We start from the raw sequence: 56,038 nt of genomic DNA, 5'->3' as shown, positions 1-56,038 counted from the left end.
TGGTGCGGGTGCCGCGCGGCGAGACCGCCTGGAGCTCCGCGTCGAGCGCGAGGACGACGGCGGGGTACTCGGCGGCGGCGTCGGCGTGCGCGAGCGACCCGCCGACGGTGCCGCGGTTGCGGATCTGGAAGTGCCCGATCAGCGGGGTGGCGCGGGCCATCAGCGGGACGGACCGCGCGACCCCGGCGGACCGCGCGACGGCCGCCTGCGTGGTGCCCGCCCCGATCCGGACCGTCCCGCCGCGCTCCTCGACGCCGCGCAGGCCGTCGAGCCTGCGCAGGTCCACCAGGTGTTCGGGGTTGGCGAGCCGGAGCGCGAGCATCGGGACGAGGCTCTGCCCGCCCGCGATGGCCTTGGCGTCCTCGCCGAGTTCGGCGAGGAGCCCGACGGCCTCGTCCACGTCGCCGGGGACGTGGTACTCGAAGGACGGCGGTTTCATCGCGTCACCGTCCCGTCCGCGCCGCGCACCAGCGCGACGATGGTCTCGGGCGTCAGCGGCAGGCTGGTGATCTCGGCGCCGAACGGCGCGAGCGCGTCGGCGACGGCGTTCGCCACGGCGGGCGGCGCGCCGATCGCGCCGCCCTCGCCGACGCCCTTGTAGCCGCCGGGCCCCGGCGACGGCGTCTCGACGTGGCCGTACTCGATGTCGGGTATCTCGGCGGCCGTGGGCAGCAGGTAGTCCATGAAGGTGGTGGCGACGGGGTTGCCTTCGGCGTCGTAGGCGAGGTGCTCGCAGAGCGCGTTGCCGATGCCCTGCACGACGCCGCCCGCGATCTGCCCCTCCACGACGTTCGGGTTGATCATCGGGCCGCAGTCCTCGCTGACGATGTAGCGCAGCAGCTTCACCGCGCCGGTCACCACGTCCACCTCGCAGGTGCACAGGTGGGTGGCGTTGGCGTAGATGAGCGGGTGCTCCGGCCGGTACCGGCCGGACGCCTCCAGGCCCGCCGGCACGTCCGGCGGCAGGGTCTCCGGCTGGAAGTAGGCGGCGTTCGCGATCTCGGCGAGCGTGACGCCGGACTCCGGCACGCCGCGCACCCGGGCGCGGCCGCCGTCCAGCTCGATGTCGCCGGGGTCGGCCTCCAGCCGGTGCGCCGCGATCGCGACGATCCGCTCCCGCAGCACCGACGCCGTCTCCGCCACGGCGCCCGCGGTCATCGAGCCCGACCGGCTGCCGGCCGCGCCGCCGCCGAACGGGGTGACGGCCGTGTCGCCCTGCACCGTGCTGACGTCGGCGATGTCCACGCCGAGCGCGTCCGCGGTGAGCTGCACGACCGTGGTCTCGATGCTGTTGCCGCTCGACCCGCCGGACACGTACACGTTGACCTTGCCGGACGGCTCGATCCGGATCGTCGCGCCCTCGGTGGCGTGCAGCGCCATCGCGGCCGAGGTCGGCTCCACGTACGTGCAGGTGCCGACGCCGATGTACCGGCCCTCGGCGCGGGCGAGCTCCTGCTCGCGCCGGAAGGCCTCGTAGTCGAGCATCTTCAGCGCCTGCTCGAACGTCTCCAGCGGTGTGATGCCGTCGTAGGGGACGCCGCACGGGTTGGTGTACGGCAGCTCGTCGCGGCGCAGCAGGTTCCGGCGGCGCAGCTCGGCCGGGTCGAGGCCCATCTTGCGGGCGGCCGAGTCCAGGAGCAGTTCGCGGGCCAGCGACTCGAACTGCCACGGCCCGCGGTAGGCGGTGCGGCCGGAGGTGTTGGAGAACACCGACGCCGTCGCCCACGCGGCCTTCGGGACGCGGTACGGGCCGGGGAAGAACATCCCGACCGCGGCGGACGTCCCGACCGGCCACGGCACCGGGTAGGCGCCGACGTCCTCGACGTAGTCGATCGCGGCGGCGAGGATCGCGCCGCCGTCGTCGAGGGCGATCCGGACGTCGCCGTGGGCGTGCCGCGCCATGCCGGCCGACTGGAGGTTCTCCCGCCGGTCCTCGATCCACTTCAGCGGACCGGGCACCTTGCGGGCGGCGAGCATGACGCACATGTCCTCGCGCTGCGGGATCACCTTCTGCCCGAAGCCGCCGCCGGTGTCGCGCATCACCACCCGCACCCGCTGCTCCGGCAGCCCGAGCAGCCGGGAGCAGAACAGCCGCACCTCGTGCGGGGACTGCGTCGCCGCCCAGATCGTCAGCTCGCCGCTCGGCGCCGACCATTCGGCGACGATGCCGCGCGTCTCGATCGGCACCTGGCTGCAGGCCTGCTGGCGGATCGTGCGCCGCACGACCACGGGCGCCTCGGCGAAGACGGGCTCGACGTCCTCGAACGGAGCGCCGGGGAACTCGCCCGCGACGTTGCCCGGGTAGCCGTCGTGCACCAGCTCCGCGGACTCCCCCGCGGCGGCGTAGTCGACGACCGGGGGCAGCGGCTCGTAGTCGACGGCGACCAGCTCGGCGGCGTCCTCGGCGACGTAGCGGTCGGTGGCGACCACCATCGCGACCGGGTCGCCGACGAACCGGACCTCGCCCTCGGCGAGCGGGGGCCGCGGCGTGTCCGGGACGTCCTTGCCGATCAGCGTGTACCACTGCTCGCGCACGTCCGGGTTGAGGTCCGCGGCGGTGAACACCGCGTGGACGCCGTCGGCGGCGAGCGCCTCGGCGGCGTCGACGCCGAGGATCCGGGCGCGCGCCAGGGGGCTGCGGACGAAGCAGGCGTGCAGCATCCCGGGCCGCGTGACGTCGTCGACGTACGTCCCGTGGCCGGTCAACAGCCGCGGGTCCTCCACGCGCGGGACCCGCGTTCCGGCGTACCGCGCCGCGGCCGCCGCCGCGCCGGTCACGGGCGCACCGGCCCGGGCGTCCGCCTGTCGGCGGCCGGCCGGACGGACGGGGACAACTCACCCAACGGAGGACCTCCCTGTGCCAGGTGCGCGGTCGTCGCCGCGCACGCCGTTCCGCATGCGCCGCTCGTGCCGCTGGACGGTCGTTCAGCGATGCTGAACACCTGGATAGCACCGCTCCGAAAAGTGGGTCAATATCCCCTCTGACCAGGGAATATGACCTGTCGCCCAGCCATTGGCGGCATGCCGGAATGAGCGTCTCGCGCGTCCTGCGGGAACGTCCGCCCGGGGGCGGCATCCGCCCACCGGAACATGCGAGAAGAAAATTCTTTCTGATCGATATTAAGTTCTTGTATGGCGATAACGGGCTTACCATGAGGTCGCGACCGTCCGCGCCCTGCCCGGACGTCCGGGCGGCGGCCACGGGCCTCTCACGACCTCGACCGAACAAGATCAGAGAATCTGTATTGTCTTGCTGCCGAGTCCACCTCATCCCGGCACGAAACGCAAGAGGCGGCGCTCACCGATACCGGTGCGCGACGCGGCGCCGGTGGTCCGCGGGCGAACCGAACAGGGAGCGGTCGAGCATCGCGCGCTTCAGGTGGACGTGGACGCCGCTCTCCCACGTGTAGCCCATGCCCCCGTGCAGTTGCATCGCCTTGCCCGCGACGTCCACCGCGGCCTCGCAGGCGTACGACTTCGCCATGGACACCGCCACCCAGCAGTCCGGGTCGCCGGCGGCCAGCGCCCGCACGGCGGCCTCGACGAGGCGGCGCGCCACGGTGACCCGGACGAGCATGTCGGCGCAGGCGTGCTTGACCGCCTGGAAGGAGCCGATGGGGCGGCCGAACTGCTCGCGCACGCCCGCGTAGGCGACGGTCGCGTCCAGCATGGCCTCGCTCAGGCCGAGGCCGTCGCAGGCGACGGCCATGGCGGCACGGTCACCCAGGTGCCGGAAGGCGGCCGCGGGGTCTCCGGTGAACCTCCGGAGCGAGCCCTCTGCCACGACCGCGCCTTCGGCGGTCACGCGGCCGAACGCGCGGGTGTCATCGAGGAGCGGCTGAGCGGTCACCCGGATCCCCGCGAGGTCCGGACCGGCGTCCACCATGACCGGCTCGCCGCCGGGTGCGAGCGCGGGCAGCAGGAGCCGGTCGGCGCCGGCCGCGTCGGGCACGAACGCCGCGTCGCCGCGCAGGACGAGCCCTCGCGGCGACCGCTCCAGGCGGAACGGCGGCTCGGCGGCGACGGCGGTGCCCGGGTCGCCCGTGTCGCCCGCCAGCGCGACGGCCGGACGCGCGGCCCCCGACGCGATGGCGCGCAGCAACCCGTCCCGGTCCGGTCCGGGTTCCAGCAGGTTGAGCGCTCCGACACCCAGGACCGCGGCGCCGACGTACGGAGTGGACGCCGCCGCGCGGCCCATCTCCTCCAGGACGACGGCGACCTCCGCGAAGGTGGCGCCGGAGCCGCCCAGCGCCTCCGGCACCTCCAGGCCGGGCCAGCCGGATCCGGTGATCGCCTTCCAGCCGGGCGCCCGGTCCGGGCCGGCGCCGCCGAGCAGGTCGCGCGCCACGGCGCGGAACTCGCCGTGCAGATCGGAGAGGTCGGGGCTCATCGGCCGCCCCGGGGTTCGCGGGGCAGGCCGAGGCCGCGCTCGCCGATGATGGTGCGCTGGATCTCGCTCGTCCCGCCCGGGATCGTCCACTCCCACGAGCCGATGAAGTCCAGCGCCCAGGCGCCCGACTCCCATCCGCTGGACAGGGGTTTGCGCAGCTCGGCGTGGGCGGCGGGCCCGGCGATCTCGGCGCCGAAGCCGGTCATCCGCTGGAGCAGCTCGCTGTAGAACAGCTTGACGACGGACGCGTCGGCCGGACCGGGCGTGCCCGCGTCGTGGCGTTCCACCAGGTCGCGGCAGAGCGCGCGGAGCGCGGTCAGCTCGGTCTCGAAACCGGCCAGCCGGTCGGCGACGAGCGCGTCGTCGACGGGCCTCGCTCCGCCCGGCCCGGGGCGGGCGCACGTCTCCAGCAGCCATCGGAAGCCGGCGTTGCCGAGCCGCTCGGCCAGCTCCAGCATCGTCATGCCGCGCTCGGCGCCCAGCGTCTCCTGCGCCACCCGCCAGCCGTCGTTCTCGCGCCCGACGAGGCAGGTCCGGGGGATGACGACGTCGTCGAGGAAGATCTCGCAGAAGTGCGACTCGCCGGTCGCCTGCCGGATGGGGCGGACGTCGATCCCCGGCGTGCTCATGTCGAGCAGGAAGTAGGAGATGCCGCGCCGCTTCGGCGCGCCGGGGTCGGTGCGGGCGAGCAGCAGGCACCAGTCGGCGTGCGCGGCGCCGCTCGCCCACACCTTCTGCCCGTTGACGACGTACCCGTCGTCCTGCCTGCGGGCGGTGGTCGAGAGCGCGGCCAGGTCGGACCCGGCGCCGGGCTCGGAGAAGCCCTGGGCCCAGATCTCGCCGTCCAGGATCGCCGGGAGGTGGCGGCGGCGCTGCTCGTCGGTCCCGGCGGCCAGCAGCGTCGCGGCGGCGTGGTGGATCGCGACGAACGCCAGCACGAGCCGCGGCGCGTCGTGGGCGGCGAGTTCCTGGTACAGGATGATCTGCTCGGCGACCGGCATCCCGCCGCCCCATTCACGCGGCCAGTGCGGGACGGCGAACCCGGCACGGCGCAGTTCCTGGAACCACTCCTTCTGGAAGGCGACGAACTCCTCCTCCGGGACGCCCGTCTGCGCCCGCCGCCAATCGGCCGGGATGTGCTCGCGGCACCATCCGCGCACCTCGGCACGGAACTCCGCGAGGTCGTGTGCGGTCCCGCGAACTCCGGTCATCGCGCCGCACGCTCCCGCGCCTCGCCGAACGGCCCGGTCAGGCCGCGCCGGCCCAGGCTGCGCGTCAGCCGGTCGCGCGTCCCGGCGGGCCCCAGCGGCAGGCGCCGCAGCGGCTGGCCGTACCGGGACAGCCAGGACAGGAACGCCTCATCGCAGAAGCCGAACGCGCCGTGCAGCTGATGCGCGACGCGGAAGACGACGTCGGCCGCCTCGACGGCCGCGAGCCGCAGCGCGAGCGCGTCGTCGGCCGCCTCGCCGCGGTGGTCCTGGACGCTCCAGAGCGCGTACTTCGCCAGCGCCTCGGCACCGCTGCGCTCGACCTCGGCCTCGGTGAGCTGGAAGCGCACGCCCTGGAACCGCGCGAGCGCCTGCCCGAACTGCTCGCGGAGGAGGACGTGCTCCCGGGTGAGGTCGATCGCTCGGTCGAGCATCCCGAGCAGCGTCCAGCACGGCAGGACCAGGCCGAGGGCGAGGTCTCGCGCGCACTCTCCGCCGGCGCCGGCCGGTCGCAGGTCCAGTCCGGTGACGAACGCCGACGTGCGGGGTGGGCCCTCCGGTGCCCGCGCGGCGGCGTCGCAGCGCCGGCCGTCCAGCGTCACGGCCGTCCAGCTCAGGTCGAGCCCCGCGACGGCGGCGGCTGGACGGGCGCCGTCGACGACGAGCAGCCCGTCGGCACCGGCCGGCCGGGACAGGCGCTCGGCCACCGGGAACGGGACGGCGAAGTAGCCCGCGGCGCGGCACAGCGCCGCCGCCGCCTCCAGTTCCGCCGCATCGCCGCGCGGGTCGAGGTCGAGCGCGCCCAGCTCGTCCAGGACCGGCCCGACGAGCGCCGCTCTGCGCTTGGGTTCGCGTTCGGCCTGCCGGACGAGGTCGTCGCCGCCGGCCGCCTCGAACGCCCGGACCGCCTGCCGCCCGTACTCGGCGGCCTCTTCGCTCAGGTCGATGTTCATGCGGTGCCGGCCGTAAGGGCGGTGCTCAGCGGGCCGGTCATGACGCCAGCAGCGATCGGGACAGCAGGATCTGCTGCATCTCGATGCTCCCCGACGCGACCGTGGACGCCCGGGAGTAGCGCCAGTGGTCCTCGACGCGCAGGCGGAACCGGCGGGCCTCCGCTCCATCCGGTTCGGCCGACGCGACGATCTCCATCAGCACGTCGGCGCTGTCCTGGTCGAGCCGGGTCACCGCGATCCGGTACGCGGCCGCGTCGGCGGGCCGCACCGCGCCCTTGGCCTGTCTCGCCACCACCTCGTAGGCGAGCAGGCGCGCGCGCCGGCAGTGCGTCAGCATCCGGGCCCACCGCCCGCGCAGCTCGTCCGGCAGGTCGTCCCACCGGTCGCCGAGCACCGCGGGCGCCGCCTGGAGCAGCCGCTCGCACCGGGCGTAGCGGGCGATGCCGACGCGCTCGAACGACAGCACCTCCTGCACCACCTCCCATCCCCGGTCGACGGCGCCGAGGACGTCCGCGCCGGTCACCCGCAGGTCGCTGAAGAAGACCTCGTTGAGGTGGTGCGGCCCCATCATCGACGCGATCGGCCTGACCTCGATGCCCGGCGCGTCCATCGGCACGAGGAAGATCGTCAGCCCGTGCTGCCGCCGCTCCCCCGTCGAGGTGCGGGCGAGCAGGAAGCACCACTGCGCCATGCCGGCGTAGGACGTCCAGATCTTCTGGCCGGAGATGCGCCAGGCGCCGCCGTCCCAACGGGCGGACGTGCGCAGCGCCGCGAGGTCGGAGCCGGCGTCGGGCTCGCTGAACCCCTGGCACCAGATGACCTCGCCGCGCGCGATCGGCGGCAGGTGCCGGCGGCGCTGCTCCGCCGTGCCGTGCCGCATGATCGTCGGCCCCACCCAGTTGACGCCCATGTACTGCGCGCCGCGGGGCTCGTGGTGCGCCCACATCTCCTCGCGGACGACGGTCTGCTCCCACACCGAGGCGTCCGCGCCGCCGTACTCCCCGGGCCAGGCGAGGCAGAGCAGCCCGCGGTCGGCGAGCAGGCGGCAGAAGCGCTGCGCGGTCTCCAGGTCGGACGGGTCGTCGGTGAAGGCCCCGAGGAAGCCGGGCGGGACGTGCTCGGCGACCAGCCTGCGCAGGTCGCCGCGGAGGGCGGTGGCGGCCTCGCCCATCGTGAAGTCCATGCCGACGACGCTATTTCAATCATTGTAAGGATTGCAATACTGCCTTTGGTTATCCGGTCACGGTAGACTCGCCGCATGGTCCCTCAGCTCCACGGGAAGCGGCCTGCGTGACGACACCGCGACGCAGCCGAGTCCACCAGCACCGCATCGCCGAGACCGTCGCCGGCGAGCTGCGCACCCGCATCCTCGCCAGCGACTACGACTACGCGCTCCCCACCCAGGACCAGCTGGTCAAGGAGTTCGGCGTGAGCTACCCCTCGGTGCGGGAGGCGCTGCGCATCCTGGAGACCGAGGGCCTGGTGACGGTCCGGCGCGGCAACGTCGGCGGCGCCGAGGTGCACCGGCCGGACCAGTCGTCGGCCGCGTACCACCTCGGCCTCGCGCTCCAGGGCGACCGGGTCTCGCTCGGCGACCTGGCGGCCGGGCTGCGGATGCTGGAACCGCTGTGCGCCGCCGAGTGCGCGCGGCGCGAGGACCGCGCGGAGGCCGTCGTCCCCGCCCTGCGCGCCAACGTCGAGGAGTGCACCGCGCTGGTGGACGACGGCGTCGCGTTCACCCAGACCGCCCGCGAGTTCCACGACCTCCTCGTCGCCTTCACCCCGAACGCGACGGTCCGCAACGTCGTCGGCAGCCTCGTCGCGCTGTGGTCGGCGCAGGAGGAGGCGTGGGCCGAGGCGCTCACCCGGCGCGGCGAGTACCCGACCCGGGACGAGGCGATGACGTCCGTCCGCACCCACCGCCGGATCGTCGACGACATCGCCGCCGGGCGCGCCGGGGAGGCGGAGCGGGTCGCCTGCGCGCACCTCACCGCGACCCAGTCCCTGCTCCTGGAGCGTTTCGACGACGGGATCGTCAACGCCGCGTCGCCCGCCGCCCGGCAGGCGATCCAGTCCGGCGTGCGCGCGCGCCACTGACGGAGGCGCGGGCTACCGGGCGGTCCATCCTCCGTCGACGACGATCGTCTGCCCCGTGACGTAGCTCGCGGCGTCCCCAGCGAGCCAGACGATGGCGCCGACGATGTCGTCCGCGCCGCCCTCCTTCGGGAGCGGCGTGTTGCGGCGCAGGTACTCGGCCGGCCGCTCGTTCTCGTACAGCGGGCTGGTGATCTCGCTGCGGAAGAAACCCGGCGCCACCGTGTTCACCCGGATCGAGTGCCGCGCCCACTGCACGGCCAGCTCGGCGGTGAGGCCGGACAGGCCCGCCTTGCTCGCCGCGTAGGACGCCTGCGGGATCCCCGGCACGCCGACCCGTCCGCTGATGGACGAGACGTTGACGATGGAGCCCCGCCCGGCCGCGCGCATGTGCGGGTAGACCGCCTGCGCCAGCACGAACGGCGCCACCAGGTTGAGGTCCAGGGTCGCGCGGACGGCGTCGAGCGGTTCGGACTCGGCGCGCTCCTCGGTGAACATGGCGCCCGCCGCGTTGACGAGGATCTCCGGCGGGCCGAGCCCGTCCGCCACCGCCGGCACGACCGTCCCGGCCCGCTCGGGGTCGGACAGGTCGCAGGCGACGGCCAGGCCGCCGATCTCCGCGGCGAGCGCGTCCAGCCTGTCCCTGCGGCGCGCCACCAGGCCGACCCGGGCACCGAACGCGGCCAGTGCGCGCGCGACCGCGGCGCCCAGCCCGGACGAGGCTCCCGCCACGATCGCCACCCGGCCGTCGAGACCGAACATCCCGCGTGCGGCGGCATCCGCGTCCACGCGCGCCTCCCTTTGCTGAAGCTCCGGATTCACCGGTCGCCCGGCGCGTCCCGTGCGACCAGGTCGGCCAGCCCGGCGCGCTGTACCTTCCCCATGGCGTTGACCGGCAGCGCGTCGACCCGCTTCCAGATCTCCGGCACCTTGTAGGGCGCGAGCTCCCGGCGGCACGCCTCGGTGAGCGCCGCGACGTCGAGCCGCGCGCCGGCGCTCTCCACGACGGCGGCCACCCGCTGCCCGAGGCGGTCGTCGGGCACCCCGCACACCGCCGCGTTGGCGACGCCGGGATGCGCCAGGAGCACCCGCTCCACTTCGAGGGGGTAGACGTTCGCGCCGCCCCTGACGATGACCAGCTTCTTGCGGTCGAGCACGGTCAGCCATCCGTCGGCGTCGACCGTACCGATGTCGCCGGTGGGCACGGGGCCGGGTTCCGGCGGGCGGACCCGGCCGTTCTCCCAGTAGCCGAGCAGCGGCGTCCAAGCCCCCGCCCAGGGGCCCGAGGTCGCGGCGCTGAGCCGCAGCTCGCCCGGCTCACCTGCGGGGAGGCGGCCGTCGTCGTCGTAGGCGGCGACGTCGAGGTGGGGCAGCACGCGCCCGCTCGTGCTCGGGCGCCACTGCTCGCCGGGCGGGTCGATGGACACGACGGTCGGCGCCTCGGTCAGGCCGTAGGTGGCCCGGGGCACGAGGCCGTGCGTCGCGGAGAAGGCCTCGCGCAGCGCGTCGGAGGTGTCGCCGCCCCCGCTCCACGCCTCCTGGAGCGGGCCGAGGCCGAGGTCGGGGCGCCGGGCGAGGTCGTAGAGCTGCGCGGGGGCGCCGTTCCACGCGGTGACGCCGCGCTCGGAGATCCAGCCGGCCAGGCCGTCGGCGTCGCGCCGGTCCATGATGACCGAGCATCCGCCGGCCTGCGCGGCGAGCAGGGTCGACAGGACCATGAGGTTGAGGATCGTGAGCGGGAAGCCGTCGCCTTTGCGCAGCTCCGGGCCCCAGCCTCGGGTGGCGACGAGCACCGCGCCCGGTAGGAGCAGGTTGCGCTGGCTGTGCACGACGGCCTTCGGCCGTCCCGACGTCCCGCTGGTGAACGCGATCCCGGCGGGCGCGTCGACGTCGAGCGCGACTTCCGGGGCGGACCCCTCCCCCGCCATGAGCCGCGCCCACCGGTCGGGGTCGACGCGGCCCGGCACGTCGAGGCGGCAGCGCGGCCCGGCGAGGACGACCGCCGGATCGCAGATGCCGTGCAGCTCCTCCTGCTCGGCGGGCGCGAGCGCCTCGCCGATCCCCGCCCACACCGCGCCGATCCGCTGGGCGCCGTGGAAGGCCGCCACGATGTCCAGGTCGTTGGGCAGGCACGCGGCGACGCGGTCCCCTTGCCGCACCCCGAGCGACCACAGCGCACCGGCCGCTCTCCGCGCCCGGTCGTCGAGTTCGGCGTACGACCAGGCGCCGGAGGCCGCCTCGATCGCGGTGGCGCGGGGCCGCGCGGCGAGCGGTGCGTCCAGCACGGCGGCGATGGAGGGCGGAGGGGCGGCGCCGGCTTCGGTGCTCCTCATGACCCTCTTGATATCATCATCCTTGTAAGGATTGACAGCATCATCTGGATACAGGGTTCCCGGGCGCGAGAATCCGGTGGGAGCGGCCGATGTCGGACGAACGCGGACACCATCCGGGCCCGCTGTCGGGAGTGCGGGTCGTCGACCTGACGGCGATGGTGATGGGCGCGCACTGCACCCAGGTCATGGCCGACATGGGGGCGGACGTCATCAAGGTCGAACCTCCCGCCGGCGACAACACCCGGCGGATCTCGGCCGGGCCCGAACCGGGAATGGCCGGCGTCTTCGTCAACGTCAACCGCGGCAAGCGCAGCGTGGTGCTCGACCTGCGCACCGGCGAAGGAAAGGACGCCCTGCGCGGCCTCATCGAGCGCGGCGACGTCTTCATCCATTCGATGCGCGCGAGGGCGATCGACGGGCTGGGGTTCGCCTATCCCGACGTGGCCGCGATCAACCCGTCGATCGTCTACACCAACTGCTACGGCTACGGACGGCGCGGGCCGGACGCGGGCCGTACCGCCTACGACGACACGATCCAGGCGGAATGCGGGCTGCCGTCCGTCCAGGAGCAGCTGACCGGCGAGGCGGGCTACGTCGGGACGATCATGGCCGACAAGGTCGCCGGGATAACGGCGCTGTACGCCACCATGATGGCGCTGTTCCATCGCGAGCGGACCGGCGAGGGCCAGGAGGTCGAGGTCGCGATGTTCGAGACGATGGCCGCGTTCATGCTGGTCGAGCACGCCAACGGCGCGCTGTTCACCCCTCCGCTGGGCCCTGCGGTCTATCCGCGCGCGGTCTCCCGGAACCGGAGGCCGTACCGCACCAAGGACGGTCACGTCTCCGCGCTCGTGTACAACGACAAGCAGTGGTCGGCGTTCGTCGAGGCCGTGAAGCCGGAATGGGCGGGCGAGCATTTCGCCACCCTCGAACAGCGGGCCCGGCAGATCGACACCGTTTACGCGCTGCTCGGCGAGACGTTCATGCAGCGCACGACGCGGGAATGGCTGGAGCTGCTCTCGTCCCTGGACATTCCCGCCGCGCCGGTCCGCACCCTGGACGAGCTGTTCGACGATCCGCACCTGAACGCCGTCGGCTTCTTCGAGACGGTCGACACGCCGAACGGGCCGGTGCGGTTCCCTGGGACGCCGGCCTGGTTCTCGCGGACGCCGGGCCGGGTCGCCGGCCCGGCCCCGAGGCTCGGCGCCCACACGGCGGAAGTACTGGACGAAATGGGATGGGACCGGAAATGACCCAAGGCGCGGAAACGTTCTCCGCACGCTCGTGGCTGTTCGCTCCCGGCGACAGCGAACGGAAGATGGAGAAGGCCACGGCGTCTCCGGCCGACATCGTGCTCTTCGACCTGGAGGACGCGGTCGCCGAAGAGCGCAAGCCGTCCGCCCGGACGATGGTCGCGGACTTCCTGCGTTCCCGCCCGGACGACGGCAGAGACCGGCTCTGGGTGCGCATCAACCCGCTCGACGGCCCGCACGCGCTGGCGGACCTGGCGGCGGTGATGCCCGCCCGCCCGGGCGGCGTCATGCTCCCCAAGGCGCGCGGCCGCGCGGACGTGGAGAGGCTCGACCACTACCTGTCCGCGCTGGAGGTCTCGGCGGGCACCGAGGAGGGCTCGACCAAGGTCATCGCGCTGGTGACGGAGACGGCCGAGGCCATGTTCACCATCGGCACCTACGCGGGCGCGCCGCGCCTGGTCGCGATGACCTGGGGCGCCGAGGACCTCGCCGACGCGGTGGGCGCCTCCGGCAACCGCACCGCCGACGGCGAGTACGGGTTCACCTACGAACTGGCCCGGAGCCTGTGCCTCCTCGGCGCCGCCGCCGCAGGAGCGGTCCCGGTCGACACCATCCACGGCGACTTCCGCGACCTGGACGGGCTGCGCGCGCGGGCCGCGCGGGTGCGCCGGGACGGCTACCGCGGCATGCTCGCCATCCACCCCGCCCAGGTCGAGGTGATCAACGCGGCCTTCACCCCCACGGACGCGGAAGTGGCCGCCGCGCAGGAGATCGTCGACCTGTTCGACGCCAACCCGGGCGCGGGCACCCTCGCCCACGACGGCGCCATGCTCGACCGTCCCCACCTCGCCCGCGCGCGGGCGCTGCTCGCCCAGGCGGGACGCGCGTGAAGACCGTCACGGATCCCGCCGGGCTCGACCTGAGCCGGTTCCTGCGCCCCGGGGACCACATCGTCGTGGGGCAGGCGTGCGGCGAGCCGACCACGCTGGTCGAGGCCCTGATCGAGCAGGGCCCCGCCATCGGCGGCCTGTCGGTCTTCATCGCGACGAGCTTCTCCGGCCTCCTCACCCCGGACGCGATGGACGGCGTCGCCGTGTCCAGCATGGGGGCGATCGGCGCGCTGCGCGCCCTCTCCGCGAAGCACCGGCTCACCGTCGTCCCCTGCCACGTCGGCCAGATCGGTCCGATGATCGAGGCGGGGATCCTGCGGTGCGACGCCGCGTTCGTCCAGGTCGCCCCCGCCGGCGCGGACGGGGACCACAGCCTCGGCCTCATCAGCGACCACGTCCGCGCCGCCGCGGCGAAGGCGCGCGTCGTCATCGCCGAGGTGAACGAGCGGGTGCCCCGCACGTACGGGGAGGTGCTCCCCGCCGCCGGGATCGACTGCGCGGTGCACGTCTCGCGGCCCCCGGTCGAGGTCCCTCCGGCGACGATCGGCGCGACCGACCGGGCCATCGCGGAGCACGCCGCCGCCTACATCGAGGACGGCTCGGTCGTCCAGACCGGGATCGGCGCCGTCCCGGACGCGCTGCTCCGCCTCCTCCACGACCGCGCGGACCTCGGCGTCCACTCCGGCATGATCGGGGACGGGCTGGTCGACCTGGTCGAGGCGGGCGTCGTCACCAACGCCCGCAAGCCCATCGACCGGGGCGTGTCCGTCACCGGCGCGCTGATCGGCACGGAGCGCCTCTACCGGTTCGCCGACCGCAACCCGGCGATCCGCATGCGCGCCGCGGACTACACCCACGACGCGGCGGTCCTCGCGCGGCTGGAGAGGCTGGTGACGCTGAACTCCGCGGTCGAGGTGGATCTGACCGGCCAGGTGAACGCCGAGCAGACGGGCCCCGCCTACCTGGGCGGCACCGGCGGGCAGGCGGACTTCGTCCGGGCGGGCGCGCGCTCGCCCGGCGGGCACGCGATCATCGCGCTGCCCGCCACGGCGCGGCGCGGCACCGTCAGCAGGATCACCGCCGCGCTGTCGGGCCCGGTCACCACGGCCCGGAGCGACGCGGACGTGATCGTCACCGAGTTCGGGGCGGCCGAGCTCAAGGGCAGGCCGCTCGCCGAGCGCGCCCGCCGCCTCGTCGCCATCGCCCATCCCGATTTCCAGGAGGAGCTGGCGAGGGAGGCGCACGCGATCGAGCAGCGCGGGTTCTAGCCCGCGGCCTGCTCGGGTTCGTAGCCGAGGACGCCCTTGGTCTCCAGGTAGTCGTGGAAGCCGAACTCGCCCCATTCGCGGCCGTTGCCGCTCTTCTTGTAGCCGCCGAAGGGGCAGCCGAAGTCGAACCCGTCGTTGATGGAGACCCAGCCCGCGCGGATGCGGCGGGCCACGGCGCGGGCGGCGTCGAGGTCGGCGCCGGCGACGTTGCCGGCCAGGCCGTACTCGGTGTCGTTGGCGATCTCGACGGCGTGGTCGACGTCGTCGTAGCCGATGATCGTCAGGACCGGGCCGAAGATCTCCTCGCGGGCGATGGTCATGTCGTTGGTGACGTCGGCGAAGACGGTCGGCCTGACGTAGAAGCCGGTCGGCAGGCCGTCCGGACGGCCGGTGCCTCCGGCCACGAGGGTGGCGCCTTCCTCGATTCCCTTCCGGATGAGCGCCTGCACCTTGTCGAACTGGGCCCGCGACGCCACCGGGCCCATCACGACGTCGCCGGCGGGGTCGCCCACGCTGACGCCGGCGACGGCCTCGCGCGCGACGGCGGCGGCCTCGTCCATCCGCGACCTCGGCACCAGCATCCGCGAGAGGGCGCTGCAGGTCTGCCCGGAGTTGCCCATCATGGTGGTGACGCCGGACGCGACGTTCGCGGCGAAGGCCGCGTCGTCCAGCACGATGTTCGGGCTCTTGCCGCCGAGTTCCTGGGTGACCCGCTTGACGCCGGGCGCGGCGTTCCGCGCGACCTCGACGCCCGCGCGCACCGACCCGGTGAAGGAGACCATGTCGACGCCGGGGTGCGACGAGAGCGCCGCGCCGACGCCGGGCCCGTCGCCCTGGACGAGGTTGAACACCCCGGCGGGGACGCCCGCGGCGTCCAGGATCTCGGCGAAGATCCGCCCGGCGGACGGTGCGATCTCCGACGGCTTGAGGACCATCGTGCAGCCGGTCGCCAGCGCCGGGAACACCTTCACCGCGATCTGGTTGAGCGGCCAGTTCCAGGGGGTGATCAGCGCGCAGACCCCGATCGGCTCCTTCACGACGAGGGTGGCGCCGCGCCGCTCCTCGAACGCGAAGTCCTGGAGGATCTCGATCGCCTTGGCCAGGTGGCCGGCGCCGAGCCCGACCTGGAACCCGCCGGCGAGCGACGCGGGCGCGCCCATCTCCTCGGTCAGCGCGGCGGCGAGGTCGCCGGACCGCTTCTGGTACGCCTCCTGGACGTTCCGCAGCACCTCGGTCCGGTCGGCGGCGCTCGTCCGCGACCAGGAGCCGAACGCGCCGCGCGCCGCCGCGACCGCCCGGTCCACGTCGGCGGCCGAACCGGCCGCGACCTTGCCGCAGACCTGCTCGGTCGCGGGGTTCACGACGTCGAGGGTCCGTGACGGATCGGCCGGGGCGGTCCACTCCCCGCCGATGTAGAACTCCAGGTTGTCGCCCATGGCCGTCACTGCATCCCTTCCGCGTACCAGGTCCGGAACTCGGCGTAGCTCGGCATCTCCTCCGAGTTCGCCTTGGGGTCGACCGCGACGTGGACGACCGCCGGCTTCCCGCTCGCGTAGGCGCGCTTGATGGCGGGGGCGATGTCCGCGTCGCGGTCGACGTACTCGCCGTGGCAGCCGAAGCCCTCGGCGACCTTGTCGAGCCGGGTGCCGGTGCTCCAGTGCACGCCGGGCATCCGCGCGTCCTGCCCGAAGGTGCGCTTGTAGACGCCCACCTCCAGGCCCCACGCGTAGTCGACGGCCACGACGCAGACCAGCGGCAGGTTCAGGCGGGCCGCCGTCTCCAGCTCCGCGATCTGGAACAGGAACGACGAGTCGCCGGTGATCAGCATCAGCGGGCGCGCGCCGCCGTCGGCGACCCCGGCGCCCACGGCGTAGGGCAGCCCGGTGCCGAGGTGGCCGAAGTTCTGGTTCCAGAGCACGTCGTGCGGTTTGGCCTGCGAGTACGTCCAGCCGAAGATCGTGGTGGCGCCGCCGTCGCGGACCATGATCCCGTCCGGCGGGAAGGCCCTGGTCGCCTCGACGACGAGCCGCGCGGGGTGGACGGGCGACCCGCCGGACGGGGCCGTCTCCGCCAGGTCCGCGAGCCGCGCCGCGTCCTGCTCGATCCAGCCGGCGAGCTCCGGTGACGGTGTGCGCGGCGAGCCGGCGAGCGCGTCCACGAGCTGCGGGACGACCGCGCGCAGGTCGCCGACCAGCGGGATGTCGATCGGGCGGTTGACGCCGATCGCCCCGGGGTCCTGCTCGATGAGGATCCAGGTGCGTCCGGCGGCGTTCTCGAGCCAGTGCCGGCCCCGCCCGTAGTGGACGGGCTCGCCCAGTTCGGTGCCGATCGCCAGGCAGAGGTCCGATTTCACGACCGCGTCGACGGCCGATGGCGAGAAGCCGTAGGACCAGGTGCGGTCCTCCAGTCCCTTGATGTAGGAGGTGCCGCCGGACGTCTGGATGACGGGGCATGCCATCAGGTCGGCGAGCTGCTTGACCTGCTCCCCCGCGCGGGCGGTGTGGACGCCGTGGCCGACGAGGAGGATCGGCTGCTTCGCCGCCCGTACGGCCACCGCTGCCTCGGCGACCTTGTCCGGGCCCGCCGTCTGCCCGACCAGGCGGTACGTCTCGGGTGGCGCCGCCGCCGGGACGTCGAGCTCCTCCTGGATCACGTGCGACGGGTACTCGATGTAGACGGGCCCGGGCGTGCCCGACAGCGCCTTCCGCAGCCCCTCGCGGACGATCTCGTCGGTCTGGTCGGCGTACTCGATGCTGGCGGCGTACTTCACCGAGGGCGCGAACAACTCGGACTGCTTGACGAACTGGATGCGGCCGCGCCGCACCCGCTGCTCGGTGATGCGGGCCCGCTGCCCGCCGAGGAACACGACCGGCGAGTTCTCGACCTTGGCGCACATCATCGCCCCGGCCATGTTCGCCATGCCGGGGCCGAGCGTGCCGATGCACACGGCCGGCTTCCCCGTCATCCGCGACACCGCCTCCGCCATGAACCCGGCGGCCTCCTCGTGGTGCGGGGCGACCACGTTCCAGCCGCGCTCCTCGGCGAGGTGGAAGAGGTGCACGAAGTTCGGATCGGGGATGCCGAAGATGGTGCTGATCCCCTCGGCCTCGAAGAGCTGAAGGATGCGTTCGTAGACCTTGACCGCCATGGCGGCTAGCCCTCCTTGGCCGTTGCGGGGCTCGCCATCGCGAAGCTCCTGCTGATGTGGTCGTTGTGCGCCGAGGGGACGACCGGCAGGATCCAGGGGTCGCGGGCGTCGCGGATCTCCGCGATCCGCTCGCCGACCTCGTCGATCGTCCAGGACGGCCGGTGCACGCCCGGGGTCTCGCCGACGAACGCCCGCGCGACCCGTCCGGCGATCGCCACCAGCATCTCGCCGGTGATCGAGCAGGACTCGTGCGCGAGCCAGCCGACGGCGGGCGCCGCGAGCTCGGGTTCCATCGGCGGGTAGGCGGAGGTGTCGATGCCCGCGGCCATCCGGGTGACGGCGGCGGGGACGATGACGTTGCATTTCACGCCGTGTTCGGCGCCTTCGAGCGCGACCACGTTCGACAGCCCGATCACGCCCGCCTTCGCCATCGCGTAGTTGGCGACCCGGCGGTTGCCGTACAGGCCGCCGATCGACGAGGTCAGCACGACGCGCCCGTATCCGGCGGCGCACATGGCGGGGAACGCGTGCCGGACGACGTTGAAAGCGCCGCGCAGGTGGACGTCCAGGACGGCGTCGAGGTCCTCGGGCGTCATCTCCGCGAGCGGCGCCGGACGGTGGTTGCCCGCGTTGTGGACCAGCACGTCGATCCGGCCGAAGCGGTCGAGCGCCGCGTCGATGATCGCCCGGCCGCCCTCGAACGTCGCGACGGACGCGTGGCTGGCGGCGGCCTCTCCCCCGGCCTCCTCGATCTCCCGGACGACCGCGTCCGCCGGACCGGGGTCGGTGCCCTCGCCGCTCATCGCGCCGCCCGGGTCGTTGACGACGACCTTGGCGCCCAGCGCGCCGAGCAGCCGGGCGTAGGCGCGCCCGAGTCCGCGGCCCGCGCCGGTGACGACGGCGACCCGGCCGTCGAACCCGAGGTCAGCCATGGACGACCATGCCCTCCATGTCGCCGGTGTCGCGCCACGCCCGCAGCAGGTCCTCCATGGCGTAGAAGCCCGGCCAGTACGGCTCGCCCAGATGCGACCGGATCTTCTTCTCGCCCTCGCCGTTGTAGTAGCCGGGCGTGCACTCCCGCTCGAACGTGCTGTTGTCGACGGCGGTCTCCTTGACCGTCCTGCACCACTGGGCCTGGGCGTCGGCGGTCGGTTCGACGGTCGTGGCGCCGCGCGCCAGCGTCTCGGCGATCAGGTAGGAGATGTGCCGGGCCTGCTGCTCGAACATCGCCGTCGTGCTCGCGGTGACGCCGCCTTGCAGGAACCCGGTGAAGAACAGGTTCGGGAAGCCGTGCGTGGTGATGCCGTGCAAGGTGCGGTAGCCGTCGGCCCAGTGGTCGTACAGTGACACGCCGCCGCGTCCCGCGAAGGGCTGGATGCCGAACCGCCGGTCGAGGTCGGTGGTGATCTCGAAGCCGCTGGCGAAGACGATGCAGTCGACCTCGTGCTCGACGCCGCGCGCCATGATGCCCTTCGGCGTGATGCGCTCGACGCCCTTGGTCCCGGACACGTCGACGAGCGTGACGTTCGGGCGGTTGAACGTCGGCAGGTACTGGTCGTTGAAGCACGGCCGCTTGCACAGGAAGCGGTAGTAGGGCTTGAGGATCTCGGCGGTCTCCGGGTCGTCGACGAGCGCCTCGACGCGGCGGCGCAGCCGCTCCATCACCCGGTAGTCCACGAGCTCGCGCAGCTCCATGAACGTCGCGGGGTCGGCCATCGCGGCCCAGCCGTCCGTCTCGTCCAGGTACGCGGCCAGGTTGCGGCTGATCTCCGTCCAGCCGTCGCACACCAGGTCGGGCTGGCCCGGCCCGAACGCCTCGAACGCCGCGGTGTGGAAGCTGCGGCGCCGCTCCTCCTGCCAGCCCGGACGCAGCGTCTTCGCCCACTCCGGGTCGGTCGGGACGTCGCCGCGCTCGTCGATGGTCGACGCCGTCCGCTGGAAGACGTACAGGTGCTCGGCGGCGCGGGCGATGTGCGGGATCACCTGGACGCCGCTCGCGCCGGTGCCGATGACCGCGACCTTCTTGCCGGCCAGGCCGCTGAGCCCGCCGCTCATGTCGCCGCCGGAGTAGTCGTAGTCCCAGCGCGCGGTGTGGATGGTGTGCCCCTCGAACTCGGTGAGGCCGGGGACGCCGGGCAGCTTCGGACGGTTGAACGGGCCCTGGCACATGGCGACGAAGCGGGCCGTGATGCCGTCGCCGCGGTTGGTGCCGATCCGCCAGCGGCCGATCGACTCGTCCCACTGCAGCGAGGTCACCAAGGTGTGGAACAGCGCGTTGTCGTAGAGGCCGAAGTGCTTGGCGATGCGTTGGCAGTGCTCGTACACCTCGTCGCCGAAGGCGTACTTCTGCTTCGGCATGTACCCGACCTCTTCGAGCAGCGGCAGGTAGCAGTAGCTGTCGGTGTCGCACTGGATCCCCGGGTACCGGTTCCAGTACCAGGCACCGCCGAAGTCGCCCGCCCAGTCGACGACGCGCAGGTCCGTGACGCCGGCCTGCTTGATCCGCGCCGCGGTGACGAGGCCGGAGAAGCCGGCGCCGAGCACCACCGCGTCCACGTCGCCGGTGATCGGCTCGCGCGGCTGGACCGGCAGGTACGGGTCGGACTCGTAGAAGTCCGCGAACTCCCCCTCGGTCACCACGTACTGGCCGCGCCCCTCGGGGTGCAGGCGCTTGTCGCGCTCGGACAGGTACTTCTCTCGGAGGGCGTCGCGGTCGACCTCGGGAGTCTGCGTCGGCGCGCATTCGTGCGGCATCCAGTGATTCCTCGGCTCGGGGCGGTGACTCCGGGTCGTCCGCCGTCACGTCGGTGCGGGTGGGCGGCTCAGGCGAGGTCGCGCGGCGCTCCGGTGCCCATGTACTTCGCGAGGTTGTGGTGGAGGTTCACGACGCTGCGCTCGCGGTACGGGTTGGGCTTGGGACCGGAGAAGCCGCGCGACTTCATCCCCTGCTGGACGGCCGCCATGTTGGAGAAGTCCTGCGGCAGGACGGTGCGCCAGCCGGGGTCGTCCTGCGGTGTGTGGATCCACTCGGTCTCGGGCTCCTCGCCGGGCGGGAACAGCTCGTAGACGGCGGCCTCGAACACGCACTTGTCGGGGTCGTGCCCGTACGGCCGGAACCGGTAGCAGAGCATGTTGTTGGGCGCGTGCCCGATCTGGAAGTTCGGGAAGATCTGCCAGGCCGTGCCGGCCTTCGCGGTGATCTCCGGCGGGACGGTCGGCCAGACCACGCCGCGCTCGGCGTCCTTCGCGCGGGCCGTGGACAGCCAGTGCGCGAGCACCTCGGGCGCCGGGGTGCCCTCGGGCAGGTCCTTGACGAGCTCCTGCGCCACCTCGACCAGCGTCCAGGTGGTGTTGGTGTTGGCGTTCTCCCAGGTGAAGCTCTGCAGTTCGGCCGTCGACACGCGCGGGTCGTCGCCGGTGCCGAGGCGCAGCTTGGCCTGGTTCTCGTCCATGCTCTTCGGCGCGTCGTAGCCGATGTTGCTGTGCCTGCCGTGCGAGCGCGCCCAGCCGAGGAACCCGCCGAACTTCATGAACTCCGGGTGCGTGTAGGGGACGTGGTAGGTCTCCATGAACGCCTCGAAGGCGACCTTCCAGTTGCAGTCGAAGACCAGCCAGCGCCGCCACCGGTAGCGCATGTTCTCCAGGTGGAACGGGTCGAGCAAGGTGGCGGCGGGTTCGAGGTAGTCGCGCAGCGGCTCGCAGTCCGGGTCCATGTTGATCCAGACCCAGCCGCCCCAGGTGTCGACCGCGACCTGTTTCAGCGCGATGCGCTCGTCGGTCAGCCCGCACGGCCAGTCCTCGCGTTCGGGGACGTGGGTGCAGTCGCCGTCGATGTTGTACCGCCAGCCGTGGAACCCGCAGACGAACTGGCGGCCGTGGCCGCGGGCGTCGTGCGCGCCGGGCGGGGTGTCCACCAGCCGCCGGCCGCGGTGCGAGCAGACGTTGTGGTACGCGCGGAACCGGTCCTTCGCCGTGCGCACGACGATGATCGAGTCGTCGGCGATGTCGTAGGTGAGCCAGTCGCCGGCCTCGGGCAGCTCCTCGACCCGGGCGACCTGCTGCCACACCCTGCTCCACAGCCGGTCCCCCTCGGCGCGGGCGTACTCCTCCGAGACGTACGCCTCCACGCCGATCGTCATCGGCTCCGACAACGGTTCCGTGGATGCGGCTTCGGGGACGTTCTCGAGGGTCTCGCTCATGGCTTCCTCCAACCCGCGTCGGGGATGCGTCGGGAGATCCGGGCAGGTGCCGGGCCGTGGGGTCAGTGCGTGATGGCGTCGCGGAAGCCCTCGTCCTTGAGGAAGAGGGACGTGTTGTCGGCGCCCAGGTGGGTCCACTTGAGGTTGAGGCCGCCGTCGACCAGGAGCGTCTGCCCCGTGATGTACGACGACAGGTCCGACAGCAGGAAGAGGACGGCGCCCGCCTGCTCCTCGGGGCGCCCGCGCCGTCCCATGGCGATGGCGCGGCGGTCGCGTTCCGGGTCCTCGTCGACGTAGGTGCCGGACGCCGGGGTCTCGGTCACCCCCGGCGCGACGGCGTTCACCCGGATGCCGTCGAGGGCCAGTTCCACGGCCATCGTGCGGGTCGCCGCGACCAGCGCCGCCTTGGCGGTGCCGTAGGCGATGTGGAACGGCGCCGTGTTCATGCCGCTGATCGACGAAAGCGAGACGATCGAGCCCGGACGGCCGCGCGCCTTCAGCTCGGCGGCGACGGCCTGGCTCATGAAGAACATCGTCTCCAGGTTCTGGTGGAACAGCGCCCGCCAGTCGTCGCGGGTGACGCGGGTGGCGGGCATCCAGGTGGCGGGCGCGGCGCCGCCCGCGACGTTGACCAGGCCGTGCAGGTCGCCGCCGGCCTTCGCGGCGTGCTCCATCACCTCCGCGACGCCGTCGGCGGTGGACACGTCGGCCGGGACCGGGACGACGGGCAGGCCCTCGTCCGCCAGCGGGCCGACGTGCTCGTCGAGGTTCTCGCGCCGCCGGCTCACCGCGACCACGGTCGCCCCGGCGCGGGCGATGAGGGCCGTCGTCGCGGTGCCGATGCCGCCGCCGCCCGCACCGGCGACGATGACGACGCGTCCGTCCAGACCGAGCAGATCGTGGTTCATGCGAGGTCACCTTTCCTGTGGTCGCCGCCGCGGAGATCGCGGAGCGCCAGGACGCTGCCCTCGGCGTCGCCGGAGACGTAGACGGTGCCGTCCGGCCCTGCCGCGACGCCCGCGAACAGGCCTTGCGGCCCGCTGAACGGCGGCAGGCCCTTCAGCGGCTTCGGATCCACTCCGGGCGGTGGGCCCACCGGCAGGTCGCGGGCGATCGTCGTCCGGGACCGGCCGTCGAGGGAGGCGGCGGTCAGCGTCTTCGTCTCCGCGTCGACGACGAAGAGGGTTCCGGCGCGGACCGCGAGGCCTTGCGGCGTCGCCAGCCCGTCGAGCACGGTGACCGGGCCGGTGCCGGTGATCGAGACGACCCGTCCCACGCCGGACTCGGAGACCAGGCAGGTGCCGTCGGCGGCGAACGCGACGCCCATCGGCCGGTCCAGCCCCGAGGCCAGGGTCGTCACCTCGCCCGTGGCCCGCACCGAGACCACGCGCCCGGTGCCGAGCTCGGCGGCCACCACGTCGCCGCCGGGCCCGACGGCGATGCCGTAGAGCTGGTCGAACGGCTCGCTCTCCCCCGCCAGCACCTGATGCTCGCCGCGCGCCGGCGTCCACCGGGCGATCTGGCCGTTCGACGTGGTGACGGCGAACGCGCCCTGCCCGACGGCCGCGGCCCCGCGGATGTAGCCCGGCCAGCCGGGACTGAACAGCATGCCCAGCACCTCCAGTCCGGTGCCGGGCGTGAACCTGTGGAAGTAGGTGCCGTCGGCGACGTGCAGCACGCCGCCGGCGTCGATGGTGAGGTCCAGAGGCCAGGTCAGCCCCTCCGGCAGGACCGCCCGGGTCCGTCCGCCGCCGAGGATCTCGGTGATCTGCCCGGTGAAGCCCGAGACGAACAGGCGCCCGTCGACGAAGGTCAGGTTGTCCAGGCCGGGGGCGACGGTCGCGAGGACGGTGCGCTCGCCGTTGCGGGGATCGATCCGCAGCACCTCGCCGCTGCCGACCTGGGTGGAGACGATGCGGCCCGCGGAGTCGAACTTCACCGCGTCCGGGACGCCGAGGTCCGCCGCCACCCGCTCGGGCTCGCCGCCGTCCGGGTCGATGCGCCAGATGTCGTTGCCGCCCAGCGTCGGGTAGTAGAGCATGCCGTCCGGCCCGACCTCCATGGCGTTCGGCATCGGCAGGTTCTCCAGCAGCACCCGGGGCGCGCCGCCGTTCAGGTCGAGCTCCATCAGGCGCCCGCCGATCCGGCACTCGTTCACGAACAGCCGGCCCTGGTGGAAGGTGATGCCGTTCGCGCCCGGCAGGTCGTCGCGCAGCACGCGCGAGGCGCCGTCCGCGCCGCGCACGCTGACGCGGCCGTCGTAGTACTCGGTGATGTAGAGGTCGCCCTCGGGTCCGAAGTCGACGTCGTCGGGCGCGACGACGTCGCCGCCCTGCGCGCTGATCGTCTCCAGGTCGCCGGTGTCGACGTCGAGCGCGCTGATCTGGCTGCCCGCCACCTGCGCCACGTAGACGCGGCCGTCCGGGCCCGTGCGCAGGCCGTTCGCGCCGAACAGCCGGCTCGGTGGAGCGAGCCGCTCCAGGCTCCACCCGCCGGCGAGGCCGACCGGGGCCGCACCGGTGTACCGCGCCTTCGCACCCGCCATGGCGACCGACCTCCAGCAGCCTCGACGCTGCGGTTACGCCGGTTCATCCTGTGAGAACCGACCTCTCATATCGAGCGAATCTAACGACCGGGACAGGTGAACGCAATAGTCTTGCAATCCTTGTAATGATGGCGAGGACGTGGTTACGATGCGGGCCGCGCCGGGCCATCGCGGCGCGCAGGCCGGCACCCCGGCCCCGAGGGGACGAGGAAGGGCGGACCATCAGGTGTTCTCGGCGATTCTCATCGACCAGGGCGAGGCCGGGCGAACGGTCGCGCTCACGACGCTGGACGAGGCCGAACTCCCCGAAGGGGACGTCAGCGTCGAGGTCGCCTACTCGACGCTGAACTACAAGGACGCCCTCGCCATCACCGGCCGCTCCCCCGTGGTGCGCGACTTCCCGATGGTCCCCGGCATCGACCTCGCGGGCGTGGTCACGGAGAGCACGCATCGCGGGTGGGAGAAGGGCGACCTGGTGGTGCTCAACGGCTGGGGCGTGGGCGAGCGGCACTGGGGCGGCCTCGCCCAGCAGGCGCGCCTCGACGGGGACTGGCTCGTCCCGCTGCCCCCCGCCTTCACTCCACGGCAGGCGATGGCGATCGGCACCGCGGGCTACACCGCGAGCCTGTGCGTGAACGCGCTCGTGGACCGCGGCGTCCGCCCCGACCAGGGCGAGATACTCGTGACCGGGGCGACCGGCGGCGTCGGCGGCGTCGCGATCGCCCTGCTGAGCAAGGCCGGCTTCAGCGTCGCCGCCGCGACCAGCAAACCGTCCGAGGGCGGTTACCTCCGGCGGCTCGGCGCCGCGACCGTCCTCGACCGCGCCGAGCTGGCCGCGCCCGGCAAACCGCTGCAGAAGGAGCGCTGGGCGGGCGTCATCGACTCCGCCGGAAGCAGCACCCTGGCGAACGCGTGCGCGCAGACCCGCTACGGCGGCACGGTCGTCGCGTGCGGCCTGGCCCAGGGCATGGACCTGCCCGCGACCGTCGCGCCGTTCATCCTGCGCGGCGTGGCGCTCATCGGCATCGACAGCGTCATGGCGCCCGCCCGGCCGCGCACGGCCGCCTGGGACCGCCTCGCCCGCGACCTGCCACCGGACGTCCTCGACGAGATCGCCCAGGACGTCGCGCTGCCGGACGCGATCGCCGCGGCCGGCCGGCTCCTCGAAGGCGGCGTCCGCGGCCGCATCGTCGTCGACGTCAACCGCTAGCCGACAGCCGGGAGCACCCGTGAGCGCAGAGTCCAGCAAGCCCGCACTCGACCTGTCCGACGTCGACCACCGCGTCGGCCTGCCGGTCGGCGGCGGCCAGTTGTGGGACCCGTGCAGTTCGTCCGACATCCGCCGCTGGGTGATGGCGATGGACTACCCCAACCCGCTGCACTGGGACGAGGAGTTCGCCCGCGAGTCGGGATTCGGCGGCATCGTCGCGCCGCAGTCCATCGCGGTGGCGCTGGACTACGGGCACGGCGCCGCGCCCGCGTGCGTCGGCCGCATCCCCGGCAGCCACCTCATCTTCGGCGGCGAGGAGTGGTGGTTCTACGGCTGTCCGGTCCGCCCCGGCGACAAGCTGTTCCAGGAACGGCGCTTCCACGACTACAAGGTGACCGAGACAAGGTTCGCCGGGCCGACCATGTTCTCGCGGGGCGACACCGTCCACACCAACCAGAACGGCGTGCTGGTGGCGCGCGAGCGGTCGACCGCGATCCGCTACCTCTACGAGGAGGCGCGCAAGCGCGGCATGTACGAGGACCGGCTCGGCGAGATCAAGCGCTGGGCGGCCGGCGAGCTGGCCGAGATCGAGAAGGTGCGGCGGGCGTGGCTCGAATCCAACCGCGCGGGCGCCTCGCCCCATTTCGAGGAGGTGAAGGTCGGCGACCGGCTGCCGCGCCGCGTCATCGGCCCGCACAGCATCGCCTCCTTCACCACCGAGTACCGGGCGTTCCTCTTCAACATCTGGGGCACCTTCCACTGGGTCGCTCCTCAGGGCGTCGACGACCCGTGGGTCAACCAGGACCCCGGCTGGGGCGACGACTTCCGCTTCGACGAGGAGGACGCGAGGATCGACCCGCGCAAGCGGGACGGCCTGTACGTCGGCCCGTCGCGCGGCCACATCGACGCCGAACGGGCGAGCGAGGTCGGCATGGCTCGTGCCTACGGTTATGGCGCGACGATGGGCGCGTGGTGCACCGACTACCTCGCCTACTGGGCGGGCCACAAAGGCATGGTGCGCCATTCCAAGGCGGACTTCCGAGGGCCCGCGTTCGAAGGTGACGTCACGTACTTCGACGCGGAGGTCATCGACAAGAGGACCGAGTCGGAATGGGGGGTCCCGCTCGTCCAGGTGAAGCTGCGCCTCACCGACCAGGACGGCGGAGTGCTGGTGACCTGCACCGCCGAGATCGAGCTGCCGTTCTAGCGCTGGGGGACGGAGGCGAGCGATGGATGCCGCGACGGGAAACGGATCGGAACGGCCCCTTTCGATCGTGGCGGGGCCGCCGCTGAGCGAGGAGCCGGGCCTCGGCCCGCTCACCCTTCCCGGCTTCCTGCGGGAAGTCACGGAGATGTACGGCGACCGCGAGGCGGTCGTCCTGCGCGGGCCGGACGGCACCGTCCGCTGGACATACGCCGAGCTCTGGGAACGCGCGATGGAGGTCGCTCGCGCGTTGCGGGCGTGCGGCCTGGGCAAGGACGGCCGCGTCGGCGTCCTGATGACGAACCGGCCCGAATGGATCGCCGCCGTCTTCGGGGTGTCGCTCGCCGGCGGCGTGGCCGTCACGCTCAGCACCTTCTCCACGCCTCCCGAGCTCGACCACCTGCTCCAGGTGTCCTGCGTCTCGGTGCTGCTCTTCGAGCGCACCGTGCTGAAGACGGACTTCGCGGCCGTCCTGACCGGGCTCGAACCGGAGATCGGCACGGCGGCGCCGGGCGGGCTGCGGTCGGCGCGGTACCCGTACCTGCGCCATCTCGCGGCGATCGGCGACGCCGCGCCGGACGGGGCGGTCGACGCCTGGGACGCGTTCCTCGCCCGCGGCGTCGCGGAACCGCGCGAACTGGTCGAGGCCGCCGCCGCGGCCACGCGCCCCGGCGACCCGGCTGTGCTGTTCTTCTCGTCGGGCTCCACCAGCAGGCCGAAGGGCATCCTCAGCGCGCACCGCGGCGTCTGCGTCCAGATGTGGCGCTTCCGGCGGCTGTACGGGTTCGGCCCGGAGGACGGCGTCCGGGGCTGGACGGCGAACGGCTACTTCTGGTCCGGCAACTTCGCCATGTCGCTCGGCTCGACCCTCGCCGCCGGGGGCGCGCTCGTGCTGCAGCCCACCTTCGACGCCGCCGAGGCCCTCGACCTCATCCAGGCGGAACGGGTCAACTTCCCGTTCGCCTGGCCGCACCAGTGGGCGCAGTTCGAAGCGGCCCCCAACTGGGCGGACGCGGACCTCAGCGGCCTGCGCTTCGTCGACCACGCCACCCCGGTCGCGCGCCACCCCACCGTCACCACCGTCTGGTACGAGCCGGGCCGCGCCTACGGCAACACCGAGACGTTCACCATCAGCACCTGCTACCCGGCCGACACGCCGCCCGAGGTGCACGCCGGGAGCAGCGGAGTGCCGCTGCCCGGCGTCACCGTGAAGATCGTCGACCCGCTCACCGGCGCCGTCGTGCCGCGCGGCGAGCGCGGGGAGATCTGCGTCAAGGGCCCCACCCTCATGCTCTGCTACCTCGGCACCCCGCTCGACGAGACCGTCGACGGCGAGGGCTTCTTCCACACCGGCGACGGCGGCCGCCTCGACGACGCCGGACGCCTGTACTGGGAGGGCCGGCTCACCGACATCATCAAGACGGGCGGCGCCAACGTCTCGCCGCGCGAGGTCGACGAGGCCGCGTCCGCGCACCCCGGCGTGCGGCTGGCGCAGACCGTCGGGGTGCCGCACGAGACGCTCGGCGAGGTCGTGGTCACCTGCGTCGTCCCGCATGACGGCCGGACCCTGGAGGCGCATGAGCTCCGGACGTTCCTCCGGGAGCGGCTGGCGAGCTACAAGGTCCCGCGCCACGTCCTGTTCTTCCGCCAGGACGAGATCGCGCTGACCGGCACCGCGAAGATCAAGTCCAGTGACCTGCGGGAACTGGCCGCCGCACGGCTCGGACCCTGACCGAAGGGCCGCGCCGGGAACGGCCTGTACCTGGGACCAAGCGCTTGCTACGCTTCGCGCATGATCCCGACGGTCGTGTGGGGCACCGGCAACGTCGGCCGGCTGGCCGTCCGGGCCGTCGACGCCCACCCCTCGCTCGGCCTCGCGGCCGTGCTCGTCCACGACCCCGCCAAGGCCGGCCGCGACGCGGGCGACCTCGCGGGCCTCGGCCGCGACCTCGGCGTCGCGGCGACCACCGACATCGGCGCGGTGCTGGCCGCCGGGCCGCGCGCGGTCGTGTACGCGGCGTCCGGAGACGTCCGGCCCGACGACGCCCTCGCCGACATCGTCCGCGCGGTCCGGGCCGGCGCCGTGGTCGTCACCCCGGCCCTCTACGCGCTCTACGACCAGCGCAACGCGCCGCCCGAAGTGCGGGAGCCGGTGCTCGCGGCCGTCAAGGAGGGCGGCGGCTCGCTGTTCGTCTCGGGGATCGACCCCGGCTGGGGCAACGACGTGCTGCCGCTGCTGATCAGCGGGCTCGGCACCACCCTCGACGCGATCCGCTGCCAGGAGATCTTCGATTACTCGACGTACGACCAGCCCGACGCGGTCCGGTTCCTGGTCGGCATGGGCCAGCCGATGGACTACGAACCGCCGATGCTCGCGCCGACCGTCCCGACGATGGTGTGGGGCGGGCAGGTGCGGCTGATGGCCCGCGCCCTCGGCGTCGAACTGGACGAGGTCCGCGAGACCGTGGAGCGCCGCCCGCTCGACGCGACCGTGACCACCGAGGCGATGGGCGCGTTCGAGGCCGGCACCCAGGGCGCGGTGCGCTTCGAGGTGCAGGGCGTCGTCGGCGGCGAGCCGCGGATCATCGTCGAGCACGTCACCCGCATCCACCCGTCCTGCGCGCCGGACTGGCCCGTGCCGCCGACCGGCGACGGCGCGCACCGCGTCGTCATCGAGGGCGATCCGCGCATCGAGGTCACCGTCGAGGCCACCGGCGAGGACGGCAACCGCTCGGTCGGGGGGAACGCCACGGCCGTCGGTCGGCTGGTCGGCGCCATCGACTGGCTCGCGGACGCCGAGCCCGGCCTCTACGACGCGCTCGACGTCCCGCTCCGCCCCGCCGTCGGAAGGCTCGGAAGGAAGCACCCGTGAACATCGACGTCCCCGAAGGCAAGGACCCGATCCAGTACGTGTGGGGCGAGATGGTCCCCGGCATCGGACCCGCCGCCTCGCGCCTCTCTCTCGCGGTGTACTCCGACACCACCCTCGGCCTCCGCGAGTTCGAGGCCGCGAGGCTGCGCATCGCGCGGATCAACGGCTGCCTGTTCTGCATGGACTGGCGGACCGAGCGGGACGGGGAGAAGGTCGAGGAGGAGTTCGCCGGCGCGGTCACCGAGTGGCGCACCACCACGGCCTTCGACGACCGCACGCGGCTGGCCGCCGAGTACGCCGAGCGCTACGCCCTGGACCACCACAGCCTCGACGAGGCGTTCTGGGCGCGGATGACCGCGCACTACAGCCAGGCGGAGATCGTGGAGCTGAGCATGTGCATCGGCTCGTGGCTGGCGTTCGGGCGCCTCAACCACGTGCTGGGCCTCGACACGATGTGCATGCTTCCCCGCCCCTGACCGGCCGCCGGCCGCGCTAGTCGCCGATCTGGCGGAGGTAGCGGACCGTCGGCGGCGGATCGAGCGTGACGCCCTCCGGCCGCGACACCTTCCCGGACGACAGCGCCTCGGCCAGCGCCGCCTTCGCCTTCTCCGGATCGCCCTCGATCTCATAGATCACGACGAAGGAGCCGCCTTCGAGGGGCTCCAGCCGCCGGGCGGAGACGAACCCGTCGACCTGCAGCATCTCCGGGATGTGCGTGTTCTCGTACCAGTCGTGGTACGCCGGGCCGTCCCGGTCGGGCGAGGGGGACGATTCGACGATCATCACGCCGCTGGGCATGTCGCGCTCCGTTCGGGGTGCTGTCAGGTGGGGTGCTGTCGGTCGGGTGGGATCAGGTGTTCTTGTAGACGCGGCCGTCCTTCATGACGAACCGCACGTCCTGGGTGACGGTGATGTCCTGCGAGGGGTCGCCGGGGACGGCGATGACGTCGGCGAGGAAGCCCTCCTTCAGCCGGCCGAGCTCGTCGTCCAGCTCGACCAGTTCCGCACTGGTGACGGTCGCGGCCCGCAGCGCCTGCATCGGGGTCATGCCCCGCGCCACCAGGGCGGCGAGTTCCTTGGCGTTGTCGCCGTGCGGGACGGCCGGGGCGTCGGTCCCGCAGGCGATCCTGACGCCGGCGGCGATCGCCTTGGGCAGCATCGACCTGGCGCGCGGGAAGACCTCGGCCGCCTTCTTGCGCAGTTCCGGCGCGGCCCGCTCGATGTCCATCGCGTCGGTGAGGTAGGTCGTCGACACGAGGAACGTGCCGTGCTCCGCCATCAGGTCGAGGGTCTCCTCGCTGGCGAGGAAACCGTGCTCGACGCAGTCGATGCCGGCCCGGACGCACGCCCGCACCGCCCGGTCCCCCACCGCGTGCGCGGCGACGCGGACCCCGGCGCGGTGCGCCTCGTCGGCGATGGCCGCCAGCTCCTCGTCGGAGTACTGCTGGGAGCCGGGGCCGGTGCTGTGCGACATCACCCCGCCGGACGCCGACACCTTGATCACCTTGGCGCCGTGCCGGATCTGGTAGCGGACGCAGGCCCGCACCTCCCCGACGCCGTTGGCGATGCCCTCGCCGACGCTCAGCGGCATGATGCCCGGTGCGAGCCGCTGGAAGACGGTCGGGTCGAGGTGGCCGCCGTACGGGGTGACCGCATGGCCCGCCGGGACGATGCGGGGGCCGTCCACCCATCCCTGGTCGATGGCGCGCTGCACCGCGACGTCGAGGAGGTAGCCGCCCGTCTTGACCATCAGGCCGAGGTTGCGGACGGTGGTGAACCCGGCGAGCAGCGTCGCGCGGGCGTTCAGGGTCGCGCGGATCGTGCGGTAGGCCGGGTCGTCCTGGACGCCGTGCATCGGCAGCGGGAGGCCCGTCGGGGTCTCGGGGCCGCCGATGAGGAAGTTCAGCTCCATGTCCATCAGGCCCGGCAGCAGCGTCACGTCGCCGAGGTCGATCTCGGTCGCTCCGGCGGGGACCTCGGCGGGGTTCACCGCGACGATCCGGTTCCCCTCCACCACGATCACCGCCGGCGACAGGACCTCCCCCGACTCGACGTCCGCCCAGCGCCCGGCCCTCAGGACGATGGGTGCCGTCACGGCACCGGCTCGATGACGCAGTCGAAGCTCGACGACCCGCTGTCGGGGACGCGCGGCTGGCGCCACACCTCGACCGGGAAGGACACCTGGATCATCGAGTACAGCAGGTGCAGCAGGTTCGTCGCGTCGTCGGGCAGCGCGTCGAACGGGAGCCCTTCGAGGTAGGCCATGGCCTCCTCGGCGCGGGGCACGACGGCGTCGTAGAACTCCTGCATCTCCTCCGTCGTGCTCGCGAGCCGGGTGCCGTACCGCTCCTGCTCGGTGGCCAGGCACCATTTCCCGGCGAACGGCTCCAGAGCGGCGAATTCCTCGGGCAGCAGCGCGCTCACTTGCGGGCCCCCTCGTGGTCGTCGACCCAGTCGCCGACGACCTTGTGCAGGTGCCGGCAGAGGATCTCCTGGTCGTTGAGAAGGAAGCGGTCGATGTACCGGGTCTCCAGCATCATCTGCGTGGCCTCCAGGGTGTTGGAGTCCTGGAGCGCGAATTCCTTGAACGTCACCGCCGCCATTTCCTGGGCGATGCGCTCGCGGACGTTCGCCGCCGGCAGGAAGTAGACGTTGCCCTCGAAGACGTGCGTGTTGTAGGACGTCGGCCAGTAGTGGTACGTCAGGTACCAGCCCTGGCTCCAGATGAGGATCACGAAGTTCGGGAAGAGCTGGAAGGAGTCCAGCCCCCACGGGTCGCATTTCGCCGGGTTGACGCCGGCCGGCATCTCGCCGAGGTCCGCCGCGTCCCACGGGCCGAACAGCCCGCTGCGGGTCAGGATCTCCATCGGCTTGACCAGTTCGGAGTCCATCTCCCAGAAGCGGACGCCGGACGTGCTGACCATCCGGTGCGGGCCGTCGATCTGGTAGTGCGGCGCCTCGAATCCGGCCTGCTGCGCGGCCGTGGAGTACTTCTCCGGTGACTGCTTCGCGTGCAGGACGGGCGCGTGGTAGAACTCCGCGAACGCGTCCATGTACAGCTTCCAGTTCGCGTGGATCGTGGTGCTGTACGCGAAGCGGGCGGTCTGCTTCTCGAACGGATAGCCTTCGAGCGCGGTCACCATCGGGCCGAGGAATTCGCGGAGCGACTGCTCGGGCTCCCGGGCGAAATTGACGAAGATGAAGCCGGCCCAGACGTCGCAGTGAACCGGCGCGAGACCGTACCGGCTCTTGTCGACGTCGAAGAACTCGCCCTCCTGCTGGATGAAGGTCAGCGCGCCGTCGAGCCCGTAGCGCCAGCCGTGGTACTTGCAGGTGAACTGGCGGCAGAAGCCCGCCGTGTCCTGCTTCGGGTCGTCGGACCAGACGAGCTTGTTGCCACGGTGGCGGCAGATGTTGTGGAAGGCCCGGACCTGCCCCTCCCTGTCCCGCAGGACGATGATCGACGCGTGCGCGGCGTCGACGTCCTTGGTGAAGTAGCTGCCCTTGCGCGGGAGCTGCTCCACCCGCCCGACGTTCAGCCAGGCCCGCTTGAAGATCGCGGCCTTCTCGCGCTCGTAGAACTCCGGGGTGATCGAGTCCTCGTAGGACACCGGGTCCGTGCCGAGTTCGGGATAGTGCTCGGTCCAGCTGCCTTCCGGTGGTTTGGGGAAACGCGGCATGGTCCTCCTCCTTCGGGGGATGCGGTCACTCGGCGGGCGGGCCGGAAGGGCCGGGGGCGGGGCCGGCGTCCGGATCGGAGCCGTTCGACGGCTCCAGGCCGACGCTGTTCAGCACCATGGCGAGGCAGACGTAGCTGCCGACGACGAAGAGCAGCTCGAGGAGCCGGCGCTCGTCGAAGCGGCCGGCGAGGCGCTCCCACAGGGCGTCGTCGATGGTGTGGCCGTCCACGAGCTGGTCGGCCGCGAGCAGGATGTCGCGGTCGCGCTCCGACCAGGTCCCGGCGCCGTCGCCGTCGCGGAGGGCGGCGATCTGCTCGGGTTCCAGGCCCGCGGCCTTCGCCATGCCGACGTGCTGCGCCCACTGGTAGCGGCAGCCGGTCCGGTGCCCGACGCGCAGGATCAGCAGCTCGCGGTCGCGGGGGTCGAGGGTGCCGTCGTCGAGGAGCGTGCCGCTGAACGCCAGCCAGGGCGCGCTCAGCCGGGGGTGCCGGGCGAACAGGCCGAGGATCGACGGCACGGGCGGCGCGTCGGCGGCCCCGGTCAGGTAGCGGTCGGCGCGCGCCATGTTGCCGCGGAGCAGCTCGCGCTCCTCCTCGGCCCACTCGGCGATCGGCAGCGGCCGCATCCGGGGCGCGGCGGACGGCGTCACAGGACCGACCCGCCGTTGACGCCGAGGACCTGCCCGGTGATGAAGCCGGCCTCCTCGGAGGCGAGGAACGCGGCCGCGGCGGCGATGTCGTCGGGCGTCCCGAGGTGACCGAGCGGGATGGCCGCGGCCATGGTCTCGTTGGCGGGCAGGTTCCCCTCGGCCTGGGACCGGTGCTGCATCGGCGTCTCGATCCCCGACGGCGGGATGCTGTTGACCGTGATGCCGTGCGGTGCGTAGGCGCGGGCCAGGGACTTGGTCAGCACGATCACCCCGCCCTTCGCCGCGGCGTAGTGCGCCATCTCGGGCGACCCCCGCTGGGCGCTGGACGAGGAGATGGTGACGATGCGGCCCCACCGGGCCGCGACCATGTCGGGCAGGGCCAGCTGGCAGCAGTTGAAGGTGCCGGTGAGGTTGACGGCGATGAGGCGGTCCCAGCTCTCCGGCGTGATCTCCTCGAACCGGTCGAACGCGACGAGGCCGGCGCTGGTCACGAGGATCTCCGTCGGCCCGAGCGCCGACCGGATCGCGGCGAACGCGGCGCCGAGGGCTGCGCGGTCGGTGACGTCGGCGGCCAGCCCGAGGGCCTCTCCCCCGGCCGCCCGCAGCTCCTTGGCGACGCGGTCCGCGCCGTCGCCGTCGACGTCGAGCACGGCGACGCGGTGGCCCCGCCCGGCGAGGTGGCGGCAGGCGGCCTCGCCGATGCCCGACGCTCCGCCCGTGACGACGGCCACCCGGGACCGGCGTCGCTCCGTATGCGGCATCGCTCCGTCCTTCCGCTCACGCCCCTGCTCGCGGCACGGCGCTAGTCAATCGACTAACATCCTTTGGCCACATGACTAACATGGGCGCCGGGCCGAGGGCAAGACCCGGGCCGCGGCGGACCGAGGCCATACTGGAGAGGCCATCCGACGCCCAGAGGGAGGACGCGCATGCCGGCACGGCGGAGCCCCGTCGACGACTCGGCCACCCGTACCGCGCTGCTCGACGCCGCCCAGGAGCTCATGCTCGAGGAGGGCTACGCGGCCGTCACCACCCGCCGGCTCGGCGCGAAGGCGGGCCTCAACAACGCGCTGGTCTTCTACTACTTCGGGACGATGGACAACCTGTTCGTCGAGCTGTTCCGCCGCGGCGCCGAGCGGAGCCTGGAGCGGCTCCAGCGGGCGCTGCGGTCGCCCCAGCCGCTGTGGGCCCTGTGGGAGCTGACCCACGACTACTCGAGCAACGCGCTGACCATGGAGTTCATCGCGCTGGCCAACCACCGCAAGGCGATCCGCGCCGAGATCGCCGCGTACTCGCGCCGGTTCCGGACGCTCCAGCTCGACATGCTGTCGGACGTGCTCGACGGCTACGGCATCGACCGCGACCGGTGGCCGCCCGTGACGCTGATCCTCTTCATGACCGGCATCTCCCGCTTCCTGCACATCGAGGAGGGGTTCGACCTCGACGTCGGCCACGCGGAGACGGTCGCGGTCATCGAGCGGGAGATCCGCGCGCTGGAGGGCGACCGGCGGCCGGCCGGCGCCGAGTCCGCCGCCGACTGAGCCCGGCGCGCGGACCCGCGGCGTTCACCGGATCGGCTCGTCCCCGAAGACGGTCGTGCGGAGCAGTTCGCGGGGCGAGTCCGGCGGGTAGGGCGCGGCGCGGTGGACCACGCCGGTGTTGTCCCAGATGACGGTGTCCCCCACCGACCACTCGTGGCGGTAGACGCGGCCGGGCGCGGTCGTCCGGGCGAGCAGGTCCTCCAGCAGCGCCCGGCCCTCGCTCACGTCCATCCCGATGACGTGATCGGCATGGACGCCGACGACGAGCGACCTGCGGCCGGTGCGGCGCGTCCACACCAGCGGATGGGTCGAGGTCGGCCGCGCCCGCCAGCGTTCGAGCTGCTCGGGCGTGGGGTCGGGGTGGACGCGGCGCTGCGACGCCTCCAGCGTGTGCACGACGCGCAGGGAGCCGAGCCGCTCCCGCTCCTCGTCGCCGAGCGCCTCGTAGGCGGCGTAGGTGCTGGCGAACTCCGTCTCCCCGCCGCCCGCGGCGACCTCCTTGGCGCTGAGGACGGTGGCCTTCTGCGGCGGCTCGCCGTGCAGCGGCGTGCAGCCGTCCATGTGCCACGCGAAGGTGGCCTTCAGGTAGTCGGCGGAGGCGTTCTTCGCCTTGTCGAGGGTCACCCGGTAGATCCCGCGGACGGGGTGGTGCCCCCGCTCGTAGTCGATCTCGCCGAGCCGCCGCGCGAAGGCGACCTGGTCCTCCGGGCCGAGGTGGAGGCCGCGGAAGACCAGGACGCCGTACCGGTCCAGCGCCGCCGTGACGGCCTCCGCCACCGCGCCGTCCCGGACCAGCCGCCCCGCGTCGACGCCGCGGACCTCGGCGCCGACGGTCGCGGCGAGAGGGACGCAGCCGATCGTCGTCGTCACGGGGTGGGCTCCAGGTGGCGGTCGAAGTAGGCGGTGCCGGAGTCGATGACCTTGGGCTGCTGCCACACCTCGACGGGCAGCGACACCATGATCAGCGAGTAGACGAGGCGGAGCAGGTTCAGCTCCCGCTCGGGCAGCTCGTGCAGCGAGAACTTGTCCAGATGCGCCATGGCATCGCGGACGCGGGGGTACATCGCGTCGTAGAACGCCTGCATCTCCGTCATCGTGCTGTTCAGCCGCTCGGCGTACCGGGCCGCCTCGGTCGCGATGCACCACTTGGCGGCGAAGGGCTCGCAGTCGGCGAACTCGTCCGGAAGCATCGTGTCGCTCACGCCGGCACCCTCTTCCCGTCCCGCAGGTACGACCGCACCCAGTCGTCGACGACCTTGTGCAGGTGCCGGACCGTCACCTCCTGGTCGCACAGCGGGTACCGGTCGATCACTCGCGATTCGAGGCCCATCTGGGTGCCGTCGAGGGTGCCCGCGTCCTGGAGGCCGGCCTCCTTGGACACGACCGCGGTGACCTCGTGCCGGATCCGCTCGCTCGCGTTCCGCGACGGCGGGAAGTAGTACGACATCTCCCATTGGTGCGTGTTGTGGGACGTCGGCCAGTACTGGTACGTGAGGTACCAGCCCCGCTCGTAGACCAGGATCACGAAGTTGGGGAAGATCTGGAAGTTCGAGATCGACCAGGGGTCGAGCCCGCCGGGGTTGAGTCCCGCCGGCAGGTTCGCGGGGTCGAGCTCGGGGAGGTCCGGGCGCTCCCACGGGCCCATGAGGCCGGACTCGGTGACGTGCTCGATCGGGTACATCTGGTCCGGCGGCGTCATGTGCCGGGGCACGCCCTTCCAGCCGCCGGTGCTGACCAGCCGGTGCGGCCCGTCCATCTGGAAGTGCGGCACCTTGAAACCGGTCTGGAAGCTTCGCAGCGCCGGGACCTGCTGCTGCGAATGCAGGATCGGCGCGTGGTAGTACTCCTGGAACGCGTCGAGGAAGATCTTCCAGTTGCTCAGGAGGTTCGCCTTGAACGCGTACCGCTCGGTGAGCAGGTGGAACGGATACCCTTCGAGTCCGCGCACCATCGGACCGAGGAATTCCAGCAGCGACTGGCTCGGCTCGTCGGCCAGATTGACGAAGACGAACCCTTCCCAGACCTCGCAGTGCACCGCGGCGAGCGGGAATTCGGCCTTGTCGAAATCGAAGTACTCCTCCTCCTGCAGGACGAACTTCAGCGAGCCGTCCAGGCCGTACCGCCAGCCGTGGTACTTGCACATGAACTCGCGGCACACGCCCTTGGTCTCGTCCCGCGGCGTCTCGCCCCACAGCAGCTTGTTGCCGCGGTGGCGGCACACGTTGTGGAAGGCGCGGACCCGGCCGTCGAGGCCGCGCGTGACGATGAGCGAGGTCTTGGCGACGTCGAGGTCCTTGGTGAAGAAGCTGCCCTTGCGGGGCAGCTGCTCGACCCGGCCGACGTTGAGCCACGCCCGCCGGAAGATCGCCTCGCGTTCCAGCTCGTAGAACTCCGGCGAGATCGAGTCCTCGTACGACACGAGGCGGGTGCCCATCTCCGGAACCCGCCCGGTCCAGCTGGCCTCCGCCGGTTTCCCGGAGCGCGCCATGGCCGATCCTCCCGTTCTGAGTCCGTGCCCGATGACATCTGGTCACGATGTTCATCGACTGACTAACATGACCTGGATAACACGACACGGACCGGAGCCGCAAGGGCGCGTTTCCGGAAGAGGAGCGTCCATGGACGAGCGGAAAGAGCTGTTCATCGGGGGCGAATGGACCGCCCCGGGCACCGGCCGGCACATCGAGGTGATCTCGCCGCACACCGAGCGGCCCCTGGCCCGCGTGGCCGCCGCGGGCGTCGCCGACGTCGACCGCGCCGTCGCGGCGGCACGGCGGGCGTTCGACGAGGGTCCGTGGCCGCGCACCGGCCCCGCGGAGCGCGTCGCGATCGTCCGCCGGCTGGCCGCGCTCTACGGCGAACGCCGCGACGAGCTGGCCGGCCTCATCACGGCGGAGCTGGGCGCCCCGATCTCCTTCGCCAAGCGCGCGCAGGTCGCGCTTCCCTGGTCGATGATGGGCGCGCTCGCCGACATCGCCGAGAAGCATCCGTGGCAGGAGAATCGGCCCGGCGTGTACGGGCGGGACGTCGTCCTGCGCAGGGAACCCGTCGGCGTCGTCGCCGCGGTGGTCCCGTGGAACATGCCGCAGTTCCTCACGGTCGCCAAGCTCGTCCCGGCGCTGCTCGCGGGCTGTACCGCCGTCCTCAAGCCGGCGCCGGAGTCACCGCTCGACGCGCTGCTGCTCGCCGAGCTGATCGAGAAGGCCGGCGTCCCGCCGGGCGTCGTGAGCGTCCTGCCCGCCGACCGCGACACGAGCGCGTACCTCGTCGCCCACCCGGGCGTCGACAAGGTCTCCTTCACCGGGTCGACCGCGGCGGGCCGGCAGGTCGCGGCGGCGTGCGCGGCCAACCTCACCAGGGTCGGCCTCGAGCTCGGCGGGAAGTCGGCGGCCATCGCGCTGGAGGACGCCGACCCCGCGGCGGTCGCCACCGCCGTCCGCTTCTCGGGCATGGGGATGGCCGGCCAGATCTGCAACGCCCTCACCCGCGTCCTCGTGCCCGCGGACCGCGCCGGCGAGCACGCCGAGGCGCTCGCGGCGACGCTGTCGGCCATCCGGATCGGCGATCCCGCCGACCCGCGGACCGAGATGGGACCGCTCGTGTCCGCGCGGCAGCAGCGGCGGGTGCGGCACTACATCGACACCGGCGTCCGCGAAGGCGCCCGGCTCGTCACCGGCGGCACGGGCATGCCGGAGGGCGTGCGGCGCGGATGGTACGTGCGGCCGACCGTGTTCGACGGGGTCGAGCCGTCGATGACGATCGCCCGCGAGGAGATCTTCGGCCCGGTGATCGCCGTGATCCCGTACCGGGACGAGGACGAGGCCGTCCGCATCGCCAACGACTCGGAGTACGGCCTGGCCGGCTCGGTGTTCACGGCCGACGTCGAGCGCGGGCTCGGTGTGGCCGCCCGGGTGCGCGCCGGCACGTTCGGCGTGAACCAGGGGTATTCGATGGACCCGGCGGCGCCCTTCGGCGGCGTCAAGGCCAGCGGTTATGGCCGCGAACTCGGCCGCGAGGGCCTCGACGGCTACCTGGACGTCAAGTCGATCTCGATCGCGGCCCCGTGAGAGCGGGCCTGTGAGAGCGGGCCGTGAGGGCGGGCCCTTGAGAGCGGGTCCGGGGCCGCCCGGGGCGGGACGTCAGGGCAGCTTGATGAAGGACATGTACATCTCGAGGACCGGCCGGTACAGGTCGACGTCGTCCAGCCGGCTGCCGAGCACGACGGAGTCGCTCGTGGCGATGAGCACCTGCGCGAACGTCAGCGCGGGGATCAGCAGCGTCCCGCCGATGCGGTCGATGCCCTCCATGATGGACTCCGCCAGCGCCTCGGCCACCTCCAGCCTCTTGGCCTCCACCCGCTGCCTCGCCTCGGGATTGCGGAGCAGGTACAGGGTGAACTCGTGGCCCAGGGCGGCGTGCTCGGCGCCGCGCTCCCGGCTGAGCTGGCGCCACCGCCGGGCCACCTCGTCGAGTTCGCGCGCGCCCACTTCGGTGATCGCCGAGATCACTTCGGCGAAGTCGTCGAAATAGCGGCGCCAGTGCCGGTCGCTGACCGCCAGGAAAAGGTCTTCCTTGGTGCCGAAGTGTTTGTAGATCGCGCCTTTCGTGAAGCCGGCGGCATAAGCGATGTCGTCGAGCGTCGCCTGCGTGAAACCCTTTTCGGCGAACACCTCCTCCGCCGCGTCCACGAGCAGCGAACGGGTGTGGTCGCGGCGCCGCTCCCTCGTCCAACGCTCAACCATGCCGTCGATTATGCCAGGTCCGGCGGGCCGTCCGGCGCCCGTCCGCGCGCCGGTCCGGCGCCCGTGACCCCGGCATCGGCCGTCACTTCGGTTTCGGTGCGGCGAGCCGCCGGAGCGCGGCAAGGAACAACTCGTCCATTCGGGGGCTCAGCTCGGCGAGGGTCGCGGCGCTCGCGTGGCTCGCCGGGCCGAAGACGCGTTCGAGCGCGTCGACGGTCGTGGTCGCGCCGATGGAGAGACAGAGGCAGGCCACGCCGTCGGCGTGAAGTTCTTCGAGGGCTTTTCGGACGTCGGCCTCCGCGTATCGGCCTTCGTAGCCATTGTCATAGGGAAAACCGTCCGAAAGGACGATCAGCAGGCGGTGGGGCGTACCGGCCTCGGTTTTGAGGATCTCGGCCGCGCCCCGGATTCCGGCGCCGAGGCGCGTATAGCCGGACGGCTGGAGCCGGGCGAGCCGCGCCCGGCCGACGGCGTCGAAACGCTGCCCGAACGCTTTCACGGCGGGCAGCTGAACGGCGTGCCGGCCGTGCGACCTGAAGGCATGGACGGCGACGCGGTCGCCGAGTTCCTCGAGCGTCGCGGCCAGGGTGGCCGCCGCCCGGCGCTGGTGGTCGTGCACGGCGAGACCGCCCGGATCGGCGTCGGTGGCGGACCCGGAGGCGTCGAGCAGGATCAGGACGCCGAGATCGCGCGCGATCTTCCGGCGGTCCAGGTAGACGTGCTCCGGCGGCGAGTGGCCGGAGCGCACGTCCACGAACAGGTCGATGAGCGCCTCGACGTCGATCTCGTCGCCGTCGCGGCGGCCGCGCAGGATCGCCGGGCCGAGGCCGACGCGGGACAGCCGCCGGCGGAGCACGTCGTCGCGCGGGACCGCGGCGGCGGAGATGTCGGCGGCGGCGGTCAGCGGGAAGCCGATGACCCGGCACCAGTCGGGGCGGTACCGGCCGGCGTGCACGTCCCATTCCGGGTGGAGGGCCCCGCCCACGCCGATCGCGGCTCCGGGCCTGTCGTCGTCGGTGAAGCGGATGCGGGTGGAAAGCGAGCGGGCGTGCCGTCCGACCTCGTCCGTCCGCCGGACCGAGCGGACCTTCGCCTCCGCTCCCGCGGCGCCGTCCGCCGAGGCCCGCGAGCCGCCGAGCAGCTTCCGGAAATAGTCGGTGAGGGTCCGCGAGGCGATCAGCGGATTCTCGAACAGTTTCAGGATCCTGCTTTCCCGGGACTGCTCCCGGTCGCCGTCGTCATCGGCCTCGGGCAGATCGATCGGGTCGAATTCCAGCCGCACCTCTTTGTCGGTGGCGCGCGCGCCGGGCCCGGCGGGGGCGGACAGCAGCCGGGACGGTTTGATGGCGCCGAACCATTCCGGCGGGTCGGGCACCGCCGCCCGACCTCTGGCGAATTCGAGCGACTCGTGGGCGGTCGTCGTGCTCGGGTTCCCGTCGAGGCCGAGGTCGGCCGCGACCGGATAGCGTCCGGCCAGGCCCGCGAGTACCCGGCGGCCTTCGAGCGCCAGGTAACGGCGCGCTACGGACGGACGCGCCCAGAGAGCCTTGACCCATCGCTGGTCCAGGCTCCCGGCACCGAGCAGGGCGCTCTGCACCAGCACTTCGCTGCGCTGCCGGGCGGCGGAACCGTCGGCGGAGACGAAGATGACCCGGCCGTTCGTGTGGGCGGCCTCGCCGGCCCGCGCCTCGGCGACGTCGACGGCCCTGCCCGCGACGGAGGCGGCGAGGAACCGGAAACGCTCGGGGCCGCTCGGGTCGGCCGCGGTCATGGCCGCGGCAGGACGGCGTCGGCGAGTTCGCCCAGGGCCCGGACGACGTCCGGATCGTCGGAGAGGGTCTGCACGATGGCGGACCGCGCCGCGACGCGCAGGCTCAGCCCCTGCGCGACGAGGCACCCCGCGAGGATCAGCATCCGCGTCGAGGCCGCCTCCCGCAGCGGCGAGCCGTCCAGATTCCGGATGGCGTTGCCGAGCCGCACCAGCGCCTCCGCGGTCTCCGCGCCGATCCCGGCCTCGCGGGCGACGATCTGCGCCTCGGCCTCGGCGGGCGGGAAGCCCAGCTCGATCGCGACGAAACGCTGCCGGGTCGACTCCTTGATGTTCTTCAGAACGCTCTGGTAGCCGGGGTTGTACGAGATCACGAGCTGGAACCCGGGCGCCGCCCGCAGGGTCGTGCCGAGCCGGTCGACGGCCAGCTCGCGGCGGTGGTCGGCGAGCGGGTGGATGACCACGATGGTGTCCTGGCGCGCCTCCACGACCTCGTCGAGGTAGCAGATCGCGCCCTCGCGCACGGCGCGGGTCAGGGGCCCGTCCACCCAGACCGTCTCCCCGCCCTTGAGCAGGAACCGGCCCACCAGGTCCGCCGACGTCATGTCCTCGTGGCCCGCGACGGTGATCAGCTCGCGGCCGAGCTCGTGCGCCATGGCCTGCACGAAGCGGGTCTTCCCGCATCCCGTCGGCCCTTTCAGCAGCACCGGGAGGCCGCCGCCGGCCGCCGCGCGGAACACCTCCTCCTCGTCCCCCACCGCGCGGTAGAACGGCGCGTCCGGCGCGGACTGGACGGCGACGGATCCGTCGGTCAGCATCTCAGTGCCCCTTGTCGAAAGGAACGATCGTCGGGAGCTTCCCGTCCTTCGGCGGAACGACCTTGCCGTCCGGGCCGATGGTGGCGGAGCCGTCGCGCGTCGTCGGCAGGGCGGGGTCGGGGCACAGCCGGCCCGTCCCGTCACCGCAGATCCCCGACGTGAAGTACGAGCGCTTCTGGATGTCCGTGGGCCAGGAATCGGCGTGCATGGCGAACCATTGCACGGGGACGTTGTAGAACACGAAGAAGAACGCGCTGCACGCCGCGAATATCGCCAGGAAGCGCGTGAACTGCTGTCTCGTCGGCCCGCCACGGACGCGGTCCAGTCCGCGCTCCACGAACGTCCGGCCGCGGTCGTCGGTGAAATAGCGCAGCGCGCACAGACCCGCCTGGACGCCGCCCCACATAAGGCCTTCGTAGATCGGCCATTGGTAGTAGTGGCCGGCGTTGATGCTCAGGGACCTGATCGCGCCGGGATAGGTGAAGAGCCCCATCGGCATGAGGAACAGGCCCTCCATGACGAGGTCGAAGAAGAACGACCACGCCACCAGGACGCCGATCAGCCCGACGTTGCTGATCCCCGGCCATCGCGCCTTGACCCGGCGCATCACCCAGCAGCCGAGAATGGTGCACAGCAGCACCCCGTAGGAGTAGCCCGGCGCGTTCATCAGCAGCGGCTCGGCCAGCATGTGGCCCGGTTCGCCGAACGACTGCCAGCCCGGGATGTCCTGCGTCCACGAGCCCATGTTCCAGAGCCAGCTGTTGTAGGTGCACCACGTGTTGAAGTAGTCCAGGAGCGGATCCTGGAAGAACAGCAGGCCGCAGGACACCAGCAGCATCCCGTCGAGCGTGATCCGCCGTTCCCGCCGCCAGGGCCTGACGATGAAGAAGTACACGCCGACCGGCAGGCCGAGCAGCGTCACGCCCGTCCAGGTGATGAGGACCGCCTTCATCAGCGTCGGCGGATCGCTCGGCCCGGTGGGCACCCGTTCGAAATGGGATCCGGTGATCCACCGGATCCACACGTAGAGCTGGAAGACCAGGATCGCGCCGCCGATGACGGCCCAGATCCGCACGGGCTTCGACGGGGCCTGGACCTGCGCGCCGAGCGAGGCCGTGTCGAGGGATTCGGTGATGGCGGGCGCGTTCGTCTTTTCCGACTGTCCGCTCACGAGACTCTCCTTCTGAGTCGCCGCAGTCCGCCGGACGGGAACGGGCACCGCCGCTCCACCGTTCGGCATCCTGCCGACCACAAAGATACTCACGAGAATCTTTTAGGGGAAGTGGTATCCGAGTTCGCTCGGCGAGCGGCGACGCGATCGTCAGCCGAGTTCGGCGATGGGCGCCGGATAGGCCGGCCCGGGGCCCTGCCCGGCGGGGAGCGTCCAGGGACGGTGCACGCGCGGTCCTTCGATGCCGGCGAGTTCGGGGACGTACCTGCGGACGTACTCGCCCCGCGGATCGAAGCGCGACGCCTGGCGCAGCGGGTTCATGGCCTGCCCCGGCCGCGTGCTGTTTCCGGTCCCGGCGACCCATTGCCAGTTCCCGGCGTTGTCGGCGACGTCGCCGTCCGCGAGCCAGTCGTTGAAGTGGCGGAGCCCAGCCCGCCAGTCGATCCCGAGGGTCCTGGTGAGGAACGACGCGGTGATCAGGCGTGCGCGGTTGTGCATGAAGCCCTCCCGCCGCAGCTGCCGCATCCCGGCGTCGACGATGGGGACCCCGGTCATGCCGTCGATCCAGGCGGCCAGCGCGTCCTCGTCCCGGTTCCACCCGCCCCGGCGCGGCCGGTACTCCTTCCTCGGAAGGTCCGGGAAGGCGGCGGCGACCTGGTGGTGGAAGTCGCGCCAGGCGAGCTGACGGCGGAACGCGGCGGGGCCCGCCTCGGCCAGTTCCCTCGGCGAGACGCACCCGAACTTGATGTACGGGCTGAGCCGCGACGTCCGGTCGGCGGCGAGGTCGTCGCGGTCCTCGTCGTAGCCGGCGGCGGCCCCGTCCAGCCAGCGCGCCATGCGCCGCCGTCCCGCCCGTTCACCGCCCTGGGGCAGGTCATGGGACGGCGTCCCCCGCGTCAGGTCGGCGAACTCCGGCAGCGGGCCGCCGCGCGTTCCGGGCGGCAGGCGGACTTCCCGGGGCGCCGCCGCGATCGGACGCCGGCGGCTCGCCTCCCAGGCGCGCCAGTACGGAGTGAACACCCGGTAGTGGTCGCCGCCGGACGGGGTGAGGTCCCCGGGCGGGACGACGGTGATCCCGGGAAGGGCGGTCACCCGGAGCCCGAGTTCGCCGAGCCCCGCGAGGCGGCGCCGCGCGTACGCGGAACGCTCGTCGGCCAGGAACAGCTCCGCCGCGCCCGTCCGCCCGGCCAGGCGGGCGACCTCCGCGACCGGATCGCCGCGCCGCACCACCAGGTCACCGCCGAGACCCCGGAGCGACTCGCGCAGGTCGGCGAGGGCGTCCAGCAGGAAGCGGACGCGGTTGGGCGCGGCGAACGGGCCGCCGAGCAGCGCGTCGTCGAAGACGAACACCGGGACGGTCCGTTCGGCCCGGCACGCCGCGGCGAGGGCGGGATTGTCGTGCACCCGCAGATCGCGGGTGAACAGCATCAGCGAAGTGCTCATCACCGGGTCTTCGGAGCCGGAGGCGCGATCGGCCGCCGCCGGCGGGACGCGGCCTGGTGGGCGAGCCTTCCGGCAGTTCTCACACGGACCTGCTTCCCCTCGCCGGTCCGGCCGAAGCGGCCGCTCCCGCGTGCCTGCCCTTCGTTGCCCGCGGATTTGCCGGCGGATGGTCCGCCAGGCCGGCGCGACCGGCTATGAATGGATCTCGGAGCGACTGCGGGATTCGCGATGACCTGGCCTAACGGCTCCCGCCATGGCACGCGCCGCCGGGACGCGAAGGAGGCGAGAGCTGCCATGCCGTCACCGATGCACGCGACCGAGCAGGACGAGCGGAGCCTCTGGTGGGACGGGGCGCGGCCGCGGCTGGCGGTGTCGAGCTGCTTGCTGGGCGCACCCGTTCGCTACAACGCCGCGCACAGCAGGGACCGGTTCCTCACCGGGTCGCTGTCGCGGCATGTCGACTGGGTGCCGGTCTGCCCGGAGATGGAGATCGGCCTCGGCGCGCCGCGCCCCGCGATGCGGCTGCGCACGGACGGGCACCTCGTCACCAGGGACGGCGGCCACGACCACACCGAGGCGATGGCCGCGCTCGCCGAACGCCGGCTCCCCGGCCTCGCGGACATCGACGGGTACGTGCTGAAGTCCCGCTCGCCCAGCTGCGGGCTGTTCAAGCTGCCGCGCCACGCGTCCGGACGTCCCGGCGAGCGCACCGACGGCCAGCCGGTCGACCGCGAGGGCCGCGGCGTCTTCGCCGCCCTGCTGCTGGAGGCCTATCCGGACCTGCCCGTGGAGGAGAGCGGCCGGCTCAACGACCCGGTGCTGCGCGAGCACTTCGTCGAGCGCCTGTTCGCCCAGGCCAGGCTCCGCGCCCTCTTCGCCGCCGCCTGGCGGCCCCGTGACCTCGTCGCCTTCCACAGCCGCCACAAGATGCAGCTGCTCGCCCACACGCCGGACGGCTACCGCGAAACCGGGCGGATCGTCGCCCGCGCGGGCGAACTGCCGCAAGAGGACCTGGAACGCGGCTACCGCCGCGCGTTCACCGCCGCCCTCGCCGTCCGCGCCGGACGCGGCCGCCACACCAACGCCCTGCAGCACGTGCTCGGCTTCATCAGCGAAAGCCTCGACCCGACACGCCGACACGACATCCTCGCCGCGATCGATTCCTACCGGGAAGGGCGGGCGCCGCTGAGCGTCCCCGTCGCGCTGCTGCGCCACCACGCCGAAGGCGAGAATCTCGACTACATCGCGGGCCAGACCTACCTGGCCCCGTTCCCCGACGACCTGCTCCTCCGGCACAACCTATGACCGGCACGCCCAGGACGACGCCGCCGCCCGCCGGAACGGGCGACGGGAGCCTGTGCCTGGTGACCGGGGCCAGCGGCTACATCGGCGGCCGGCTGGTGCCGGAACTGCTGGACGCCGGCTACCGCGTGCGGTGCATGGCGCGCTCCCCGCGGCGGCTGCGCGACCATCCCTGGGCGGACCGCGTGGAGATCGTCCAGGCCGACGCGACCGACCCGGAGTCGACCCGCCGGGCGCTGGAGGGCGTGCGGGTCGCCTACTACCTGATCCACGCGATCGGCGGGGCGGGCGGGTTCGGCGAGACCGACCGCCGCTCGGCCCGCACGTTCGCCGCCGCGGCCCGGGACGCCGGCGTCGGGCGGCTGGTGTACCTCGGCGGGATGGACCCGGACGAGGACCTGTCCCCGCACCTGCGGTCCCGGGCCGAGGTCGGCCGGATCATGCTGGACGCCGGGGTGCCCGCCGTCTGGCTGCGCGCCGCCGTGATCATCGGGTCGGGCTCGGCGTCCTTCGAGATGCTGCGGTACCTGACCGAGCGGCTCCCGGTGATGGTCACCCCGCGCTGGGTCCACTCGCGCATCCAGCCGATCGCGATCCGGGACGTCCTGCACTACCTCGTGGCGTCCGCCGCGCTCCCCGCCCGGGTCAGCCGGGGCTTCGACATCGGCGGGCCGGACGTGCTGACCTACCGGGAGATGATGCGGCGGTACGCCGCCGTCGCCGGGCTCAGGCCGCGCCTCGTCGTCCCGGTGCCCGTGCTGAGCCCGTGGTTGTCGAGCCTGTGGGTCGGGGCGATCACGCCCGTCCCGGGCCGCCTGGCGCGCCCGCTGGTGGAGTCGCTGCGCAACGAGGTGATCTGCCGCGAGCACGACATCGCCCGGTACGTCCCGCCGCCGGACGAGGGCCTCGCCGGGTTCGAGCGCGCGGTGTCCCTCGCGCTGCGCCGCGTCCGCGAGGCGGACGTCGCGACCCGCTGGTCGTCGGCGAGCGTCCCCGGCGCGCCCAGCGACCCGCTGCCCACCGACCCGGACTGGGCCGGCGGCAGCCTCTACACCGACGAGCGATCCCGCCCCGTGGACGCCCCGCCACAGCGCCTGTGGGAGGTCATCGAGGGGATCGGCGGCGAGCGCGGCTGGTACTCCTTCCCCCTGGCCTGGCGCGCCCGCGGGCTCCTGGACCGGCTCGTGGGCGGGGTGGGCCTGCGGCGCGGCCGCCGCGACCCGCGCCGGCTCCGGATCGGGGAGACGGTCGACTTCTGGCGCGTGGAGGAGATCGAGCCCGGACGCCTCCTGCGGCTGCGCGCCGAGATGCGCGTCCCCGGATTAGCCTGGCTGGAGCTGAGCGTGTCGGAACGCGACGGCCGCGTCCGCTATGCCCAGCGCGCCCTGTTCCATCCCCGGGGGCTGCTCGGGCACTGCTACTGGTGGGCGTTCAAACCGTTCCACAACCGCGTCTTCGGCGGGATGTGCCAAGGCATCGCCCGCGCCGCAGAACGCGACGGTGACGCGCCGCCGAGTGCGCCGGCGAAGAGCCGGAACGGTCGCCGCGCGCTGCGGTGACCGCCCCGGACCATGCCGCGCCCGGGATCGGTAGTCGGCCGCGGGAGTTGCATGCCCTCGCAGGTCAGCCCGTCGGCGCCGCCCGGCGCAGGACGTTGGCGGCGTGGCGCATGTGGGCGGCGTCGACGAGGCGTCCGTCGCGGCCGATGGCGCCGGTGCCGTCTGCAGCGGCCTGCTCGTAGTCCGCCATGACCGCCTTGGCCTGCGCGATCTCCTCGGTGGTCGGGGTGAAGACTTCGTGGGCGATGGGGATCTGGCTGGGGTGGATGGCCCATTTGCCGTCGAAGCCGAGCAGGGCGGCGTGGGTGGCGGCTCTGCGGTAGCCGTCGGGGTCCTGATAGGCGGGGTACGGCGCGTCGATGGCGTCGATGCCGGCGGTGCGGGCGGCGGTGAGGACCTGGGCGCGGGCGTGGTGCCAGAAGTCGCCGGGGTAGTCGCCGAGCGGGTCGAAGTTGCCGTCGACCCGGGCGCGCAGCGAGGCCGACAGGTCCCCGGCGCCGAAGATGACCGCTTCAAGGCGGTCGCCGGCGCGGGCGATCTCGACGGCGTTGGCGAGCCCTTCGGCTTCCTCGATGAGCACTTCGATCCCGATCCGCTTGTGCAGGGCGAGTTTGTGTTCGAGCTGGGTGAGCAGGACGTCGAGCCACCACACGTCGCGGGCGGTGCGCGCCTTGGGCAAGATGATCACATCGAGCGCGTCGCGGGCCCCGGTGACGACCTCGATGACGTCGTCGTGGCACCAGGGGGTGTCCAGGCCGTTGACGCGGACGGCGCGCACGGTGCGTCCCCAGTCCAGCCCGGTCAGCGCGGCGACCGCGACGCCGCGCGCCCGCTCCTTGGCGGCCGGGGCGCAGGCGTCCTCCAGGTCGAGGAAGACCAGGTCGGCGCCCGACTGCGCCGCCTTGGCGCACATGTGCTCGTCGCTGGCCGGGGTCGCCAGTTCCGACCTGCGGGCTCTGGGCTCGGGCATCAGATCACTCCTTGCTCGCGCAGGTCCGCGATCTCGGCGGGGTTCAGGCCGAGCAGGTCGCGGTAGACGTGGTCGTTGTCGGCGCCGAGCCGGCGGCCGAGGTGGGTGATGCGTCCCGGGGTGGCGCTGAGTCTCGGCACCGGGGCCTGGACGGTCATGCGGCCGAGGTCGGGGTCGTCCACGGTCCGGAAGGTGCCGCGGGCGCGCAGGTGCGCGTCGGCGAGCAGCGCGGGCGCGTCGTACACAGGTGCCGCGGTCACTTCGGCGTCCTCGAACACGGCCATCGCCTCCTCCAGCGTGCGGCCCGCGACCCACCCGGCGACCAGCTCGTCCACCTCGACGGCCCGCTCCTGCCGCCGGACGGGGTCGATGTAGTCGGGGTGCTCGGCCAGGTCGGGGCGGTCGATGGCGCGGAAGACACGCACCGCGATGCTCGGCGACGCGCTGGAGATCGCCAGCCACCGGCCGTCGCTGGTGCGGTAGGCGTTGCGCGGGGCGCTGGCGTCCAGCCGGTTGCCCATCCTGGCCCTGATGGTGCCGAGCTGGTCGTAGGCGAGCGTCGCGGACTCGATGAGGCGTGCGAGCGGTTCAAGGAGGCTGACGTCCACGAGCTGACCGTCCGCGCCGTGGACGTCGCGGTGGTAGAGCGCCATCATCACCGCGTAGGCGGCGGTGAGCCCGGCGATGCCGTCGGCCAGCATGAACGGCGGCAAGGTCGGCGGCCCGTCGGCCGGGCCGGTGACGTGCGCGAAGCCGCTCATCGCCTCAGCGAGCGTGCCGTATCCGGGACGGTCGCTCTTCGGGCCGCCTCGCCCGTAGCCGGTGATGTGCGCGACCACGACGTGCGGGTGCGCGGCATGGACCGAGTCGTAGTCGATCCCCCACCGTTCAAGGGCGCTCGGCCTGTTGCCGACCACGAGCACGTCACTGAGGTCGAGCAACCGGTGCAGCAGCCGCTGACCGGCGGGAACGCGCAGATCGAGCGTGACGCACCGCTTGTTCCGGCTGATGCTCTTCCAGACCAGGCCGATGCCGTCCTTCCGGTCGCCCCAGGTGCGCATCGGGTCACCGGTACGCGGCGGCTCGATCTTGATGACCTCGGCGCCGAACTCCCCCAGCACCGTGGCCACCGTCGGCCCCGCGGCGAGGGTGGCCGCCTCGACGACCCGCACGCCTTCGAGCGGCCCCCGCGGCTCAGGCATCGCACCGCTCTTCTGTTCGACCACCTTCGAGTCCTCCGTGATTGCCGGCCGGGGCGGCCGATCTGTTAGCGGCCCGCGAGCCGGGCGACGACGGGCGCGAAGCGTTCCAGTTCGCGCTGCTGGACGGTGATGTAGTTCGCGCCGTAGGTTTCGCGGCGCTGCTGGAGCCGGTCGGTGACCTCGTCGAGGGAGCCGACCAGCACGTTGGGGTGTTCGGGGAGCCCGTCGGGCGGGACGCCCATGATCTTGGCGACGCGGGCGACGGCGGCGCCGGGGTCGTCGGTGACCTCGGTGAAGAACGGGGAGCTTTCGATCTCCAGGCCGGTCAGCCGCTCCCCCGCCGCGTCGCGGACGACGGCGAAGCGGTGCGCGGCTTCTTCGGCGGGTGTGCGGCCGGCGTCGTTCACCGCGTCGAACGGGACGTTGTTGATGCTGACGATGTCGGCTTCGCGGGCGGCGAGCGACAGCACGCGTTTGCGTGCGCCGCCGATCATGATCGGCGGGCGGGGCCGCCGCGCGGGCAGCGGCAGGCCCGCATACCCTGTCGCGGTCGCGAACGGGCCTTGATGGTCGAGGGGTTCGCCGCTCCAGTGCGCTTTGAGGAGCGCGACGACGTCTTGGAGCTTGTCGACGCGGCGGGCCGGGGCTGCGAAGTCGATCCCCATCGCCTGGTATTCGCGTTCGCTCCAGCCGGCGCCGATCCCGAACTCCAGCCTGCCGTCCGACAGCAGGTCGAGGGTCGCCGCCTCCTTCGCCAGGACGGCCGGGACGTGGTAGTCGACGCAGAACACGCGGCAGCCGACCCGGAGCCGCTGCGTCACGGCGGCGGCCGTGGCCATCGCCGCGATCGGCGCGAGGTGCTGCGGCGGCAACCGCGACTCCCGGGCCGCCGGGCCCGGGCCCAGGTAGTGGTCGGCCACGAACAGCGTGGCGTACCCGAGGTCCTCGGCCTTGCGGGCGAGATCGCGCCACTGCGCCCCCGTGGTCGCCTTCGTCGCCTGGACGGCGAACCGAAAAGGATGCATATTTAGCACCGTACGCCAAAACCATGTCGCACAACAGAGGCCCGGCGGGCCGGGCACCGCGGGACGAAGGGACGGCCGATGGTCAAGCGCGCCAGGTACGAGGACTACAAGGACCGCTACCCCAACTACAGCTTCGAGCTGAGCGACGACGGGATCCTGCTGATGCGGTGCCACACCGACGGCGGGAGCCTGGTGTGGGACTGGAAGTCGCACGACGACATGGCCGACGCGTTCGCCGACGTCGCCGGCGACCGCGAGATCAAGCTGCTCATCCACACCGGCACCGGCGCCAACTACAACGCCGACTGGGGCCTGATGCCCGATGGCACGCTGCCCGACCCGCCGGTCTACGACGCCATGCCCGGCCTCCGCGGCCTGCACAAGCTGGACGAGAAGGCCTGGTACAACCGCCAGCTCCAGCAGAACGTCCTGGAGGTGGACGTGCCGATGATCAGCGTGGTCAACGGCCCGTGCAACATCCACTCCGAGGTCCCGCTGATGGGCGACATCGTGCTGGCCTCCGAGGACGCCTACTTCCAGGACGTCTCGCACTTCCCGCGCGGCCAGGTGCCCGGCGACGGGCAGCACGTCATCTGGAGCTTCCTGGTCGGCCACAACCGTGCCCGCTACTTCCTGCTCACCGGCAAGAAGCTGTCCGCGCAGGAAGCCAAGGAGTGGGGCGCGGTCAACGAGGTCCTGCCCAAAGACCAGGTCCTCGACCGGGCGTGGGAACTCGCCCGCGAGCTGATCAAGCGGCCGCCGATGGTGCTGCGCTACACCCGGCAGCTGTTCACCCAGAACCTCAAGCGCGCCTACCTGGAGGAACTCGGCCACGGCCTGGCCCGCGAGACCTACGCCCAGCAGGAGTTCTTCCCCTTCGGCGGCGGCATGGAGCCCCTCGACCGCGCCTGGAACGACAAGCCGTGGTCATGACCGTCACCCGAAAAGACGACATAATTTTGTAGCTTGCGAGAAAAAGTGACTACCATCGCGGCATCGCCACAGCAGGGAGACAGCGCATGACCGAGCTGCAGCAACGCCTATCCACGGGGAGAGGCAAGTTCACCCCGGACTACCCCGACCTCGGCACCGGGCCCGTGGACTATGAGGACGCGATCTCCCCGGAGTTCTTCGCCGCCGAACGCGAGGCGGTGTTCAAGCGGTCCTGGCTGTACGTCGGCCGGTCCGAGCGGCTGCCCCGGCCGGGCACGTTCTTCACCCGCGAACTGCACGGCCTGGCCTCGATCGTGATCGCGCGGCGCCGTGACGGGAAGGTCAACGCCTTCCACAACGTCTGCGCCCACCGCGGCAACAAAGTCGTCTGGCAGGAACACCCGCAAGAGGAGTCCAAGGGCTCGTGCCGCGAGTTCGCCTGCAAGTACCACGGCTGGCGGTACGGCCTGGACGGCCGCGTCACCCACATCACCAACGAACAAGAGTTCTTCGGCCTGGACAAGGACTCCCTGCGGATGCCGCCGGTGCACTGCGAGGAGTTCGCCGGATTCATCTTCGTCAACCTCGCCGACGACCCCGTCCCGCTGCGCAGCTACCTCGGCGACCGCCTCCTCGAACTGGAGGCCTACCCGTTCCACAAGATGACCCAGCACTACGGGTTCTCCGCACCGATCCGCGGCAACTGGAAACTCGCCGTCGACTCGGTCTGCGAGTGGTACCACCCGCCGTACGTCCACGCCCGGTTCATCGCCAAGGACATCGCCAAGGCCGAGAAGCTCGTCCCGCCGGTCGACGCCTACCACTACGACCTGTTCACCCCGCACATGCTCACCTCGGTGCCCGGCCCGCCCCCGCTCCCGCCGCGCGAGCCCGGCACCGCCGGCCCCGCCGAACGCGACCAGATCTGGGTCTACAAGCTGTTCCGCGCCGGGCTGTTCGGCCCCGACGACGTCCCCGACCTCGGTCCCCTCCCCGACTTCCTCAACAAGGGCAACATCCGCTCCTGGGGCAACGACCAGTTCTGGCTGTTCCCCAACCTGTCGGTGCAGATCTGGGCACGCGGGTTCTACATCACCTACACCTACTGGCCCGAAGCGGTCGACAAGCACACCTACGACATCGACCTGTACTTCGTCCCGCCCACCAACGCCCAGGAACGGCTGGCGCAGGAACTCGTCGTCGACAGCACCATCGAGTTCGCCATGCAGGACGTCAACACCATCGAAGCCACCCAGCAGGGCCTGTCCACCCGCGCCAACCAGCAATTCCACCTGTCCGACCAGGAACTGCTCATCCGCAAATTCCACAAGACCGTCCGCGACACCGTCACCGCCCACCAAACCCGCAACACCCACAAGGAGGGCTGATGGCGACCACCACGGCGACCAGCCTGCCCGCCCCGTTCACCGACCTGGAACCCTGGGTCGCCGACTGGGCCCGCCCCACCCGGCAGGAACGCTACGACATGCGCCTGTCCAAGACCTTCGACGAACTGGCCGCCTTCTACGACGCCATCGCACCCCGCGCCGAACAGGCCATCGAATACCTCAACGCACTCGACCTGGACGACCTGCCCGACGACGCCACCCGGCTGCTGCAGCTGCTGTACTCGATGATCCTCGTCTCCTACGCGGTCAACGTGTTCCACCAGCCCCGCATCCCCGACTCCGGCGCCGCCTTCTTCGACACCACCGCCGAACCGGCCGTGTCAACGGGGATCGGACGATGACCACCGCCGCCGCGGTTCGCGGGCGTCCGGGCGGAACCGCCGCGGATAGCCTTCCCGCGTGATGGAAGCCTACGTGGAGACCGAGGTCGACTTCCCGCGCGTCCAGGTCGGGCCGAACCCGCAGCACCTGCTCCTGGGGCTGTTCACCGACTACTGGTTCGGCACCGACGCGTACCTGCCGTCCGCGGCGCTGGTCGAGCTGCTCACCGAGTTCGCCAACACGCAGGCGAGCGCCCGGGCCGCGATCGCGCGGCTCGCCCGGCGGGACCTCCTTGAGGCGACGAAGACCGGCCGGCGGACGTTCTACCGGATGACGCCGGGTGCTGCGCGCGCGCTGGAGCAGACCCAGCGGCGCGTCGTGGAGTTCCGCGCCGGGGACCGGGCGTGGGACGGCTCCTGGACGACCGTCCTGTTCTCGGTCCCCGACGAGCAGCGCGACCTGCGGTACGTCATCAGGACGCGGCTGCGCTGGCTCGGTTACGCCCCTCTCTACGACAGCGTCTGGGTGTCGCCGCACGCCGACCGGGACCAGACCGTCGAGCTCCTGGAGAACCTGGGAGTGGGGCACGCGACCGTCCTGCGCGCCGAGGTGACGTACGCGGCCGGGCCCGGCGACCCGCTCGCCGCCTGGGACGTCGAGGCGATCGCCGCGCGCTACGAGGCGTTCATCGCCGAGCACGAGCCGCTGCTCCACCGCGTCGAGCACGGCCAGGTCGGGACCGCGGAGGCGCTCGTGGCCCGGACGGACGTCAAGGACGCCTGGCGCGAGCTGGTCAGCCTCGACCCGGAACTGCCGGAGAGCCTGCTCCCCCGCCCGTGGCCGGGCCGGCAGGCGCGCGGCCTGTTCGCCGGGGTCTACGACGGGCTCGGGCCGCTGGCGGAGGCGCGCGTCCGCCAGATCATCGCCAGGCACGACGCGGCACTCGCCCGGATGACGCGGCATCGCACCACCACGAGCGCGCCGCCGGACCTGACGCAAGGAAGCACACCATGACGGACAACGCAGGACGGCTCACCGGCAAGGTCGCCGTAATCACCGGCGCGGGGTCGGGGATCGGGCGGTCGATGGCGGTCCTGTTCGCGGAGCACGGCGCGAAGGTCGTGTGCGCGGACCGCAGCGGACGGCAGGACGACGTCGCCGCGGAGATCGGCGACGCGGCCATCGCGGTACACGCCGACGTGTCCGCCGCCGCCGACGTGCGCGCCATGATCGAGGCGGCGGAACGCCGTTTCGGGCGGCTCGACGTGCTGTGCAACAACGCCGGCTTCGGCGGCCCCCGCAAGCCCATCACCGAGCAGGACGAGAGCACCTTCGACGACGTCATCGCGGTGAACCTCAAGGGCGTCTTCCTCGGCATGAAGTACGGGATCGCCGCGATGCTGCGCACCGGCGGCGGCTCCGTCGTGAACACCGCGTCCTCCGCCGGGCTCGTCGGGTGGAAGGAGCACTCGGTGTACGCGGCGGCCAAGGGCGGCGTCGTCCAGATGACCAAGAGCGCCGCGCTCGACTACGCCGAGCAGGGCGTGCGGGTCAACGCGATCTGCCCCGGCATGACGTGGACGGGGCTCGCGGGCGCGTCCGAGAAGAACCCGGAACCGCCGCCGGACATGCCGATGCGCGTCCAGCCGATGAACCGGTGGGGGTTGCCATCCGAACTCGCCGCCGCCGCGCTCTTCCTCGCCGGGGACGAGTCGTCGTTCGTCACCGGCGCCGCCCTCCCCGTGGACGGAGGCTACGTGGCCCGGTGACGGCGGCCCGGCGCTATCGTCGGGATCATGCGCGGACCCAGCGGCGACGCAGGAAGCCGGCGCCGGTGAGCGGCACGCCACCGGACGCGGGCACGCCACCGGACGCGGGCGCGGCGTCGGCATGGGCCGGGAGCGGCGCGATGGCGCTGTCGGGCCGTCCGGACGGCCC

Annotated in this window: 50 protein-coding genes (1 of these 50 cut by a window edge); 18 read left to right on the top strand and 32 right to left on the bottom strand. The window is 72.5% G+C overall.

Annotation, left to right across the window (positions count from 1 at the left end):
• The 6 genes from F9B16_RS16400 to F9B16_RS16375 all read right to left on the bottom strand — a co-directional run.
• Positions 1-439: the start of an FAD binding domain-containing protein gene (locus F9B16_RS16400; RefSeq protein ID WP_151540943.1), read on the bottom strand. 485 nt of this gene lie to the left of the window's left edge; the window shows 439 of its 924 coding nt (coding positions 1-439); its start codon is at positions 437-439; its stop codon lies beyond the left edge, outside the window.
• Positions 436-2,778, bottom strand: a complete 2,343-nt coding sequence (locus F9B16_RS16395; protein ID WP_151540942.1) for a xanthine dehydrogenase family protein molybdopterin-binding subunit — start codon at positions 2,776-2,778, stop codon at positions 436-438. Before F9B16_RS16395 ends, F9B16_RS16400 begins: the two co-directional genes overlap by 4 nt.
• A 520-nt stretch (positions 2,779-3,298) precedes the next feature.
• Entirely contained in the window at positions 3,299-4,390 is a 1,092-nt protein-coding gene (locus F9B16_RS16390) for an acyl-CoA dehydrogenase family protein (protein WP_151540941.1), read from the bottom strand.
• Positions 4,387-5,601 (bottom strand): acyl-CoA dehydrogenase family protein, encoded by a 1,215-nt coding sequence (locus tag F9B16_RS16385; RefSeq protein ID WP_151540940.1) that lies wholly within the window; start codon positions 5,599-5,601, stop codon positions 4,387-4,389. Before F9B16_RS16385 ends, F9B16_RS16390 begins: the two co-directional genes overlap by 4 nt.
• Complete coding sequence (locus F9B16_RS16380; RefSeq protein ID WP_151540939.1) at positions 5,598-6,551, bottom strand: acyl-CoA dehydrogenase family protein; 954 nt, start codon at positions 6,549-6,551, stop codon at positions 5,598-5,600. Before F9B16_RS16380 ends, F9B16_RS16385 begins: the two co-directional genes overlap by 4 nt.
• Before the next feature lie 37 nt (positions 6,552-6,588).
• A complete protein-coding gene (locus F9B16_RS16375) occupies positions 6,589-7,734 on the bottom strand; it encodes an acyl-CoA dehydrogenase family protein (RefSeq protein ID WP_151540938.1) in 1,146 nt (381 codons plus the stop codon).
• Positions 7,735-7,841: 107 nt separating this feature from the next.
• Here F9B16_RS16375 and F9B16_RS16370 point away from each other — a divergent pair, with 107 nt between their 5' ends.
• Positions 7,842-8,648, top strand: a complete 807-nt coding sequence (locus F9B16_RS16370; protein ID WP_151540937.1) for a FadR/GntR family transcriptional regulator — start codon at positions 7,842-7,844, stop codon at positions 8,646-8,648.
• Between the two features lie 12 nt (positions 8,649-8,660).
• Here F9B16_RS16370 and F9B16_RS16365 read toward each other — a convergent pair whose 3' ends face one another.
• Positions 8,661-9,434, bottom strand: coding sequence for an SDR family NAD(P)-dependent oxidoreductase (locus F9B16_RS16365; RefSeq protein WP_225991673.1), 774 nt, complete (start codon positions 9,432-9,434; stop codon positions 8,661-8,663).
• A 29-nt stretch (positions 9,435-9,463) separates the two neighbouring features.
• On the bottom strand, positions 9,464-10,978 hold the full coding sequence (locus F9B16_RS16360) for a class I adenylate-forming enzyme family protein (protein ID WP_151540936.1): 1,515 nt from the start codon (positions 10,976-10,978) through the stop codon (positions 9,464-9,466).
• A gap of 89 nt (positions 10,979-11,067) precedes the next feature.
• Here F9B16_RS16360 and F9B16_RS16355 point away from each other — a divergent pair, with 89 nt between their 5' ends.
• The 3 genes from F9B16_RS16355 to F9B16_RS16345 are packed head-to-tail and all read left to right on the top strand — an operon-like array spanning position 11,068 to position 14,389.
• Positions 11,068-12,231 (top strand): CaiB/BaiF CoA transferase family protein, encoded by a 1,164-nt coding sequence (locus tag F9B16_RS16355; RefSeq protein ID WP_151540935.1) that lies wholly within the window; start codon positions 11,068-11,070, stop codon positions 12,229-12,231.
• Complete coding sequence (locus F9B16_RS16350) at positions 12,216-13,121, top strand: HpcH/HpaI aldolase/citrate lyase family protein (protein ID WP_318839239.1); 906 nt, start codon at positions 12,216-12,218, stop codon at positions 13,119-13,121. Before F9B16_RS16355 ends, F9B16_RS16350 begins: the two co-directional genes overlap by 16 nt.
• Positions 13,118-14,389, top strand: a complete 1,272-nt coding sequence (locus F9B16_RS16345) for an acetyl-CoA hydrolase/transferase family protein (RefSeq protein ID WP_151540933.1) — start codon at positions 13,118-13,120, stop codon at positions 14,387-14,389. Before F9B16_RS16350 ends, F9B16_RS16345 begins: the two co-directional genes overlap by 4 nt.
• On the opposite strand, the gene F9B16_RS16340 is transcribed toward F9B16_RS16345, so the two are convergent.
• The 7 genes from F9B16_RS16340 to F9B16_RS16310 all read right to left on the bottom strand — a co-directional run bounded on the left by F9B16_RS16340 (position 14,386) and on the right by F9B16_RS16310 (position 24,281).
• Entirely contained in the window at positions 14,386-15,825 is a 1,440-nt protein-coding gene (locus F9B16_RS16340; RefSeq protein ID WP_151540932.1) for an aldehyde dehydrogenase family protein, read from the bottom strand. The genes F9B16_RS16345 and F9B16_RS16340 overlap by 4 nt on opposite strands.
• Positions 15,826-15,830: 5 nt before the next feature.
• On the bottom strand, positions 15,831-17,537 hold the full coding sequence (locus tag F9B16_RS16335) for a thiamine pyrophosphate-binding protein (RefSeq protein ID WP_151540931.1): 1,707 nt from the start codon (positions 17,535-17,537) through the stop codon (positions 15,831-15,833).
• Between the two features lie 5 nt (positions 17,538-17,542).
• Positions 17,543-18,469 (bottom strand): SDR family NAD(P)-dependent oxidoreductase, encoded by a 927-nt coding sequence (locus F9B16_RS16330; protein ID WP_151540930.1) that lies wholly within the window; start codon positions 18,467-18,469, stop codon positions 17,543-17,545.
• Complete coding sequence (locus tag F9B16_RS16325; RefSeq protein WP_151540929.1) at positions 18,462-20,291, bottom strand: flavin-containing monooxygenase; 1,830 nt, start codon at positions 20,289-20,291, stop codon at positions 18,462-18,464. Before F9B16_RS16325 ends, F9B16_RS16330 begins: the two co-directional genes overlap by 8 nt.
• 68 nt (positions 20,292-20,359) lie before the next feature.
• A complete protein-coding gene (locus tag F9B16_RS16320; protein ID WP_151540928.1) occupies positions 20,360-21,736 on the bottom strand; it encodes an aromatic ring-hydroxylating oxygenase subunit alpha in 1,377 nt (458 codons plus the stop codon).
• 62 nt (positions 21,737-21,798) lie between these two features.
• The gene (locus F9B16_RS16315) at positions 21,799-22,644 is read right to left on the bottom strand and encodes an SDR family NAD(P)-dependent oxidoreductase (RefSeq protein WP_151540927.1); all 846 of its coding nucleotides are present in this window, start codon (positions 22,642-22,644) and stop codon (positions 21,799-21,801) included.
• Complete coding sequence (locus tag F9B16_RS16310) at positions 22,641-24,281, bottom strand: SMP-30/gluconolactonase/LRE family protein (protein WP_151540926.1); 1,641 nt, start codon at positions 24,279-24,281, stop codon at positions 22,641-22,643. The genes F9B16_RS16315 and F9B16_RS16310 overlap by 4 nt, the downstream gene beginning before the upstream one ends.
• A 226-nt stretch (positions 24,282-24,507) precedes the next feature.
• Between F9B16_RS16310 and acuI the strand changes: the two genes are divergently transcribed.
• From acuI to F9B16_RS16285, 5 genes are read left to right on the top strand one after another with little or no spacing between them, the layout of a single operon-like run.
• Positions 24,508-25,491, top strand: coding sequence for an acrylyl-CoA reductase (NADPH) (gene acuI, locus F9B16_RS16305; RefSeq protein WP_151540925.1), 984 nt, complete (start codon positions 24,508-24,510; stop codon positions 25,489-25,491).
• Between the two features lie 19 nt (positions 25,492-25,510).
• The gene (locus tag F9B16_RS16300) at positions 25,511-26,698 is read left to right on the top strand and encodes a MaoC family dehydratase (RefSeq protein ID WP_151540924.1); all 1,188 of its coding nucleotides are present in this window, start codon (positions 25,511-25,513) and stop codon (positions 26,696-26,698) included.
• 22 nt (positions 26,699-26,720) lie between these two features.
• Positions 26,721-28,427, top strand: a complete 1,707-nt coding sequence (locus F9B16_RS16295) for a class I adenylate-forming enzyme family protein (protein WP_151540923.1) — start codon at positions 26,721-26,723, stop codon at positions 28,425-28,427.
• Between the two features lie 60 nt (positions 28,428-28,487).
• Complete coding sequence (locus tag F9B16_RS16290; protein ID WP_151540922.1) at positions 28,488-29,567, top strand: NAD(P)H-dependent amine dehydrogenase family protein; 1,080 nt, start codon at positions 28,488-28,490, stop codon at positions 29,565-29,567.
• Positions 29,564-30,043 (top strand): carboxymuconolactone decarboxylase family protein, encoded by a 480-nt coding sequence (locus tag F9B16_RS16285; RefSeq protein WP_151540921.1) that lies wholly within the window; start codon positions 29,564-29,566, stop codon positions 30,041-30,043. The genes F9B16_RS16290 and F9B16_RS16285 overlap by 4 nt, the downstream gene beginning before the upstream one ends.
• A 16-nt stretch (positions 30,044-30,059) precedes the next feature.
• Here F9B16_RS16285 and F9B16_RS16280 read toward each other — a convergent pair whose 3' ends face one another.
• From F9B16_RS16280 to F9B16_RS16255, 6 genes are read right to left on the bottom strand one after another with little or no spacing between them, the layout of a single operon-like run.
• Positions 30,060-30,365 (bottom strand): DUF4286 family protein, encoded by a 306-nt coding sequence (locus F9B16_RS16280; protein ID WP_151540920.1) that lies wholly within the window; start codon positions 30,363-30,365, stop codon positions 30,060-30,062.
• A 52-nt stretch (positions 30,366-30,417) separates the two neighbouring features.
• On the bottom strand, positions 30,418-31,662 hold the full coding sequence (locus F9B16_RS16275; protein ID WP_151540919.1) for a metal-dependent hydrolase family protein: 1,245 nt from the start codon (positions 31,660-31,662) through the stop codon (positions 30,418-30,420).
• The gene (locus tag F9B16_RS16270) at positions 31,659-31,991 is read right to left on the bottom strand and encodes a hypothetical protein (protein ID WP_151540918.1); all 333 of its coding nucleotides are present in this window, start codon (positions 31,989-31,991) and stop codon (positions 31,659-31,661) included. The genes F9B16_RS16275 and F9B16_RS16270 overlap by 4 nt, the downstream gene beginning before the upstream one ends.
• A complete protein-coding gene (locus tag F9B16_RS16265; protein ID WP_151540917.1) occupies positions 31,988-33,247 on the bottom strand; it encodes an aromatic ring-hydroxylating oxygenase subunit alpha in 1,260 nt (419 codons plus the stop codon). The genes F9B16_RS16270 and F9B16_RS16265 overlap by 4 nt, the downstream gene beginning before the upstream one ends.
• Before the next feature lie 25 nt (positions 33,248-33,272).
• Complete coding sequence (locus tag F9B16_RS16260) at positions 33,273-33,896, bottom strand: carboxymuconolactone decarboxylase family protein (protein WP_151540916.1); 624 nt, start codon at positions 33,894-33,896, stop codon at positions 33,273-33,275.
• Positions 33,893-34,657 (bottom strand): SDR family NAD(P)-dependent oxidoreductase, encoded by a 765-nt coding sequence (locus F9B16_RS16255; RefSeq protein WP_151540915.1) that lies wholly within the window; start codon positions 34,655-34,657, stop codon positions 33,893-33,895. The genes F9B16_RS16260 and F9B16_RS16255 overlap by 4 nt, the downstream gene beginning before the upstream one ends.
• 168 nt (positions 34,658-34,825) lie before the next feature.
• On the opposite strand from F9B16_RS16255, the gene F9B16_RS16250 reads away from it, so the two are divergent.
• Positions 34,826-35,437, top strand: a complete 612-nt coding sequence (locus F9B16_RS16250; RefSeq protein ID WP_151540914.1) for a TetR/AcrR family transcriptional regulator — start codon at positions 34,826-34,828, stop codon at positions 35,435-35,437.
• A 24-nt stretch (positions 35,438-35,461) separates the two neighbouring features.
• On the opposite strand, the gene F9B16_RS16245 is transcribed toward F9B16_RS16250, so the two are convergent.
• Genes F9B16_RS16245 through F9B16_RS16235 form a run of 3 tightly spaced genes read right to left on the bottom strand, consistent with a single transcriptional unit; the run spans position 35,462 to position 37,925 of the window.
• Complete coding sequence (locus F9B16_RS16245) at positions 35,462-36,307, bottom strand: TauD/TfdA dioxygenase family protein (protein WP_151540913.1); 846 nt, start codon at positions 36,305-36,307, stop codon at positions 35,462-35,464.
• A complete protein-coding gene (locus tag F9B16_RS16240; RefSeq protein ID WP_151540912.1) occupies positions 36,304-36,639 on the bottom strand; it encodes a hypothetical protein in 336 nt (111 codons plus the stop codon). The genes F9B16_RS16245 and F9B16_RS16240 overlap by 4 nt, the downstream gene beginning before the upstream one ends.
• The gene (locus F9B16_RS16235) at positions 36,636-37,925 is read right to left on the bottom strand and encodes an aromatic ring-hydroxylating oxygenase subunit alpha (RefSeq protein WP_151540911.1); all 1,290 of its coding nucleotides are present in this window, start codon (positions 37,923-37,925) and stop codon (positions 36,636-36,638) included. Before F9B16_RS16235 ends, F9B16_RS16240 begins: the two co-directional genes overlap by 4 nt.
• Before the next feature lie 130 nt (positions 37,926-38,055).
• Here F9B16_RS16235 and F9B16_RS16230 point away from each other — a divergent pair, with 130 nt between their 5' ends.
• Positions 38,056-39,504 carry an aldehyde dehydrogenase gene (locus F9B16_RS16230; protein ID WP_151540910.1) on the top strand — a complete coding sequence of 483 codons (1,449 nt, stop codon included), beginning with the start codon at positions 38,056-38,058 and terminating at the stop codon, positions 39,502-39,504.
• Between the two features lie 72 nt (positions 39,505-39,576).
• Here the strand turns inward: F9B16_RS16230 and F9B16_RS16225 are convergent, their stop codons facing one another.
• From F9B16_RS16225 to F9B16_RS16205, 5 genes are all read right to left on the bottom strand, one after another.
• On the bottom strand, positions 39,577-40,179 hold the full coding sequence (locus F9B16_RS16225) for a TetR/AcrR family transcriptional regulator (protein ID WP_151540909.1): 603 nt from the start codon (positions 40,177-40,179) through the stop codon (positions 39,577-39,579).
• A gap of 82 nt (positions 40,180-40,261) precedes the next feature.
• Positions 40,262-41,950 carry a nitric oxide reductase activation protein NorD gene (locus F9B16_RS16220; protein WP_151540908.1) on the bottom strand — a complete coding sequence of 563 codons (1,689 nt, stop codon included), beginning with the start codon at positions 41,948-41,950 and terminating at the stop codon, positions 40,262-40,264.
• Positions 41,947-42,765: a CbbQ/NirQ/NorQ/GpvN family protein gene (locus tag F9B16_RS16215; protein ID WP_151540907.1), complete on the bottom strand. Its 819-nt coding sequence runs from the start codon at positions 42,763-42,765 to the stop codon at positions 41,947-41,949. The genes F9B16_RS16220 and F9B16_RS16215 overlap by 4 nt, the downstream gene beginning before the upstream one ends.
• A 1-nt stretch (position 42,766) precedes the next feature.
• Positions 42,767-43,936: a spirocyclase AveC family protein gene (locus tag F9B16_RS16210; protein WP_225991672.1), complete on the bottom strand. Its 1,170-nt coding sequence runs from the start codon at positions 43,934-43,936 to the stop codon at positions 42,767-42,769.
• A 150-nt stretch (positions 43,937-44,086) separates the two neighbouring features.
• Positions 44,087-45,382, bottom strand: coding sequence for a cryptochrome/photolyase family protein (locus F9B16_RS16205; RefSeq protein WP_151540906.1), 1,296 nt, complete (start codon positions 45,380-45,382; stop codon positions 44,087-44,089).
• A gap of 291 nt (positions 45,383-45,673) precedes the next feature.
• Between F9B16_RS16205 and F9B16_RS16200 the strand changes: the two genes are divergently transcribed.
• Both F9B16_RS16200 and F9B16_RS16195 read left to right on the top strand, forming a co-directional pair.
• Positions 45,674-46,684: a YbgA family protein gene (locus tag F9B16_RS16200; RefSeq protein WP_225991671.1), complete on the top strand. Its 1,011-nt coding sequence runs from the start codon at positions 45,674-45,676 to the stop codon at positions 46,682-46,684.
• Positions 46,681-48,240: an SDR family oxidoreductase gene (locus tag F9B16_RS16195; protein WP_151540905.1), complete on the top strand. Its 1,560-nt coding sequence runs from the start codon at positions 46,681-46,683 to the stop codon at positions 48,238-48,240. The genes F9B16_RS16200 and F9B16_RS16195 overlap by 4 nt, the downstream gene beginning before the upstream one ends.
• 64 nt (positions 48,241-48,304) lie before the next feature.
• Here the strand turns inward: F9B16_RS16195 and F9B16_RS16190 are convergent, their stop codons facing one another.
• The 3 genes from F9B16_RS16190 to F9B16_RS16180 all read right to left on the bottom strand — a co-directional run bounded on the left by F9B16_RS16190 (position 48,305) and on the right by F9B16_RS16180 (position 51,437).
• Positions 48,305-49,210 (bottom strand): HpcH/HpaI aldolase/citrate lyase family protein, encoded by a 906-nt coding sequence (locus F9B16_RS16190; protein WP_151540904.1) that lies wholly within the window; start codon positions 49,208-49,210, stop codon positions 48,305-48,307.
• Complete coding sequence (locus tag F9B16_RS16185; RefSeq protein ID WP_151540903.1) at positions 49,210-50,412, bottom strand: CaiB/BaiF CoA transferase family protein; 1,203 nt, start codon at positions 50,410-50,412, stop codon at positions 49,210-49,212. Before F9B16_RS16185 ends, F9B16_RS16190 begins: the two co-directional genes overlap by 1 nt.
• Before the next feature lie 65 nt (positions 50,413-50,477).
• Positions 50,478-51,437, bottom strand: a complete 960-nt coding sequence (locus F9B16_RS16180; RefSeq protein ID WP_151540902.1) for a TIGR03621 family F420-dependent LLM class oxidoreductase — start codon at positions 51,435-51,437, stop codon at positions 50,478-50,480.
• 78 nt (positions 51,438-51,515) lie between these two features.
• Between F9B16_RS16180 and F9B16_RS16175 the strand changes: the two genes are divergently transcribed.
• The 5 genes from F9B16_RS16175 to F9B16_RS16155 all read left to right on the top strand — a co-directional run bounded on the left by F9B16_RS16175 (position 51,516) and on the right by F9B16_RS16155 (position 55,869).
• Positions 51,516-52,370: an enoyl-CoA hydratase/isomerase family protein gene (locus tag F9B16_RS16175; RefSeq protein WP_151540901.1), complete on the top strand. Its 855-nt coding sequence runs from the start codon at positions 51,516-51,518 to the stop codon at positions 52,368-52,370.
• A gap of 86 nt (positions 52,371-52,456) precedes the next feature.
• Positions 52,457-53,758 carry an aromatic ring-hydroxylating oxygenase subunit alpha gene (locus F9B16_RS16170; RefSeq protein WP_151540900.1) on the top strand — a complete coding sequence of 434 codons (1,302 nt, stop codon included), beginning with the start codon at positions 52,457-52,459 and terminating at the stop codon, positions 53,756-53,758.
• Positions 53,758-54,120: a hypothetical protein gene (locus F9B16_RS16165; RefSeq protein ID WP_151540899.1), complete on the top strand. Its 363-nt coding sequence runs from the start codon at positions 53,758-53,760 to the stop codon at positions 54,118-54,120. Before F9B16_RS16170 ends, F9B16_RS16165 begins: the two co-directional genes overlap by 1 nt.
• Positions 54,121-54,181: 61 nt before the next feature.
• Positions 54,182-55,114 (top strand): PaaX family transcriptional regulator, encoded by a 933-nt coding sequence (locus F9B16_RS16160; protein ID WP_225991674.1) that lies wholly within the window; start codon positions 54,182-54,184, stop codon positions 55,112-55,114.
• The gene (locus F9B16_RS16155; protein ID WP_151540897.1) at positions 55,111-55,869 is read left to right on the top strand and encodes an SDR family NAD(P)-dependent oxidoreductase; all 759 of its coding nucleotides are present in this window, start codon (positions 55,111-55,113) and stop codon (positions 55,867-55,869) included. The genes F9B16_RS16160 and F9B16_RS16155 overlap by 4 nt, the downstream gene beginning before the upstream one ends.
• Positions 55,870-56,038 lie beyond the last annotated feature (169 nt).

The organism is Actinomadura montaniterrae (genome assembly GCF_008923365.1).
Lineage (GTDB): Bacteria > Actinomycetota > Actinomycetes > Streptosporangiales > Streptosporangiaceae > Spirillospora > Spirillospora montaniterrae.
This window is presented reverse-complemented; position numbering and strand designations above follow the sequence as displayed.

Excerpts from the sequence above, each read along its gene's own strand:
- F9B16_RS16390 (WP_151540941.1), bottom strand. The coding sequence starts at position 4,390 with ATGAGCCCCGACCTCTCCGATCTGCACGGCGAGTTCCGCGCCGTGGCG.
- F9B16_RS16385 (WP_151540940.1), bottom strand. The coding sequence starts at position 5,601 with ATGACCGGAGTTCGCGGGACCGCACACGACCTCGCGGAGTTCCGTGCC.
- F9B16_RS16380 (WP_151540939.1), bottom strand. The coding sequence starts at position 6,551 with ATGAACATCGACCTGAGCGAAGAGGCCGCCGAGTACGGGCGGCAGGCG.
- F9B16_RS16375 (WP_151540938.1), bottom strand. The coding sequence starts at position 7,734 with ATGGACTTCACGATGGGCGAGGCCGCCACCGCCCTCCGCGGCGACCTG.
- F9B16_RS16360 (WP_151540936.1), bottom strand. The coding sequence starts at position 10,978 with ATGAGGAGCACCGAAGCCGGCGCCGCCCCTCCGCCCTCCATCGCCGCC.
- F9B16_RS16355 (WP_151540935.1), top strand. The coding sequence starts at position 11,068 with ATGTCGGACGAACGCGGACACCATCCGGGCCCGCTGTCGGGAGTGCGG.
- F9B16_RS16350 (WP_318839239.1), top strand. The coding sequence starts at position 12,216 with ATGGGACCGGAAATGACCCAAGGCGCGGAAACGTTCTCCGCACGCTCG.
- F9B16_RS16340 (WP_151540932.1), bottom strand. The coding sequence starts at position 15,825 with ATGGGCGACAACCTGGAGTTCTACATCGGCGGGGAGTGGACCGCCCCG.
- F9B16_RS16335 (WP_151540931.1), bottom strand. The coding sequence starts at position 17,537 with ATGGCGGTCAAGGTCTACGAACGCATCCTTCAGCTCTTCGAGGCCGAG.
- F9B16_RS16330 (WP_151540930.1), bottom strand. The coding sequence starts at position 18,469 with ATGGCTGACCTCGGGTTCGACGGCCGGGTCGCCGTCGTCACCGGCGCG.
- F9B16_RS16325 (WP_151540929.1), bottom strand. The coding sequence starts at position 20,291 with ATGCCGCACGAATGCGCGCCGACGCAGACTCCCGAGGTCGACCGCGAC.
- F9B16_RS16320 (WP_151540928.1), bottom strand. The coding sequence starts at position 21,736 with ATGAGCGAGACCCTCGAGAACGTCCCCGAAGCCGCATCCACGGAACCG.
- F9B16_RS16315 (WP_151540927.1), bottom strand. The coding sequence starts at position 22,644 with ATGAACCACGATCTGCTCGGTCTGGACGGACGCGTCGTCATCGTCGCC.
- F9B16_RS16310 (WP_151540926.1), bottom strand. The coding sequence starts at position 24,281 with ATGGCGGGTGCGAAGGCGCGGTACACCGGTGCGGCCCCGGTCGGCCTC.
- F9B16_RS16295 (WP_151540923.1), top strand. The coding sequence starts at position 26,721 with ATGGATGCCGCGACGGGAAACGGATCGGAACGGCCCCTTTCGATCGTG.
- F9B16_RS16290 (WP_151540922.1), top strand. The coding sequence starts at position 28,488 with ATGATCCCGACGGTCGTGTGGGGCACCGGCAACGTCGGCCGGCTGGCC.
- F9B16_RS16280 (WP_151540920.1), bottom strand. The coding sequence starts at position 30,365 with ATGCCCAGCGGCGTGATGATCGTCGAATCGTCCCCCTCGCCCGACCGG.
- F9B16_RS16265 (WP_151540917.1), bottom strand. The coding sequence starts at position 33,247 with ATGCCGCGTTTCCCCAAACCACCGGAAGGCAGCTGGACCGAGCACTAT.
- F9B16_RS16255 (WP_151540915.1), bottom strand. The coding sequence starts at position 34,657 with ATGCCGCATACGGAGCGACGCCGGTCCCGGGTGGCCGTCGTCACGGGC.
- F9B16_RS16250 (WP_151540914.1), top strand. The coding sequence starts at position 34,826 with ATGCCGGCACGGCGGAGCCCCGTCGACGACTCGGCCACCCGTACCGCG.
- F9B16_RS16235 (WP_151540911.1), bottom strand. The coding sequence starts at position 37,925 with ATGGCGCGCTCCGGGAAACCGGCGGAGGCCAGCTGGACCGGGCGGGTT.
- F9B16_RS16230 (WP_151540910.1), top strand. The coding sequence starts at position 38,056 with ATGGACGAGCGGAAAGAGCTGTTCATCGGGGGCGAATGGACCGCCCCG.
- F9B16_RS16225 (WP_151540909.1), bottom strand. The coding sequence starts at position 40,179 with ATGGTTGAGCGTTGGACGAGGGAGCGGCGCCGCGACCACACCCGTTCG.
- F9B16_RS16220 (WP_151540908.1), bottom strand. The coding sequence starts at position 41,950 with ATGACCGCGGCCGACCCGAGCGGCCCCGAGCGTTTCCGGTTCCTCGCC.
- F9B16_RS16215 (WP_151540907.1), bottom strand. The coding sequence starts at position 42,765 with ATGCTGACCGACGGATCCGTCGCCGTCCAGTCCGCGCCGGACGCGCCG.
- F9B16_RS16200 (WP_225991671.1), top strand. The coding sequence starts at position 45,674 with ATGCCGTCACCGATGCACGCGACCGAGCAGGACGAGCGGAGCCTCTGG.
- F9B16_RS16195 (WP_151540905.1), top strand. The coding sequence starts at position 46,681 with ATGACCGGCACGCCCAGGACGACGCCGCCGCCCGCCGGAACGGGCGAC.
- F9B16_RS16190 (WP_151540904.1), bottom strand. The coding sequence starts at position 49,210 with ATGCCCGAGCCCAGAGCCCGCAGGTCGGAACTGGCGACCCCGGCCAGC.
- F9B16_RS16185 (WP_151540903.1), bottom strand. The coding sequence starts at position 50,412 with ATGCCTGAGCCGCGGGGGCCGCTCGAAGGCGTGCGGGTCGTCGAGGCG.
- F9B16_RS16180 (WP_151540902.1), bottom strand. The coding sequence starts at position 51,437 with ATGCATCCTTTTCGGTTCGCCGTCCAGGCGACGAAGGCGACCACGGGG.
- F9B16_RS16175 (WP_151540901.1), top strand. The coding sequence starts at position 51,516 with ATGGTCAAGCGCGCCAGGTACGAGGACTACAAGGACCGCTACCCCAAC.
- F9B16_RS16170 (WP_151540900.1), top strand. The coding sequence starts at position 52,457 with ATGACCGAGCTGCAGCAACGCCTATCCACGGGGAGAGGCAAGTTCACC.
- F9B16_RS16165 (WP_151540899.1), top strand. The coding sequence starts at position 53,758 with ATGGCGACCACCACGGCGACCAGCCTGCCCGCCCCGTTCACCGACCTG.
- F9B16_RS16160 (WP_225991674.1), top strand. The coding sequence starts at position 54,182 with ATGGAAGCCTACGTGGAGACCGAGGTCGACTTCCCGCGCGTCCAGGTC.
- F9B16_RS16155 (WP_151540897.1), top strand. The coding sequence starts at position 55,111 with ATGACGGACAACGCAGGACGGCTCACCGGCAAGGTCGCCGTAATCACC.